The sequence below is a fragment of the Pseudomonas anuradhapurensis genome (assembly GCF_014269225.2).
GTDB lineage: Bacteria > Pseudomonadota > Gammaproteobacteria > Pseudomonadales > Pseudomonadaceae > Aquipseudomonas > Aquipseudomonas anuradhapurensis.
On the sequence record NZ_CP077097.1, the window covers coordinates 2727303 to 2784973 of the forward strand.

Below are 57671 nucleotides of genomic sequence, written 5' to 3' on the forward strand. Positions count from 1 at the left end.
CAGCGCAGCGTTGCCGAGGAAGCGCGGGTGGCGTTCGTCGACCACACCTTTACCCATCTGGGTGGTGATGAACGGAATACCGGTCTTGTCGATCAACTGCTTGAGGACCTTGGCGGTCATCTTGCGGTTGGCGCCGGCACCGATCACCAGGATCGGGTTGCGCGCGTTCTGCAGCTTCTGCACGGCAGCCTCGATGGCCACGTGCTCGGCCAGCGGGCGGCGGTGCAGGCTTGGCGGAATCGGCAGTGCGTCGGTCTGCTCGGCGGCGATGTCTTCCGGCAGTTCCAGGTGGACTGCACCCGGCTTTTCTTCTTCAGCCAGGCGGAAGGCTTCGCGCATGCGGGCCGGGATGTTGTCGGCCGAGGCGAACTGGTGGGTGTACTTGGTGATGGGGTCCATCATGCCGCACACGTCGATGATCTGGAAACGACCCTGCTTGGACTTCTTGATCGGCTTCTGGCCGGTGATCATCATCATCGGCATGCCGCCCAGGTAGGCATAGGCGCTGGCGGTAACCAGGTTGGTGGCGCCGGGGCCGAGGGTGGACAGGCTGACGCCGGTCTTGCCGGTCAGGCGACCGTAGGTGGCAGCCATGAAACCTGCGGACTGCTCGTGACGGGTAAGTACCAGTTTGATCTTCGACTTGCGCAGGGATTCCAGCAAATCGAGGTTTTCCTCACCTGGAATGCCGAATACATACTCGACACCTTCGTTTTCCAGGCATTGCACAACGACATCGGCGGCCTTGGCCATTTAGGGTACTACCTCAAAATCTTCGTGGGATTGCAGATTTATCAAGCTGCGTGACTGAGATGTTGCAGGATGTCTCAGTGGCGCGCATCGTAGGCCCTCTGGTTAATAATAATAAATATATTGTTATGATGCCTGACATCACAGTCCGTTATGAATGCAACTCCTCTGATTGGTAGTCCCCCACAATGAATCTCAAGGCATTGCGTTGCTGCGTCGAAATCGTTCGCCAGGGCAGCTTCACCAAGGCCGCGCAGCACCTGCACATCGCCCAGCCGGCGCTGAGCATGGCCGTTACCCGCCTGGAAGAAGAATTGGGCGTGACCCTGTTCAACCGCACAACCCGCAAAGTCATTCTCACCGCCGAGGGCGAACGGTTCCTGCCACGGATTGCCTCGGCCTTGCGCGAAATGGACGTGGCCCGACAAGAACTGCGCGACATGGCCGACCTCAAACGCGGCGAAGTCCGCCTGGGTATCCCGCCAATGTTCGGCCTGCACTATGTACCCGGGTTGATGAACGCCTTCCGCCGGTTGTACCCGGGCATCGCCATGACCGTATTCGAAGGCAGCGCCGAGGACATTGGCCAGCGCCTGGAACAACGGGAAATCGACCTGGCGCTGCTGGAGTCCAGGCGCGTGCCGCCCGACAAGGAATCGATCCTGCTGGGCAGCGACGAGATGCTGGCGTGCATGCACCCTGATCACCCGTATGCCGACAAGGCCTTCCTCACCGCCGAGGATCTGCGCAATACCGATATGGTGGTGTTCGACCGCACCTTCGTGCAGCGCCACCTGCTGGACGCGTTCTTCGCTGAACACGGCATCACGTACCAGGTGGCACTGCAGAGCAACTTCGTCTCGCTGGTGGTGCAGGCCGCACTGGACAACATGGGTGTGGCCACCCTGCTGCGCTCGGTGCAGCAGCGCACGCCAGGCATCGTCGGCGTGCCGTTCCGGCCAGCGCAGCTGATGAGCTTCCGCTTGTGCTGGCGCTCGGGGGAATACCTGTCGCTGGCCAGCAAGCGCTTCATCGACTTTGCCGCGCAAACCCATTACCTCGAGCGCTGAGGCCGGCCCGGCCCTTGCGCGGCTCAAGTCAGTGGCAAGCCGCGCATTTCATCGACGTTGCCGCCCTGAATTGACTATGATCCCCGACTTGAACGTTTCAGCATGTTTCAACAAGGATTCAGATGTCAGTTCAGGAATCAGCGCCTCTCCCGCACAAAAGTACCGTCGTGAAAATGGAAGCCTCCATGGCGCTGGGCAGCTTTGCCATCGGCACCGGCGAGTTCGCCATCATGGGCCTGATGCCGGACATCGCCAGCAACCTGCAGCTGAGTGAGCCCCAGGTAGGCCACGCTATCAGCGCCTATGCATTGGGGGTAGTGGTCGGCGCCCCGACACTGGCCATTCTCGGTGCCCGGCTGCTACGCAAGCACATGTTGCTGTTATTGATGGCACTGTATGCCCTCGGCAACTTGGCGACCGCCTTCGCCCCCTCGTTCGGCGGCCTGGTCGCTTTCCGCTTCATCAGTGGCCTGCCCCATGGTGCCTATTTCGGTATCGCGGCGGTGGTTGCCTCGAGCATGGTGGCGAACAACCAACGGGCCGGGGCTGTGGCACGGGTAATGCTGGGGCTGACGTTGGCCATGCTGCTCGGCAACCCGGTCGCCACGTTACTGGGCCAGTATTTCGGCTGGCGTTCGGCATTCGTGCTGGTGGGCATTATCGCCCTGTGCACCCTGGCGCTGGTCTGGCGTTTCGTGCCCCAGCGCCACGATGAAGTGCGCAGCGACCCGCGCAAGGAACTGCAAGCCTTTACCCTGCCGCAGGTATGGATGGCGCTGGCCATCGCCGCGATCGGCTTTGCCGGTATGTTCTGCGTGTTCAGCTACCTGGCGCCGACCATGTTGCAGGTGACCCGGGTGTCGCCGCAGTGGATTCCGTTCGGCCTGGCTGCGTTCGGCGTAGGCGGCATCGTCGGCAACCTGGCTGGCGGCAAGCTGTTCGATCGCCTGCAGTTCCGCGCCGTGGGTCTGGTGCTTATGTGGTCGATGGCCGTGTTGCTGTTCTTCACCTTCGCTGCCCAGGCACTGTGGAGCCTGCTGCTCGGCATTGGCCTGGTCGGGACCATGATTGCCTTGGCAGCACCGCTGCAGATCCGCCTGATGGACATCGCTCATCAAGCGCCGAGCCTCGCGGCAGCATCGAACCATGCGGCCTTCAACCTGGCCAATGCCCTTGGGCCATGGTTGGGTGGCATGGCGATCAGCGCCGGCATGGGCTGGACCAGCACCGGCTACATCGGCGCGGCGGCCGCCTTGGTCGGCCTGCTGATCTACCTGGCGGCGCGGCGGATGAAAGGCGGGCATTAAGTTCAGCGGGCTGGTCAGCCTCGGCGAAACCATTACAATGCCAGCCCCTCCCTGAAATATGTTTTCCCCATGAAATCAATGCTTTACGCCATAACCTTACTGTTTTCCTTCAACCTTCCTGCGCTGGCCAATCCGCCAGCGACCTTCACCGAAGCCAAGGTAGTGGCCAAGCAGAAGGTCTACATGGACCAGGCCAGCAGCGCCATGGGCGAGCTGTACTGCGGCTGCAAGTGGACCTGGGTGGGCAAGTCCGGCGGGCGTATCGATACCGCCTCATGCGGCTACCAGGCACGCAAGCAGCAATATCGCGCCGAACGCACCGAGTGGGAGCACATCGTGCCCGCCTACACCTTCGGCAACCAGCGCCAATGCTGGAAGAATGGCGGCCGCGAACACTGCGTGGACGACGACCCGGTGTTTCGCGCCATGGAAGCCGACCTGTTCAACCTGTACCCGGCGGTGGGCGAGGTCAACGGTGACCGCAGCAACTTCAACTACGCCATGGTCAATGGCAATGCCGGGCAATACGGGCAGTGCAGCACCAAGGTCGATTTCGTGCAGCGTGCTGCCGAGCCACGGGACGAAGTCAAGGGGCTGGTCGCGCGCACGACGTTCTACATGTACGACCGCTACAAGCTGAACCTGTCGCGCCAGCAGCAACAGGTGCTGATGGCCTGGGACAGGCAATACCCGGTGTCGGCCTGGGAAAAAGAGCGCGATCGCCGCATTGCTGCGATCATGGGGCACAGCAACCCGTTCGTGACCGGGGAGCGCAAATGGACAGCCGACTACAAGCCGGTGGGTAGCGGCGTGGTGCAGGCGGTAACGGCCAAGCCCGCCAAGGCCGAAGCCAAGCCGAGCCTGGCCAGCGGCGGGTCGCTGGGGCCAGTGCTTGGCAACCGCAACAGCCACGTTTATCACCTGGCCAACGGCTGCCCGGGGTATGCCCAGGTTACGGCGAAGAACCAGGTCACGTTCGCTACCGAGGGTGAGGCGCAGGCGGCTGGTTATCACAAGGCGGGCAACTGCCGGTAAGCCAGCCCCCACTTCGAGCGCGCTCCACTCGAGGCCGGTGCGGTACCTGTGGGAGCCTGGCTTGCTGGCGATGGGCCGCATGGCGGCCCGTTGCGCTCAAGCCCTGCGCAGCTCATTGACCAGATTCGCTGGCCGCTCACCCGCCAGGGCGCTGAGCAGGTTGTCCACCGCGCAACGTGCCATGGCTTGGCGGGTTTCCTCGGTCGCCGAGCCAAGATGCGGGGTCGCCACCACGTTGTCGAGCTGCAGCAGTGGCGAGTCCAGCGGTAACGGCTCCTGCACGAACACATCCAGCCCGGCGCCGCGTATGCGCCGCTCGCGCAGTGCTTGAGTCAGCGCGACCTCATCCACCACCCGCCCGCGAGAAATGTTCACCAGGATGGCATCAGGCTTCATCAGCGCCAGCTCCCGTGCACCGATCAGGCCTTCGGTGGCGGCGCTCAGCGGCACGGTCAGGCATACGAAGTCTGCCTGCTGCAACAGCTCGTCCAGGCTGCATTGACGCGCAGCATAACGCGCCTCCACCTGGGGCTTGGCCCGCTGGCTGTGATACAGCACACGCATACCGAAGCCAGCCGCGGCGCGCCGGGCCAAGGCCTCGCCAATGCGGCCCATCCCGACGATGCCCAGTGTCTTGCCATGCACATCACAACCGAAATGCGCTGCGCCCAGACTCCCCTGCCAATGGCCGGCGCGAACCCAGTTCGCCAGTTCCACAACCCGCCTGGCCGTGGCGAGGATCAAGGCAAAGCCAGTGTCGGCGGTGGTCTCGGTGAGCACGTCGGGGGTGTTGGTCAGCATCACCCCACGCCGGCTCAGCTCGGCAATGTCATAGTTGTCCACACCGACCGAAACGCTGGCAACCACTTCCAGCAGTGGTGCCAGGTCGAGCAGGCCAGCGTCCAGCCGCAGGCTGGCCCCCAGCAGCCCGTGCGCCGTCGGCAAGGCATCGCGCAGGCGGGCCAGGCCGTCGGGCTGGTTGATATCCACCTGGGTCACCTCGACGCGCGCCTGCAGGCGCGCCATCAGGTCGTCGGACAGGCGTTTGTACAACACGATTCGCTTCTTCATCGCAGGTTTCCTATTGGCTCATGGCCAGACGCGAACCGCCGCGCTTGGCTCGGCCGGACGTCTGGGAAGTGTCCAGTGCGGCGGTCAGCGCCACTGCGGCAAGCAGCGCGCCACACATGAACAGGTAAGAGGCACCGGGCCCACCAGTGGCGCCATTGAGGTAGCCCACCAGCCACGAACCGCCGAACGAGCCCAGCGCCCCCATGCTGTTGATCAGCGCCATGGCGCCGCCAGCGACATTGGCCGGGAGGATTTCCGGCACGATCGCGAAGAACGGCCCATAGGGTGCGTACATGCAGGCGCCGGCCAGCACCAGCAGCGCGTACGATAGCCAGAAGTGCTGGCTACCCAAGGCGTACGAGCCATAGAAGGCCACGGCGGCGATCAGCAGCGGCGGCCAGACGAAGCGCTTGCGCTTCTGCAGGCGGTCAGAGGCCCACGACACGCCAACCATGGCCAATACCGCCGCCAGGTACGGCACTGACGCCAGCCAGCCGGCCTGTACGATATCGACCTTGGCCGCCTGCTTGAGGATCGACGGCAGCCACAGCACGAAGCCGTATACGCCGATGCTCCAGCAGAAATACTGCAGCGCGAGGATGATCACTTGCGGCGAACGGAACGCCTCGCGGTAGTTCTTCACCGGCCTGATGCCTTGCTGCTCGGCGGCCAGCGCCTGCTGCAGGGCGGTCTTTTCCTGCTCGCTCAGCCAGTCCACCTGGGCCGGGCGGTCGTCGACCAGGCGCCACCAGCAGAACGCCCAGACCACCGCAGGCAGGCCTTCGATGATGAACATCCAGCGCCAGTCGTAATGCTTGATCAGATAGCCCGACACCACCGACATCCACAGGATGGTCACCGGGTTGCCAAGCATCAGGAAGGTATTGGCACGCGAACGCTCGGCACGGGTGAACCAGTGGCACAGGTACACCAGCATCGCCGGCATCACTGCCGCCTCCACTACCCCGAGCAGGAAACGGATGCCGACCAGCATGTATACGTTGCTGACCATACCGGTGAGCGTGGCCAGGCCGCCCCAGAGGATCAGGCAGACGAAGATCAGCTTCTTCACACTGCGCTTCTCGGCATAGATAGCGCCGGGTACCTGGAAGAAGAAGTAGCCGAGGAAGAACAGCGCCCCCAGCAGCGACGACAGTACGGGCGTGATGTGCAGGTCTTCGGCCATCCCGGAAGCGGCGGCGAAGCCGTAATTGGCGCGGTCCAGGTACGCCAGGCTATAGGTGACGAAGACGATCGGGATGATGTACCACCAGCGGCGCGAGGCCAGGTTGTGCTTTTGCATGGGTGTTTCTCCTGAGCTTGTTGTTTTTGTTGCAACAGGTGATTCGAGGTATGAGCTGTTCAGGCACTTCTGCGCAGGTCGTGGGCCTCCAGTTCATGGCGCAGCGGCAGCCCTTCCATGTCGCCCCGCGACTGCACGGCGCGGCTGCCGCACCAGTTGCCACGCGCCACCGCCTCGGCCATGGGCAGGCCTTCCAGAAGCGCGCTGAGCACGCCGACAGCGAAGGCATCGCCGGCTCCGACGGTGTCCACTACGCGGCTGACCGGCACCGGCGCGACCAGGCCTTCGCCTTCGGCACCGCGGAAGTAGGCACCCGCCTCGCCCAGCTTGATCACCACCCGGTTCACCCCCAGGTCGAGGTAGAACGCCGCGATGTCTGCCGGAGTCTGCTGGCCGGTCAGCAGCCGGCCCTCCTCCAGGCCTGGCAACACCCAGTCAGCCTTGGCCGCCAGGGCATTGATTTCGCGCACCATGCTGCCCTGGTCAGGCCACAGCGAGGGACGCAGGTTGGGATCGAAGGAAATGCTGCGCCCGGCGGCGCGCATGCCATCCACCAGGGCATGGGACAGCGCCCGAGAACCTTCCGACAGAGCCAGCGGGATCCCGGTGGCGTGCAGGTGGCGAGCCTGCAGCCAGCCCGGGCGAATCATTGCCGGCGACAGTCGGCTGGCCGCCGAGCCACGACGGAAGTACTCCACTGCCGGATCACTGCCATCGTCGCAGCGGGCCTTGAGCTGGAAGCCGGTGGGATAGCTGGCATCGACTTCCACGCCCGAACAATCCAGGCCTTCGCGGCGCAGGCTGTCGAGCACGAAACGGCCCAGCGAATCGTCACCCACCCGGCTCAGCCAGCGGACCTTGAAGCCAAGCCGCGCCAGGCCGATGGCCACGTTGCTGTCAGCACCGGCGATGCGTTTGCCGAACTGGTCGACGCTGGCCAGGTCACCGGTCTGCTCGGCGACGAACATGGCCATGGTCTCACCGAAACACAGCACGTCATGTTCATGCATGGCTCGGCTCCTCGTGCGCTGTTGCACGCCGCCCCAGCGCCGACAAGTTGCGCACGTGGGTGCGGGTCAGCACCAGCAGATCATCGCCGGCCAAGGGATATTCGACAGCGCGCACCACACCGGGGACGAACTCGGCCAGCAGCGCAACCCATTCCTGCAGGTCCGCGGCCTGGGGTGGTACGGCAACCAGGCGGCCATCGGCCAGGCGCTGCACGGCTTTGCAATGCACGTAACGCACCCAGCGGCCGAGCAGGCGTGCGGCCTGCCGGGCAGGCTCGCCCTGCCACTGCCAGTTACCAATGTCGAACGTCATGCCCAGGCTCAGCCCATGGTCTTCCGCACGCTGGAAAAACTGCTGCAGCGGCTGGATTCTGCCACCCTGCACGGTCTGGTCGTTCTCCACCAGCAACACCGGCCCGGGCCCTGGCAACAGCCGTGCCAGGGCCGCGATATCGCAACCTTCCCGGTAGTGCCCCAGGGAAACCTTGAGTGCCACCGCGCCAAGGGCGTGTGCGGTTGCCAGCTTGTGCACCAGTTGTGGGTCAGGCAGGCCTCGCGCCGTCCACAGTTCAAGTGGTGTGGAATACACGCAGTCCAGGCGCAGCGTGGCAATGGCCGCAGCCAGCGCTGCAGTATCCGGTGCACAGGTAAACAGTTCCTCGCGCAATTCCACCCGGCTAACGCCAGCGGCAGCCAGCAGGTCAAGGAACTGCTCCTGGCCACGCTGCCTGACAAAATCGGCACCGTAACTGGAGAGGCTGATGGAAACAGGGTTCGCGTACATTGTTGTTGTCCTTGTGAAACCGGTTTCATTTTTTGACGGCACCAGCAGGCAGTCACCTGCCGTTGGTTACTGTCGGGGAGTTGAACCGCGGATGATCAGGTTGGCCTTGAAGTCGATGCGCCTGGCCGCACCGTTACCGCCGCGCAGACGAGCCAGCAGGCTGTCGAATGCTGCCACGCCGATACGCTCGGTGGGCTGGGCCAGTGCGGTGATGCCGCTGCCGACCAAGGGGTACCAGTCGAGGTCGTCCAGGGCAATCAGCCCGACGTCCGCGAACAGATTGCAGCCGGCGTCGTGCAGGGCCCGGGTCACGGCCAGGGTGGCGATGCCGTTGAAAGTGAAGATGGCCTGCGGGCCATGGCCATTACCGGCGAGAAACGAAGCCAGCTGGCCATTCAAGGCAGGGGTGCTCTCCAGCACCTGCTGGCGCATGCCAGGGCGACGGCCGATCGACGCGGCAAACGCCTGAACCCGCTCCAGGCGTGAGCTGGTGCCATCCAGCGGCTCGGTGACCGCAAGGATATCGCGGTAGCCTTGGGCTTGCAGGTGGTCCAGGGCCTGCTCGACCGCGTCGGCATTGTCCAGCCCCACCAGGTCGACATTCAGCTCGGGCAGTTGGCGGTCGACCAGCACCATGGGGATGTCGCGCTGCAGATTGAGCAGTTCACCGGGGTGATGGCCGAGGGTGTTCACGATCAGCCCTTCGACGTTGTACGACTGCAATGCCACCAAGTGGTGACGTTCCTGCTCGTCGTCGCGGTTGGTGTTGCATACCACCAGGCTGTAGCCGTGCTGGCGGCAGGCGGTTTCCACGCCGTGCATAACGGCCACCGAATAGGGATTGAGGATATCGGCTACCAGCATGCCGACCAGCCGCGTCTGACCGCGCTTCAAGCCACGAGCCATCTGGTTGGGGCGGTAACCGAGGCGCTCGATGACCTGCTCCAGGCGCTTGGCAGTGGCTTCGGCCAGCAACTGCCGATCGCCACCGATATAACGCGAGACGGTGGCCTTGGAAACGCCCGCGACACGTGCGACTTCGCTGATGGTGACTCGTTCACGGGCATGGGCAGGCGCGTCGGTCATGGGCTGTTCCTTATGATTGTTGTGGTAGCGATGAAACCGGTTTCAATACAGCAAAACTGTGCGCGTTCGTCAACCTGCCGTTGGTCGACAGGCCGTGCAGATAATGATCTTCAACATTAAGAGAATCTAATAAGAGATTGATAATAATGAATAAATGGCAAACTATCGATAATGTATCGTTTGCAGCGGGGTGGGCATGAATAGGCCAGCCCCATCAAGCGCAGTACAATGGCTGCTACCCGGCCCGATACTTCAGCCAATGATCCAGTCCGACCTCGACCTGTTCGGCACCCAGGCGCAACGCCTGGCCAGCCACACCGTGCTGCTGCCCGGCTTCGCCCTGGCTGAAGTCGAGCCTGTGCTCGACGCCCTGCGCCCGGTATTGCGTGCCGCGCCGTTCCGGCACATGTACACCCCGGGTGGCCTGCGCATGGCCGTAGCGCTCAGCAACTGCGGCACGCTGGGTTGGGTCAGCGATGAACAGGGCTACCGTTACAGCCACTGCGACCCGCTCAGCGGCCAACCCTGGCCCGCCCTGCCCGCGGTACTGCTTGCCTTGGCCAACCGCGCGGCGGCCCTGGCCGGCTTCGACGGTTTCGTGCCGGATGCCTGCCTGGTCAATCATTACCTCCCCGGTACCCGCCTCAGCCTGCACCAGGACCGCGATGAGCAGGACTTCGGCCAGCCGATCGTGTCACTGTCGCTGGGTTTGCCGGCGGTGTTCCTGTTCGGTGGCTTGCAGCGCGCCGACAAGACCCGGCGCATCGCCCTGAGCCATGGCGATGTACTGGTTTGGGGTGGCGCAGACCGCTTGCGCTTCCATGGCGTGCTGCCGATCAAGCCTGGCGTGCATCCGCGCCTGGGTGAACGGCGCATCAACCTGACCCTGCGCAAGGCCGGGCGCTGAACCGGGCCTGGGCTGCAGCATCGGCGCAAACTGGATGAACGCGCATGAAACAGGTTGAACATCTTGGCCTGGCAAGCTTCAAAAGATAGGCCATGCCATTTTCAGCCGGGAGCCCGCCATGCCCTACCTGTACTCTGCCAGCCGCCTTTGCACCGGAGCAGCGCGACCATGAAAATGCCCTGCCGCGCGCCCAATGCCTCCCTGCAGCTCGATTACGTGCGCGACACCCTGTTCGGCCCGGTCGCGCAGAGCATGGAATGCCAGTGCCAGATTGCCGCCCTCAACCTGCAAGGTCGCCCAGGCCTGCGCCTGCACATCTGCCCGCCCTTGCCCGACAAGGTGGAGCGCGCCCACAGCGTGGCGTTTGTCTGGGATGGGCGTAGCTACCACGGCGTGGTCCGCGACCAGGGCAAGTGCGGGGATGGCGGGCTGAACCTGCTGCTGGAACTGCAGTGAAGCCGATCAACGGTGGCCAACCCGGCTGAACCTGCCGGGCACGGCGCGTCTCCATACAAAAGAGCCCACGCCTGCCGGAGAATGTCATGAACAGCCCGTTGCTCAAGCTCTTCACCCACCCCGCCGACGCCTGGCTGGACATCCGCCGGGCCGAAGAAGACCGCCCGCAGCAATACCTGCCACGTCTGCTGGCCCTGGCGTTGATCCCTGCCGTCTGCCTGTTCGTCGGCACCACCACGTTCGGCTGGAGCCTGGCGGCCGAGGAGCGGGTGCGCCTGAGCCTGGCCAGTGCCGCGCAGCTGGCCGCCTTGCTCTACGCCACCACGGTGGTCGGGGTCATGCTGATGGGAGTGATGATTCGCTGGATGTCGCGAGGTTTCGATGCCCAGCCCAGCCTCAACCAGTGCATCGGCTTTGCCGCCTACTGCGCAACGCCATGGTTCTTTGCCGGGGTGGTCGGCCTGCTGCCGATCCGCTGGCTGGCAGTGGTCGCGCTTTTGGCAGCGTCGGCGTATGCCAGTGTGTTGCTGTATGGCGGGTTGCAGACCTTCCTGCGACTGAAGAAAGAACAGGCCCTGCTGTTCGCGACCTGTGTGTGGGGGCTAGGTCTGTTGCTGCTGGTGACCATCCTGGTGGCGATGATCCTGTTCTGGTTCAACGGCCTGATGCCGGAATATGTGCGTCCGGCCAGCCTGGGCTGACCGGAGCGCAAATGCCCCCTCAGGCAATCGCCTTGAGGGGTGTGGGTTGACTGTCACGCAGCGCGTGCAGTTGCCCAACCAGGTTGACCAGGTCGCGGCAACTGTTAAGGCTTTGCAGCGGAACTCCGCTCAGGGTCACGCCCTCATCGAGACTCTGGCCCTGACCCAGGCGGATGATCAGGTTGGCGCCGTCCGGGCAGCTGACTTCACAGCGGTCGGGCAGGCAGGCCTGCTCGATCATCTGCCGCATCTCCAGCATCGAAACTCCTATCAACGACATGGTATGACCCTCTCTGTGGATGGCCTGTTGTGTGTGAGTACGCTTTTGTCAGGCAGGGTGCCAATTGATATTGCGCATGCTGGGGTAAACATCCATAGCGCCCAGGCAATGATCATGCGGGAATCCTTTAGCACCTTAGTGGAAGATTGTCGGGGCGCGCCGAGTGTTCAGTTGTAATGGCAGACTTAACGACGAGCGGTCTCGTCAGTCCCCAACGATGCCCACAGGTGCTGCGCTGCATAGGCCCGCCATGGCCGCCAGGCCAGAGCCCGTTCGGCGAGCTGCGCTTGATCGCCTTCCAGCCTGCGCAACGCCTTGACCAAGGCCACGTCACCCAACGGCAAGGCATCGACCGCGCCGACCTGGCGCAGCGCCAGATAGTGCGCACTCCAAGGGCCGATACCCTTGAGCCGGTACAGGCTGCCCAGCAGCACATCGAGCGGCTGCCCGCGCCGCAGCAGTCCGGGCTCGGCGAGCAAGGCGTTGGCCAGCGTGGCCAGGGTCGCTGCGCGTGCACGCGGCATGCCCATGTCTTCGAACTGTGCAGCGGCCAATACCGGCAGCGCCGGGAAAACGTGACTCAAACCCGGCACGGCCAGGCGCAGGGCTTCACCGTAGCGTTGCACCAGGCGGCCGGCCAGGGTCATGGCCCCGGCCACGCTGACCTGCTGGCCGAGCACCGTGCGCATGGCTTGCTCACAAGCGTCCCAGCCTTGTGGCACGCGCAGGCCCGGACGCTTGTGCAGCAAGCGGGCCATCAGCGGATCGCGGGCAAGCCCGGCGTTGATCTGCGCGGGGTCGGCATCCAGGTCGAAGACCCGTCTCAACCTGGCGATCAGACCTGGCAGCGCCCGGGCCGGAACGCCTTCAACACGGATGCGCAGGCACTGCCTAGCCGAAGGCGTAGCGTGCACAACCGCATGCCGACCGGCAGCCACCAAGGTTCGGCTGTAAGTGCCGTCCAGACAGGTCTCGACACCGGCGATACAGCGGGCGGCAAGGAACGCCAGGGTCGACGGCCAATGGTAAGGGGCACGGTAGCGAAGCCACAGGGTGTGGTGGCTGGCGCCGGGCAGCGATCGGTGCACCCTGTGCAGGCAAGTGAGCTTGGGCATGGCCGCATCATGCCAGCAAATGCGTTGCCTGTACCGGCCTTGTCAACGGTACCGGTCCATCCATCAAGGTTTTGCCGGGCCCCGCGCCTCGTGCATCTGCCCGAACCGCCCGGCATGGAAATCATCGAACGACTCGGCAATCTCCGCCTGACTGTTCATCACGAACGGACCATAGCCCACGATCGGCTCATCGATCGGCTCACCGCTGAGCAGCAGCACGCTGGCGCCATCCAGTGCCTCGACGACAACATCCTCACCCGACCGACCAAGCAACACCAGGCTGGCCGGGCCAGCTTCACGCTCATGGTTGATTCGCACAGTGCCGCGCAACACCACCAGCGCCGCGTTGCGCCCGGCGGCCACCGGCAGGCGTAGATTGGCACCGGCATTCAGGCGCAAGTCCCAGACATCCATGGCCGTAAAGGTTCGCGCCGGCCCCGAGTGCCCAACATAGTCACCGGCGATCACCCGCAGGCTACCGCCCTCGCCGTCCAGCGTCACCACCGGGATGTCCTTGGCCAGCAGCGTCTGGTAACCGGCGGCTGCACGCTTGTCACGCGCCGGCAGGTTGACCCACAGCTGAACCATTTCCAGCATACCGCCGCTACGGGCGAAACCTGCGGAATGGAACTCCTCATGGAGGATACCGTTGGCAGCGGTCATCCATTGCACGTCACCGGGGCCGATCAAGCCACCAGCGCCAGTGGAGTCACGGTGTTCCAGCTCGCCCTGGTAGACAATGGTCACGGTCTCGAAGCCACGGTGAGGATGCTGACCGACGCCGCGCCGCGCGCTGGTCGGGGTGAACGAATGAGGGCCGGCATAATCCAGCAACAGGAACGGGCTGATCTGGCTGGCCAGGTTGTCGTAGGTGAACAGGCTACGCACCGGGAAGCCATCACCCACCCAATGGGCGTGGGGGCTGCGGTGGATACCCAGTATACGTTTCATGAGAAGGCTCCTCTCTTGGCTGGAATCACCTTACCAACGACGCCAATCAAGCAGTAGCCGACAGAAATGACATGCAGCGTTCTACCCAAAGGACAATCAGAAGGACACGGCATGCGCTATCGGATGCTCCGGGTACCGCGATATCAATCACTGTAGCGGGGTCTGACGAGTCATGTTCGTCGGCTCGGGCAACCCAAGGTTGCGCACGCGGTCCTGCCCAGTGCTGTCTGGGAACACTATCCCGACCGCTGCTACAGCAGGAAGGCCCGCACGGCATCGGCACAAGCCTCGGGATATTCCTGCATGAAGCAGTGTCCACCAGCAACCTGCTTGCCGCTCACCTGAGGATTGAGCGCGGTCAGGCGCTTGACCGAATGTGGCACGAAGGGATAGGTGTGCTCGCCATACAAGACCTGCGTGGGTGTGCGGATCGCCGCCAGGCTGGCCCAAAGGCGACGCGGGAATGAGCTGAATATTTCCACTTCGCGGCTGGGCCGGCACTTGAGTACCACCGCTTCACCGCAATCACCGATGGCATGCTCGACATAGGCTTGCAACGCTGCATCGGTCCACCCCTTGAAAATACCGCGGCCGTGCAGCGAAGCCAGCGCCGTCTCTCGATCAGGCCAGTGGCTGCGGCGGCTGGCGGCCTTGCGTGCGAGCGCGTGGCGCCGGTGCAGGCCAAGCAATGCGGCCGCGCCCATTACTCCGAGCATGCGCTGGCTGAACAACACCGGATCAAGCAGCACGGCACGGCTGAACAGTTGCGGCTCACTGGCCAGGATCAAGCCCGTGAGCACGCCCCCGAAGCTGTGCCCCACGGCAAATCGCGGTACGTCACCATACTCGCCCCGCCCGGCTGCGAAAGCCTCCACCGCCATCTCAGCGGTACGGTTCCAGCCACGAAACGTTCCACCATGGTCGCTGTCGCCATGGCCCTGGACATCGCTGAGCCACAGGTCGAAATGCTCGCCCAGCCGCAGCAGCAACGGCTGATAAGCCAGGCAGCAAAAGCCGTTGCCATGCAAGAAATGCAGCAACGGCCGGCCACTGGCCGGGGTGCGCCAGCCACGCAGGGTGAAGCCTTCGGTGCATTCATGGGACCAGGGGATCAACTGCATCGGCTTACTGTACTCGCGGGGTCAGGAAAATGCCGATTCTACAAACAGCAGCGGGTACAGTGAAATCACCAGCAGCAAGGCCATCAGGACATTGAACAGCATCAGCCAGCGCGGGTTCTGCAACAGCTTGCGCAGGGCGCTGCCGAACATCACCCACACCCCTACGCTGGGCAGGTTGACCAGGGCGAACAAGGCGGCAATGACAATCACGTTGGCCACATAGCCCTGTGCCGGCGTGTAGGTGGTAATGGCCCCCACCGCCATCACCCAGGCCTTGGGGTTGACCCATTGAAATGCCGCAGCCCCCCAGAACCCCAGCGGTTTACCGGCGCTGGTCGAGGCCGTGCCGACCGGCCCGGAGGTGGCGATCTTCCACGCCAGGTACAGCAGGTAGGCAGCGCCGCTGTAGCGCAATACCGTGTACAGCATCGGCCAGGCCTTGAACACCTCACCCAGGCCCAGGCCGACGGCCAACACCATGAGCATGAACCCGACACTGATGCCCATGGCGTGCGGAATCGAGCGGCGCACGCCAAAATTCACCCCCGACGCCAGCAGCATGGTGTTGTTGGGCCCTGGCGTGATCGAGGATACGAAGGCGAACAGCACAAAGGCGGTCAGCAGGTCGGCAGAGGCAAGCATGGCGGGCATTCCATTTTCTTCATCGGTGCTGCCACACTAGCGGAGTTGTGTTCTTCGCAACTGGTACAGTTCCAATAAATTATTCAGATACACATTACTGTACCGCCACCACGAGCCCAAGGAAGCCTTTACCATGACCGTCACCATTCGCCCTGCCGTACGCACCGATGCCGAGCAGATCCTGGCCTTCATCACCGAACTGGCCGAGTACGAACGTGCCCGCCACGAGGTCATCGCCAGCGTCGCCGATATCGAGCACAGCCTGTTCGGCGAAGGCAGCACGGTGCACAGCCTGATCTGCGAGCGCGATGGCCGGGCAATCGGCTTTGCCGTGTATTTCTACAGCTATTCGACCTGGCTGGGGCGCAACGGTATCTATCTCGAGGACCTGTACGTGACCCCTGAACAACGCGGCGACGGTGCCGGTCGGCAACTGTTGCGGCACATTGCCCGCGAAGCGGTAGCCAACCACTGCGGACGGCTTGAATGGAGCGTACTGGACTGGAACGAGCCGGCGATCGGGTTCTACCGATCGCTGGGGGCCGAGGCACAGGATGAGTGGGTGCGCTATCGCCTGGATGGCGACAAGCTGGCGGCATTTGCGCGTGGCTGATCAGCCATCCGAACATTCCCGGGGCTGCCTTGCAGCCCTTCGCGACACCAGCACAACGCTGGTCAATACACGGTCCCAGAGGCATTTGGCAATTGACGCCAGGCCCGCCCCATGGTCTTCTTACACCTCGCGTTCAGGTGCCCCTTAGGGGTGAAACGGGAAACCGGTGCGTCACAGGCCCTCCAGCAGGGCCGGACAAAGCCGGTGCTGCCCCCGCAACGGTAAGCGAGCGAAGCGTCAATACCACTGTGCCCTGTAGTCGGGCATGGGAAGGCGATGCTTTCCAGGAGCCTGGCTCCTCCTCGCAAGCCCGGAGACCGGCCTGGCGTTCATGAACACCCCGCGGTGGGCGGGCGCTGTTGCATCCCCCTGGGCAGATACGCCCAGGGCTGCCGCGCTTGCCCGTTGCCCAAACAGCAGAGGAACGCGTCATGCCCGTCACCAGCGCCAAGCCACACAGCCTTGCCACCCCCGTCACGCTCAGCCAGCGTGTCGTCATCGCCGTCGGCGCTAGCCTGCTGGGCCTGTGCCTGGTGTACTTCGCCGGTTTCTCACACATCGAGGCCGTGCACAACGCCGCTCACGACACCCGCCACAGCGCCGCCTTCCCCTGCCACTGAGAACGCCTGATGATCATGCGCATTGCCCGAACCGCGGGCTTCAGCGGGCTGCTAGCGGCCTTGTTGCTGACCCTGCTGCAAAGCTTCTGGGTCGCCCCGCTGATTCTCGAGGCGGAAACCTACGAGTCGTCGGTACCAGTGGCTCACCACGAGCATGGCAGCGAGGTGCCGGCCCATGAGCACAGCGCCGAAGCCTGGTCACCGGAAGACGGCTGGCAACGCGTGCTGTCGACCACCGGCGGCAACCTGGTGGTTGCAGTCGGCTTTGCCCTGATCCTGGCCGCCCTTTACAGCCTGCGCGAACCGCGGCGTATCGGCACCGGTGCACTTTGGGGCCTGGCCGGTTTCGCCGTGTTCTGCCTGGCCCCGACCCTGGGCCTGCCGCCGGAGCTGCCAGGCACCGCTGCCGCCGACCTGGGCCAACGCCAGGCCTGGTGGATCGGCACGGCCAGCGCTACCGCCCTGGGCCTGGCCTTGCTGGTGTTCGCCCGCCACTGGCTGCTGAAAGTGCTGGGCGTTGCCCTGCTGGTGGTCCCGCATGTGATTGGCGCGCCACAGCCCGAGGTGCATGAAAGCCTGGCTCCCGAAGCGCTGGAAACCCAGTTCAAGCTCGCCTCGTGGCTGACCAACGCCGCCTTCTGGCTGGCCTTGGGCCTGCTCAGCGCCTGGCTGTTCCGCCGCGCCAAGCAGGCCTGATGGCGGCCTTCTATGCCGGCTTCGGCTGCCGCCGGGGTTGCCCGGCGGAGGCCTTGGAAGCGTTGCTCCGCCAGGCCCTGAGCACTCAGCGCCTGGCACTGGCCGACCTGCATGGCATCGCCAGCATCAGCCTGAAGGCCGACGAACCCGGCCTGCAACAGCTGGCCGAACACCTCGCCGTGCCCTTGGTGCTGTACCCTACCGCGCAACTACACGCCTACCAGGCGCAGCTCAGCCACCACTCTGCTGCGGCCCATGCCCACAGCGGCTGCTGGGGCGTGGCAGAAAGCGCAGCCCTGGCGTTGGCCAGCCAGCGAAGTGGCACCGCCAGGTTGCTGCTGACGCGTCAGGTACTGGGCCCGGCGACCCTCGCCCTGGCCTGTTGAAGATTTCACCGGCACTTTTCTGCAAGGACTTTCCATGACGGTCTATTTCATCGGCGCCGGCCCCGGCGACCCGGAACTGATCACAGTCAAGGGGCAACGGCTGATCCGCCAATGCCCGGTGATCATCTATGCCGGCTCGCTGGTCCCTGCGGCGGTGCTCGAGGGGCATCAGGCCGAGACCGTGATCAACAGCGCCGAACTGCACCTGGAGCAAATCATCGCCGCCATGCGCAGCGCGCACGAGCAAGGCCAGGACGTGGCCCGGGTGCACAGCGGCGACCCCAGCCTGTATGGCGCGATCGGCGAGCAGATTCGCCAGCTGCAGGCGCTGGGCATCGACTACCAGATCGTTCCCGGGGTCACTGCCACAGCGGCCAGCGCCGCCCTGCTCGGCTGCGAACTGACCCTGCCACAAGTCGCCCAGACGGTCATCCTGACCCGCTATGGCGACAGCTCGCCAATGCCACCCGGCGAGCAACTGGCCGACCTGGCGCGGCATGGCAGCACGCTGGCGATTCACCTGGGGGTCCGGCACCTGCCGCGCATTGTCGATGAACTGCTGCCGCACTACGGCGCACAGTGCCCGGTGGCGGTGGTGCATCGCGCCACCTGGCCAGACCAGGATTGGGTGCGTGGCACCCTGGGCGATATCATCGAGCGTGTAGCAGCGAAGGACTTTCAGCGTACCTCGCTGATCCTGGTCGGGCATGTCCTGGGCGACACACCGTTCGCCGAGTCGGCCCTGTACCGTGCCGGACACGCCCATCTGTATCGCCCGGGGAACTGAGCATTGCCAGGTCCGCCGCAGGCATAGCAGACTCCATGTTCCGACCTGCGACAGGAGTCATGCCAATGCTGGATCTACGCCCCAACTGCGAGTGCTGCGATACCAACCTGCCGGGTGACAGCCCCGATGCGTTGATCTGCTCGTTCGAATGCACGTTCTGCCGCACCTGTGCCGAAACCCGTTTCCACGGGCATTGCCCGAACTGCACCGGCCAGCTGGTGGTCCGCCCGACGCGGGTCGGCCAGGCACTGGCCAACAACCCTGCCTCGACCCTGCGGGTGAACAAGGCGCATGGCGCCTGCGCTTGACCAGCCTCAACAAGTGGACATCACCGCTTTGGTAGGGTGATGTTTCCCATATTTGTAGGAATTTTCAACAACAAGTACTGGGACTTTCAACACATCTATACTCGGCATTACCAAACTTCGGGAATGGTCGTATCGTGCAGCGCTTCCGATAAACCCCCTTGTTCAGACGTATTCCTGAGTGTTCCAGGAAGCGGACCACATCCCGACAGGAGTTTCCTTCATGACAACCGTGCTGATCGTTGACGACCATCCCATCGTCCGGCTGTCCTTGCGCCTACTGCTCGAGCGCGAGCGCTTCGATGTCGTCGGTGAGGTCGGCAATGGCAGTGAAGTGGCGCAGGTCGCGCGCGAACTGCGCCCGGATGTGGTCATTCTCGATATCGGCCTGCCCGGCCTGGATGGCATGGAAGTGATCAAACGCCTGCAATGCCTGGAGCCCGTGCCCAAGATCATGGTCCTGACCGGGCAGGCGACCGACCTGTACGTGCGGCGCTGCCTGGACGCAGGGATCGGTGCCTTCGTCACCAAGGAAGAAGACCACGATGCATTGCTGTTTGCCCTCAAGGCCTTGGTCAAGGGCTACTCGACCTTCCCACAGATGTCGGTCAACAGCAACTCCCTGGAAAGCGAGTCGGTGCGCCTGGCCAGCCTCTCCAACCGTGAAATGGAAGTGCTGCGGCGCCTGGCGCGCGGCGAGAACAACAAGAACATCGGCACTTGCATGAACCTCAGTGCCAAGACCATCAGCACCTACCGGGGCCGCATCATGGAAAAGCTCAAGACCGAATCCCTGGTGGAAATGGTCGACCTGGCCAAACGCAACAGCGTCCAGTGAGCGTGCCCTTGCCATGAAGCGCCTGCTGGCAAGCGCCCTTCTGGTCAGCGCCCTGGCCAGTTCCAGTGCGCTGCTGGCCGACAGCGAGCCCCGCCAGTTGCTGGCCCGCTCGGTCAGCGCCGCCGCACCACTGGCGCTCTCCAGCGACGACCGGCAATGGTTGCAGCAACGCCAGCGCCTGCTGCTGGGCAGTTCGCGGCCCGACTATCCACCGCTGGAAATCAATGTCAGCCAACGTGACTATGAAGGCCTCAGCGCCGATTATGCAGGCATCATTGGCGAACAGCTGGGTGTCGATATCGAAGTGCGCCGTTTCGACAGCCGCCACGAAGCCATCGCTGCACTGCGCGATGGCCGTATCGACCTGTTGGGCAGTTCCAACGCATTCGAGGCAGCCGATGCCCAGCTCAGCCTGAGCGCCCCCTACGCTGATGACCTGCCGGTAATCGTCACCCGCGAGGGGCAGCGCTTGAAGAGCGGCTCCGATCTCGCTGGCCTGCGCCTGGCCATGGTCGACCACTACCTGCCCGCCAGCAGTGTCCGGGCCCTGTACCCCAAGGCGCAATTGAGCCTGTATCGCTCCACCCTCGCGGGCCTGGCTGCCGTGGAACTGGGTGAGGCCGATGCCTACCTCGGCGATGCCATCAGTACCGATTTCACGATTGGCAAGAGCTACCAGGGCCTGTTGAAGATCGACCACTTCTGTCAGGTCGCGCCCGGGGCGTTTGCCTTCGCCCTGGCCAACGACAACCCACGCCTGCATCGGCTGGTCGACGAGGCGCTGGCGCGCATCAGCGAAAGCGAGCGCCTGAACATCCTGCGCCGTTGGAGCAGCGGCAATACCAGCCTGCTGCTGCAACGCCACCTCGCCGCCCTCACCGACGAAGAGGAGGCCTGGATCGCCGCCAACCCCAATGTCAGTGTACTGGTCAATACCTCGCTGGCACCACTGACCTTCAACGATACCCAAAATCACCCCAGCGGCATCACCCTCGATTTGCTCAAGCAGATATCGCTGCGCACGGGGCTGCGCTTCAAGCCGGTCGAAAGCCCTTCGGCGCACGCAATGATCGAACGCCTGATGCACGGCGATGCACAGATGATCGGTGCCCTGGGTTACGGTGCGGACCGTTCGAAACAACTGCGCTATACCCGCCCCTACCTGGTCAGCCCGCGGGTATTGGTCACCCGCAACAAACCCGCTTCACCCACCCAGGCCAACACGCTGCAGGGCCAGCGCATTGCCTTGGTCCGCGGCTCGCCGCAACGGGCCATGTTGCAGCGGCGCTACCCCCAGGCCACGCTGGTCGAAGTGGATAACCCGCTCGGCCTGATGGAAGCCGTGGCCAACGGTGACGCCGACGTCGCCCTGAGCAGCCATATCAATGCCGCCTACTACATCAGCCATGTGTTCAAGGACCGCTTGCGCATCGCCAGTGTGCTCGACGACGACCCAGCCGTCGCGGCCTTTGCCGTGGCCGCAGACCAGCCGCAGCTGCAGGCGATCCTCGACAAGGCCCTGCTAAGCATCCCCCCGGACGAGCTGGACCAGCTGATCAACCGCTGGCGCACCAGTACTCTGGTCAGCGACAGCCCCTGGCGCGACTACCGCACCCTGGCCCTGCAGGTACTGGTGCTGTCGGCCTTGCTGCTGGCCGGGGTGGTGTTCTGGAACAGCTACCTGCGCAAACTGATCAACCAGCGCACCGAGGCCCAGCATGCCCTGCAAGCGCAGTTGGCACTCAGCCGAGGCCTGCTGGAGCAACTGCGTCAGGCCAAGGACGACGCCGAACAGGCAAGCCAGACCAAAAGTACCTTCCTGGCCACCATGAGCCATGAAATCCGTACCCCGATGAATGCGGTGATCGGTTTGCTCGAGTTGGCCCTGGAGGACAGCCGCAGCGGCCACTGCGACACCCAGACACTGCAGACCGCGCACGATTCGGCCATCGGCTTGCTTGAGCTGATTGGCGATATTCTCGACATCTCACGTATCGAATCCGGGCACATCACGCTGCAGCCTGTGCCCACCAACCTGGTCGAGCTGATACGGGCCTGTGTACGGGTGTTCGAAGGCAATGCGCGGGCCAAAGGTCTGCATCTGCACAGCGAACTGCCTGCTGCGCCGCTCTGGGTCCTGGCTGATCCGCTGCGCCTCAAGCAGGTGTTGTCCAACCTGATCAGCAACGCCATCAAGTTCACCGACCGCGGCGAGGTCCAGGCCAGCCTGCTGCTCTTGGCCTGCGACAGCGACCAACTGACGGTGGAACTGACGGTGCGCGACACCGGCATCGGCATCAGCCCTGCCGACCAAGCCCGGCTGTTCAATGCCTTCGTCCAGGCCGACGGCCCCCGGGCCCGTCAGGGCGCGGGCCTGGGCCTGGTCATCAGCCGCACCTTGGTCGAGTTGATGGGCGGTAGCTTGAGCTTGCAGAGCGTCGAAGGTGTGGGCACCAAGGTGCAGGTCAAGCTGCAACTGCCCGCCGGTGCAGCACCGATCCAGGCCGAACAGCAAGCTCCGCCACTGGAAAGCAGCAGCGGCCCGCTGAACATACTGGTGGTCGACGACTACCCCGCCAACCTGCTGTTGCTGGAGCGCCAGTTGCACAGCCTGGGGCACAGCGTGACATTGGCCGAAAACGGCGAAATCGCGTTGGCACGTTGGCAAGCCGCGCACTTCGACCTGGTGATTACCGATTGCAGCATGCCGGTCATGGACGGCCACCAGTTGACCCGCCGTATCCGCAGCCTCGAGGGCGAGCGCGGCCTGGCACCTTGCCGGATTCTCGGCGTGACCGCCAACGCCCAGGCAGAGGAGCGCGCCCGCTGCCTGGCCAGCGGCATGGACGAATGCCTGTTCAAACCGATCGGCCTGCGTACGCTCAAGACCCATTTACCCCAGGCCCAGCCCGGGCAACAGCCGCCGGCAAGCCCCGTCAGCGGGTTCGACCTGGGCGAGCTGCGCCACCTGACCCAGGACGATGAACAACTGACGCGGCATTTGCTGGAACAGCTGTCGCAAAGTGTCAGCGAAGACCTGGCCGCGTTGCGCGCACTGGCCGCAGACGCTCCCGCCGAGGCTGTGCGCGCCCTGGCCCACCGGATCAAGGGCGGCGCGAAGATGCTCAGGATGCGCACACTGGTCAAAGCCTGCGAAGCCATCGAACAGGCCCACGACCAGGGCCTGCCAACGGCGGAACTACGCCTGCACCTGGAACACAGCTTGCAGGCCCTGCAAGGCGAACTGGGCGATGCGCTCAGTGCAATTGCAGCGTCGAACTGATCTGGCTGATGGCATCCACCACGTGCCGGGAGCCCTGCTGAATTTCCATGATCACCGTGCCGGCCTCGTTGGCCAGGGCCACGCCATGCCCGGTGCGGGTCAGGCTGGACTGCATACTGGCCACGGCCAACAATGACAGGTCATGGTTCTGCCGCACCACATCGACAATGTCCAGGGTGGCCTTGCTGGTCCGCGCCGCCAGGCTGCGCACTTCATCGGCTACCACGGCGAAACCGCGCCCGTGCTCGCCGGCGCGGGCCGCCTCGATCGCCGCATTCAACGCCAGCAGGTTGGTCTGGTCGGCAATCCCGCGGATGGTCAGCACGATCTGGCCGATCACATCCGACTGTTTGCTCACCGCGTCGATGCTGCGAGCGGCGTCGTTGAGCTCCTGGGAAATCTGTTCAATCACCTGCACGGCTTGCTGCACCACCTGGGTGCCCTTGCGTGCGCAGGCATCGGTCTGCACCGAGCTGGCATGGGCGGCATCGGCAGCGCTTTGCTGGGTACTGACCTGGCGGGTGATGTCGCGGGCGAACTTGACGACCTTGTACAAGCGGCCCTTGCTGTCGAAGATCGGGTTGTAGGAAGCCTCCAGATAGACCGTCCGGCCGTGCTTGTCGACGCGCTCGAAGCGGTGCGAATGGTATTCGCCGCGGTTGAGCGACGCCCAGAACTCGCGGTAGCCGGCCGACTCGCGCTCCTGCGCCAGGCAGAACAGCCCGTGATGGCGGCCGACCACCTCTTCCAGGCGATAGCCCATGGTGTCGAGAAAGTTCTGGTTGGCCGTGATCACCCGGCCTTGCGGGGTGAACTCGATCACCGCCATCGACCGGCTGATAGCCTTGAGCAAGCTTTCGCTTTCGTGTTCCTCGACCACCCGCTGGCTGATATCGGCCGCGACCTTGATCACGCTGCTGACCTGCTGCTGCTCGTCCAGTACTGGCATGTAGCTGGCCTCCAGCCAGACCTCGCGGCCCGCCTTGTCGATGCGCTCGAAGGTACCGCTGATGGCTTTGCCCTGCCCCAGTTCACGCCACAATTGCTGGTATTCAGCGCTTTTTGCGTAGTCAGGATCGCAGAACAGCCGGTGGTGCTTGCCACGCAATTCGTCGGCGCTGTAGCCCATGGCCTGAGAGAAACGCTCGTTGGCGTCGAGGATGGTGCCGTCGGGAGCGAATTCGATCATGGCCATGGCGCGGCTGATTGCCGCCAGCTTGGCCTGCAAACCGGCCAACGCCTTATGGCTGCGCTGGATCTCGACCAGATCGGATTGGCGATGAAAATCGAACATGGCGACGGCCTCCTGTATGCGCGGTGTCCTGAGCATAGATCGCCGTCGGGGCCATGCAAGCACAGTGCTATCAGCGCGTACACGCAACAGGCGCGTTACCGAACGCAGCACTTAGCCAGAGGCGAATCAGGAACTTTCCCGCACCATCAGTTCGAAGCCAAGGTCCTGCTGGGCGTTCGCCACCCGCTTGCCATCCAGCAACGCCAGCAGCGCCTGTGCCGCACCACGCCCCACGGCGGCCCTGGGCGTGCGAATCGAGGTCAGCCGCGGCACCATGTGCGCCGAAGCCGGCAGGTCGTTGAAACCGACCATCGCCACCTGCCGCGGCACTTCCACCCCCTGGCGCAACGCCTGCAGCACCGCGCCTTGGGCCAGGTCGTCGTTGCAGAAGAAGATGCCGTCGACATCCGGCGCCTGTTGCAGCAATTGGCTGAACAGCGCGCTACCGAGGGCGATGGAAGACGGTTCCGGCGCCAGCACTTCCAGCTCGGCCGCCTGCAAGCCGGCCTCGGCCAGCGCCTGGCGGAAGCCTTCGGCGCGCTGCATCACCCGTGGGTCGAGCTGCGCAGCAATGAACGCCAGGCGCTTGCGCCCGCGTTCGATCAAATGGCGCGCCGCAGCGCGGCCGGCCTGCTGCTGGGAAAAACCGACCGACAATGCCCCGGCATCGCCGTTCAGTTCCATCATGTGCACACAAGGCACACCACTGGCCGCCAGCATTTGCCGCGACGCCTCGCTGCGCTCGAAACCGGTCAGCAGCATGCCGCAAGGCTGGTAGGCCAGGTAATTGCGGATCAGGTTTTCTTCCTCGGCCACATCATAGTGGTAGTTGCCGATCAGTACCTCCAAGCCACGCGGGCGCATGACATCGTGGATGGCTTCCAGGGTGTCGATGAACAGCTGGTTGGACAACGACGGGATCAACACCACCACCGACTGGCTGCGGGCCGAGGCCAGGGCACGGGCTGCCGGGTTCGCCACATAGCCCAGGCTCGCCGCTGCGGCAAGGACCTTCTCCACCAGCTCCGGGGCAACCGTGCTGACGCCACGCAGGGCGCGCGATGCAGTAATCGGGGAAACCCCGGAATGTCTGGCAACTTCAGCCAGGGTAGGACGACCTGTGGTACGAGAGCCGGTGCGGGACATGAATGTTGTAATTTTACTACTTGCAAGGAAGGGGAACGGCCACTAAGGTAGCGCTGTCTCAGGATGCAGGCAATGTAATCTTTGGTCGCAGCCATCATCGGCTCGCCGCCGGGCGTCCATACTGCGTAAGGACAAGATCAATAACACCGGGGAGGTGTCTGTTCGTCGACGACGAGACAGCGCTATCTCACCCGCAGGAGGTACTGATGAATTCTCCCCTGTCTGCCATCGTGGTGATGGGCGTGGCCGGTTGCGGCAAAAGCTGCATCGGTGCTGCCATCGCCGCCCGAAGCGGTGGCCGCCTGATCGAAGGCGACGCTTTCCACCCTGCCGAAAATATCCGCAAGATGAGCGCTGGCATTCCCCTGGACGACAGCGACCGTGCCGGCTGGCTGGTGCGCCTCGGCCAGGAACTGCAGGCGACCACCCAGGCGGGCGAGCGGCCGATCCTGACCTGCTCGGCGCTCAAGCGCCGCTACCGCGAAACCCTGCGCCAGGCCATGCCCGGGCTGGTGTTCGTGTTCCTTGAACTGTCGCCCGCCGAGGCGGAAAAACGCGTGCTGGCTCGCCCTGGGCATTTCATGCCGGCAAGCCTCATTGACAGCCAATTCGCCGCCCTCGAATCACCCCGCGGCGAACCCCTGACCCTGGCACTTGACGCTACCCAGCCGGTCGATGCGCTTGCAGAGGCGGTGGACAGCTGGCTAAAGCAGCGCGGTGAGCGGAGCCTGGCACAAACCGCCTGACGGCGGCTTCATCGGCCTGGCAAAGACAGCGCTACCCGACCCGTACCTGCGGGCAAAGTTTCAAAAATCTACGCCAAAACAACGATAATACCGAGGCCTTCAAACCATGTTCGGACTGGCTACTGATACCTTCCTGCTGCTCGACGCGCTGGTCACCATCGTCGGGCTGATCCTGCTGATCACCCACTTCAAAGTCCACCCCTTCGTCGCCCTGACCCTCGCGGCCGGCTTCCTTGGCCTGACCTCCGGCATGCCGGTGGCCAAGGTGATGAAATCGTTCCAGGACGGTTTTGGTGGCGTGCTGGGCTTCGTCGGCATCGTGCTCGCCCTGGGCACCATGCTTGGCAAGCTGATGGCCGACTCCGGCGGCGCCGACCAGATCGCGCAAACGCTGATTCGCGCCTTCGGCAAGAAGAACGTGCACTGGGCCATGATGTTCGCCGCCTTCCTGGTGGGCATCCCGCTGTTCTTCGAGATCGGCTTCGTGCTGCTGATCCCGCTGGTATTCATCGTTGCCCGGCGCTCTGGGGTGTCGCTGATCAAGATCGGCATTCCGCTGCTGGCCGGCCTGTCGGTGGTGCACGGCCTGGTCCCGCCGCACCCGGGCCCGCTGCTGGCCATCGGCATCTTCCATGCCGACATCGGCAAGACCATCTTCTATGGCCTGATCGTGGCCCTGCCGACCGCCATCATCGCCGGCCCGCTGTTCGGTAACTTCATCTCCCGCTACATCCCGGGCAGCCCGTCGCAGGAGCTGATGGACCAGATCGCCAAGGAGTCCGACCAGGGCAACCTGCCGAGCTTCACCATCACCCTGGTCACCGTGCTGCTGCCAGTGGTGCTGATGCTGCTGAAGACCTTCGCCGACGTGGTGCTGCCCGCCGAGCACATCGTGCGCCAGTGGATGGACCTGATCGGTCACCCCATCACCGCCCTGCTCGCAGCCCTGCTGCTGGCCTTCTATACCTTCGGCGCGGCCCGTGGCTTCAACCGTCAGCAGATCATGAAGATGCTCGACCAGAGCCTGGCACCGACCGCCGCGATCGTGCTGATCGTCGGTGCCGGGGGTGGTTTCAAGCAGATGCTGGTCGATACCGGCGTGGGCAACGTGATCGGGCAGATGGCCGTGCAGGCCGAGATTTCGCCGATCCTGCTGGCCTGGCTGGTGGCTGCGGTAATCCGCATCGCCACGGGTTCTGCCACGGTCGCCACCATCACTGGCGCCGGTATCGTTGCGCCAGTAATCGACCTGGTGCCAGGGGTGAACCGTGAGTTGCTGGTGCTGGCCACCGGTGCCGGCTCGCTGATCCTGTCGCATGTCAATGACGCCGGCTTCTGGCTGGTGAAGCAGTACTTCAACATGACCGTGGCGGAAACCTTCAAGACCTGGAGCATGATGGAGACCATCCTGTCGATCGTCGGCATCATCTTCATCCTGTTGCTGTCACTGGTGGTGTAACCGTTGATCGGGGTAATGGCACCCTGACGTTTCGGGTAGGGCCGAAAGGAAGTATCAGCCCTACCCGAAGCAAAGGAGCCTGCCATGCACCGTCCAAGCATCCTGCTGATCGCCCTGCTCGCTACGCCGGTGGCCCTGGCGGCCGGTACCGGCCCCACCTACCCCGATGACCCGCACAACCCGGCCCCGAAACCGGGCGTGGACAGCACCCTCAACCCGATCGAGAAGCCCATGCCACGGGACACCGACCCGCGCATCAAGGGCAACGACCCCGACAGCCCGCCGGCGAAGCAGAACGACAACCGCGACTTGCCGGGAATGGATGGCAGTGGCTCGGAAGGCACCGGGCGCCAGGGCACCGGCGACAGTCAGCGTTGACGCGCCGATTTGCCGGCTGCCTCAGGTTGCAGTGGCCGCGCTGAACCCGGCTAATGCACCCAGGCGCCGGCGCCCTGCCTGCACGCAGCAGGGCGCCCTGGCACGCGGCCTGGCAGCCGCGCCATGGCCGCCGTCGATGAATCGTCCGCAGATATCATTCAGCGTGATAATAACCTTCGTCTCGTTCGATTCGTGCCTCGCGCGCAAGACACTCACACTCCGCCCACTACTAATACATTGGCGGAGTTCTCCATGGAACAATCACTCAAACCCTTGCGCTTTCCCCTCGCTGCCCTGGCAGTGGTGGTGATCAGCGCTTGCGGCCGAACCCCCGACGCTGTGCAGGCTCCCACCGCGCCGAAGGTCAGTGTGGCCAAGGTAATCGAGCAACCGATCAACGAATGGGACGAGTTCACCGGCCGCCTCGAGGCCCCGGAAACCGTCGAAGTACGCCCACGGGTGTCCGGCCAGATCGACCTGGTGGCATTCACCGAAGGCGCCCAGGTCAAGAAAGGCGACCTGCTGTTCCAGATTGACCCACGCCCGTTCCAGGCCGAGGTCCGCCGCCTCGAAGCGCAACTGCAGCAGGCCAAGGCCACTGCCATCCGCAGTGCCAACGAAGCGCGCCGCGGCGAGCGCCTGCGGGACAGCAACGCCATCTCCGCGGAGCTTGCCGAATCGCGCAGCAGCGCCGCCGCCGAAGCCCGCGCCGGGGTTGATGCGATCCAGGCCCAGCTTGACCTGGCACGCCTCAACCTCAGCTTCACCCGCGTCACCGCGCCCATCAGCGGCCGGGTCAGCCGTGCCCAGTTCACTGCCGGCAACATCGTCACTGCCGATGTCACCCCGCTGACCAGCGTGGTGTCTACCGACAAGGTCTACGCCTACTTCGACGCCGACGAGCGCGTGTACCTCAAGTACACCCAGCTGGCCCGCGAAGGCCAGCGTGGCCAGAGCACGCCGGTGTACCTGGGCCTGACCAACGAAACCGGTAACCCGCATCTGGGCCAGATGAACTTCGTCGACAACCAGGTCAACCCGCGCACCGGCACCATCCGTGGTCGCGCAGTGTTCGACAACAGCGACGGCCAGTTCACCCCGGGCCTGTACGCGCGCCTGAAGCTCGTCGGCAGCGCCCAGTACCAAGCCGTGCTGATCAATGACGAAGCCGTGGGCACCGACCTTGGCAAGAAGTTCGTGCTGGTGATGGACAAGGACAACAAGGCCGCCTACCGCGCCGTGGAGCTGGGGCCGAAGCTGGAAGGCCTGCGCATCGTGCGCAGCGGCCTGGGCAAGGACGACCGTATCGTGGTCAAGGGCCTGCAGCGCGTCCGCCCAGGTTCGCCGGTCACCCCGGAAGAGACCCCGATGGCCAGCGAACAGACCCTCGCCGCCCTCGCCCAGCAGCGCCAGGCGCTGGAGGCCAGCAACCCGACGCCGAAGGTGGCGGGCAACAACGTGAAAGTCGCCAGCGCCCCGGCGCCACGCGGTTAAGGGACCACACCGATGAACTTTTCGAAATTCTTCATTACCCGGCCGATCTTCGCCGCGGTGCTGTCGCTGGTGCTGCTGATCGCGGGTTCGATCTCGCTGTTCCAGCTGCCGATCAGCGAATACCCCGAAGTCGTGCCGCCGACCGTGGTGGTACGTGCCAACTTCCCCGGCGCCAACCCCAAGGTCATCGGCGAAACCGTCGCGGCACCGCTGGAGCAGGCCATCACCGGTGTGGAGAACATGCTGTACATGTCTTCCCAATCCACCGCTGACGGCAAACTGACGCTGACCATCACCTTCGCCCTGGGCACCGACCTGGACAATGCCCAGGTGCAGGTACAGAACCGTGTCACCCGTACCCAGCCCAAGCTGCCCGAGGAAGTGACCCGCATCGGTATCACCGTCGACAAGGCCTCGCCCGACCTGACCATGGTCGTGCACCTGACCTCGCCGGACAACCGTTACGACATGCTCTACCTGTCCAACTACGCCATCCTCAACATCAAGGATGAGCTGGCGCGCCTGGGCGGCGTGGGCGACGTACAACTGTTCGGCATGGGTGACTACTCGCTGCGCGTGTGGCTCGACCCGAACAAGACCGCTTCGCGCAACCTCACTGCCAGCGACGTAGTGGCGGCGATCCGCGAGCAGAACCGCCAGGTGGCCGCCGGCCAGCTGGGCGCCCCACCCGCCCCGGGCTCGACCAGCTTCCAGCTGTCGATCAACACCCAGGGCCGCCTGGTCAACGAGGAAGAGTTCGAGAACATCATCATCCGTGCCGGCGCCGATGGCGAAATCACCCGCCTGAAGGACATCGCCCGGGTCGAACTCGGCTCCAGCCAGTACGCCCTGCGCTCGCTGCTGAACAACCAGCCGGCGGTGGCCATCCCGATCTTCCAGCGCCCAGGCTCCAATGCCATCGAGATTTCCGACGAAGTGCGGGCAAAAATGGCCGAGCTGAAGAAGGACTTCCCCGAAGGCATGGACTACAGCATCGTCTATGACCCGACCGTGTTCGTCCGTGGCTCGATCGAAGCGGTCGTGCACACCCTGTTCGAAGCGCTGGTGCTGGTGGTGCTGGTGGTGATCCTGTTCCTGCAGACCTGGCGCGCCTCGATCATCCCGCTGCTGGCCGTGCCGGTCTCGCTGATCGGTACCTTCGCGGTCATGCACCTGTTCGGCTTCTCGCTCAACGCGCTGTCATTGTTCGGCCTGGTCCTGGCCATCGGTATCGTGGTCGACGACGCCATCGTGGTGGTGGAAAACGTCGAGCGCAACATCGGCCTGGGCCTGAAACCGCTGGATGCCACGCAAAAGGCCATGAGCGAGGTGACCGGCCCGATCATCGCCACCGCCCTGGTCCTGTGCGCCGTGTTCGTGCCCGCCGCGTTCATCTCCGGCCTCACCGGGCAGTTCTACAAGCAGTTCGCCCTGACCATCGCGATCTCCACGGTGATCTCGGCCTTCAACTCGCTGACCCTGTCGCCGGCCCTCGCAGCGGTGCTGCTCAAGGATCACCATGCGCCCAAGGACCGTTTCTCGCGGTTCCTGGAAAGGCTGCTGGGCAGCTGGCTGTTCGCGCCGTTCAACCGCTTCTTCGACCGTGCTTCCAACCGCTACGTCGGTGGCGTGCGCCGGGTCATCCGCTCCAGCGGTATCGCCCTGTTCGTGTATGCCGGCCTGATGGGCCTGACCTACCTGGGCTTCTCGTCCACCCCGACCGGATTCGTGCCGGCGCAGGACAAGCAGTACCTGGTAGCGTTCGCCCAGTTGCCTGACGCGGCCAGCCTCGACCGCACCGAGGCGGTGATCAAGCGCATGAGCGAGATCGCCCTGAAGCAACCTGGCGTGGCCGACTCGGTAGCCTTCCCTGGCCTGTCGATCAACGGCTTCACCAACAGCCCCAACAGCGGCATCGTGTTCACCCCGCTCAAGCCGTTTGACGAGCGCAAGGACCCGAGCCAGTCGGCCGCCGCGATCGCCGCCGCGCTGAATGCCCAGTTCGCCGATATCCAGGACGCCTACATCGCGATCTTCCCGCCACCGCCAGTACAAGGCCTGGGCACCATCGGCGGCTTCCGCCTGCAGATCGAGGACCGCGGCAACCTGGGCTACGAAGCGCTGTACAAGGAAACCCAGAACATCATCGCCAAGAGCCGCAACGTACCGGAGCTGGCGGGCCTGTTCACCAGCTACCAGGTCAACGTGCCGCAGGTGGATGCCGCCATCGACCGGGAAAAGGCCAAGACCCACGGCGTGGCGATCACCGACATCTTCGACACCCTGCAGGTCTACCTGGGCTCGTTGTACACCAACGACTTCAACCGCTTTGGGCGCACGTACCAGGTCAATGTCCAGGCCGAGCAGCAATTCCGCCTCGATGCCGAACAGATCGGCCAGTTGAAGGTGCGCAACAACCTTGGCGAGATGATCCCGCTGGCGACCTTCCTCAAGGTCAGCGACACCTCCGGGCCGGACCGGGTCATGCACTACAACGGCTTCATCACTGCGGAAATCAACGGCGCTGCGGCTCCAGGTTACAGCTCCGGCCAGGCCGAAGCGGCAATCGAGAAGCTGCTGAAAGAGGAATTGCCCAACGGCATGACCTTCGAATGGACCGACCTGACCTACCAGCAGATCCTGGCGGGCAACACCGCGCTGTTCGTCTTCCCGCTGTGCGTACTGCTGGCGTTCCTGGTACTGGCCGCTCAGTACGAAAGCTGGAGCCTGCCGCTGGCGGTGATCCTGATCGTGCCGATGACCCTGCTGTCGGCGATTACCGGGGTGATCATTTCCGGCGGTGACAACAACATCTTCACCCAGATCGGCCTGATCGTACTGGTCGGCCTGGCGTGCAAGAACGCGATCCTGATCGTCGAGTTCGCCAAGGACAAGCAGGCCGAAGGCCTCGATCCGCTGGCCGCGGTGCTGGAAGCCTGCCGCTTGCGTCTGCGGCCGATCCTGATGACCTCGATTGCCTTCATCATGGGTGTGGTACCGCTGGTGTTCTCCTCCGGTGCCGGCTCGGAAATGCGCCATGCCATGGGTGTGGCGGTGTTCTCGGGGATGATCGGCGTGACCGTGTTCGGCCTGTTCCTGACCCCGGTGTTCTTCTTCCTGATCCGCCGTTTCGTCGAACGCCGCCAGGCCCGCAAGGCCGAACGCGTTCACTCGCTGGAGAGCCATGCATGAACCTGCTCAAACCCCTGACCCCGAGCCTGTTGGCGCTGGCCCTGGCGGCCTGCGCGGTAGGCCCGGACTACCAGGCTCCGGCCACCGAACCCGCGCAGCTGAGCAGCGACGTACAGGCCAAGGCCTACGACCGTAGCCGCTTCGAAAGCCTGTGGTGGAAGCAGTTCGACGACCCGGTACTGAACCAGTTGGTGCAGGCTTCGCTGGACGGCAACCGTGACCTGCGCGTGGCCTTCGCCCGGCTGAAATCGGCCCGCTCGATCCTTGAAGACGCCGAGAACGATCAGTTCCCGGTAGTCACCAGCCGCGCCAGCAGTGAAATCGGCAAGGGCCAGATCCCCGGCCAGACCACGCAACGGGTGAACAGCGAGCGCTACGACCTGGGCCTGGACATGGCCTGGGAGCTTGACCTGTTCGGCCGCATCCAGCGCCAGATCGAGGCCAGCGAAGCCCAGGAAGCGGTGGCGGCAGCCGACCTGCAGCAGTTGCAGGTCAGCCTGATCGCCGAGCTGGTCGATGCCTACGGCCAGCTGCGCGGCGCGCAGTTGCGCGAGAAAATTGCCCTGGCCAACCTCAAGACCCAACAGGAATCGCGGGCCATCACCGAAACCCTGCGTGACGCCGGGGTCGGCAATGACCTCGACGTGGTGCGTGCCGATGCGCGCCTGGCCGGGGTCGAAGCCACGGTGCCGCAACTGCAGGCGGAACAGGCCCGCGCCCGGCACCGTATCGCCACCCTGCTTGGCCAACGCCCCGAAGCGCTCAGCGTCGATCTGTCGCCCAAGGCCTTGCCGGCGATCGCCAAGGCTCTGCCGGTGGGAGACCCGGGAGAGCTGCTGCGTCGTCGCCCGGACATCCGTAGCGCCGAGCGCCAGTTGGCGGCGGCCACGGCCAATGTCGGCGTAGCCACGGCCGACTTGTTCCCCCGCGTCAGCCTCAGCGGCTTCCTTGGCTTTACTGCCGCCCGCGGCTCGCAGATCGGTTCCTCGGCGGCCAACGCCTGGGCACTGGGCCCGAGCATCACCTGGGCGGCCTTCGACCTGGGCAGCGTGCGGGCCCGCCTGCGCGGTGCCAAGGCCGATGCCGAAGGGGCGCTGGCCAACTATGAACAGCAGGTGTTGCTGGCCCTGGAAGAATCGGCCAATGCCTTCAGCGATTACGACAAGACCCAACAGCGGCTGTTGTCGCTGATGCGCCAGAGCGATGCCAGCCGCAAGGCAGCGGAGCTGGCTTCGATTCGTTACCGCGAAGGTACGGTGGATTACCTGGTGCTGCTCGATGCCGAGCGTGAGCGGCTCAGTGCGGAAGATGCGCAAGCCCAGGGCGAGGTCGAGCTGTACCGCGGCATCGTCTCGATCTACAAGGCCCTGGGCGGCGGCTGGCAACCGGAGACCGTCGCCAGCGCCCGCTGATTCGACCTGTTTCAACGACTCCTTTGGTTGGCACCTCCCCCAACCGTTTGCCCCGCAGGCGAAGGCCCGCGGGGCTTTTTTATGGTCCGGGGGGTATATCGGGCGCTCGATTTCCGCCCCACCGCTAAACTCGAGCCAGGCACCTGACAGCCCCCACCCGGTTGCATTTCCCCCCCACCTGCCCCAAGCTCTGCCCTTCCCGCCGCCACGGATCGTCCGATGCCCAGACGCAACCGCTACCTGATCGCCCTGCTGCTGTTGATCCTGGTATCGGCCCTGTTCGGATACTTGTGGCGCGACGACCAGCCAGCCCCGCCACCCTTGCCTGCACACAGCTATGCCAAGGCCTTGCGCCAGGCCCACGAAGGCCAGCCCGGCGCTGCGCGGGTGCTGTACCAGCAGCTGCAACGCAATGATCTGCCTGCGGTTCGGCGTGCCGCCTTGTACGCCGAATTGCCCAACTATCCTTCGCCGCAGGCATTGAAACTTGCCCGCCAGGACCTCGACCACGGCGACCCTCTGGTACGGCGGGCGGCCATCGCCAGCATCCGCCGTCTGCTGCCTGCGGCGCAGCGTAGCCTGGTGCTCGGCCCGCTGCTGGATGACGACGAGCAAAGCGTGCGCTTTGCCGCCGTGGACGCCCTGCTAGGCCTCGACCCGGAAGCCATCGGCCTGTATTTCGGCCCGCTGCAGGCCACCCTCGAACAGTATCAACAGGCCCTGGAGGAACAGCCCGAGGATACTGACGCCCAAGTACACCTGGCGCGCCTGTACCTGCACGAAAACGACTACACGCACGCCGCCGCGGCCCTGCAGCGCGCCCTGGCGGTAGCCCCCGGCAACCTCGATGCATTGGCGACCCAGGTCCGCCTGCTGGAACGCCAGGGTCATCACGATGCCTCGCGGCAAGTCCTGGCCAAGGCCCTGGCTCTCAGCCCCGACTCGGCGTTCTTGCAGTACGAGCTAGGCCTCTGGCTCAACCGCCACGAACAGCGTGAATACGCCCTGCTGGCCTTGTCCCGTGCGGTCGAGCTGGACCCGGACAACACCGACTACCGCTACACCCTGGCGATCACCCTGCATGAACTGGAACAGTACGATGCGGCGCAAAAACAACTGGAAACCGTGATCAACCGGCAGCCGGCCAATCGCCGGGCACGAGTGTTGCTCATCCAGTACTGGAAAGAAACCGGCCAGTTGCAGAATGTGCAGGTGCTGCTGGCGGAACTGGAACAGCAGAACCCGGACGACCCTGTGTTGCAACAGGGCCTGTAGGCAATGTTGCAACTGGGTTGAACCCCCAGACCGTGGCCACGGTCCAGTGGGTATCGGACCACCCTTATCGGAGTAACGTTTTGGCCAGTTCGTTGGCGCTGGACGAACGTGCCTTGATCCTGGCGCCGTCGCCGTTAGCCGCAGACATCGCTCGGTTGCTCGCCGGTGCCGGCATCGATAACCTGTGCGCGCTGGACCTGGCCCAACTGCAGGCGGGACTGGCTGAAGGCGCAGGCCTGGCGTTCATTGCCGAGCAAGTCTTCGACCCAGGCCCGAGTCCGTTGCTGCAAGCGTTCCTCGACCAGCAACCCAACTGGTCGGACCTGCCCATCGTGCTGCTCACCCAGGGCGATCGCAGCGTCACGGCTTCGTGTCACCTTCCGCAAGGCAATCTGATGCGGCTGGCTGTACCGTTCGAAGACGCTCAGCTGCTGCAGATGGCCCAGTTCGCGCTGCGCAACCGACGCCGACAGTACCTGGTACGCGACCAATTGCTTGACCTGCAGCTACGCCTGCAAGCTCAGGGCATAACGCCCGGCGAGGCCCGAGAGCGTAGCGAGTTCGCCCGCCACCAAGCGCGTAAAATGGAAGCCATCGGGCAATTGGCCGGAGGGGTCGCACATGATTTCAACAACCTGCTCACCAGCATCGGCGGCAGTCTCGAACTGATCGAGCGACGCCTGCAGCAAGGCCGCAGCGACGGCGTGGACACCATGCTGCGCATGGGCCGCGAAGCGGTGTCACGCGCCAGCCGGCTGACCCACCGGCTACTGGCGTTCTCTTCCCGGCAATCGCTGCACAGCCAGCGCGTCGACCTGCACGCTCTGCTCCAATCGAAGCGCCTGATGGCCTGCGTGAGCCCAGCCGTGACGCTGCAGGTGGACATCGCCCAGAGCTTGTGGCCTGTCGAAGCCGATGGCGCGCAATTACAGGAAGCCCTCGACAACCTGCTACTCAATGCCTGCGAAGCCATGCCCAGTGGTGGCCACCTGCGCATCGAGGCGAGTAACCAGTCTATTGGTGCCGGGCATGTCACTGACGGTGCCCTGTGTGCCGGTGACTATGTGCGCCTGCGTGTCATCGATGACGGCCAGGGCATGGCGCAGAGGACGCTGGAGCACGCTTTCGAGCCGTTCTTCAGTACCAAGGCGATCGGCCAGGGTATCGGCCTGGGCTTGTCGATGGTGTACGGTTTCAGCAAGCAGTCACGCGGACATGTCACCCTGCATAGCCAGATCGGCCAAGGGACCCAGGTTGAACTGTACCTGCCGCGCCACCTGGGCCAAGCCCAGGCGTCGGATGAGCCGATGCTGCCCGTGCAGAATGGTCGGGGCCGTCGCGTGCTGGTGGTCGAAGATGATCCGGATGTGCGCCAATTGCTGTGCCAGGCCATGCGCGAAAATGGCTGCGCCTGCCACAGTGCCGCGAATGCCAGTGACGGGCTGAAGGTACTGCGCTCGACCCGACACGTTGACCTGCTGCTCACTGATGTCGGCCTGCCGGGCATGAACGGCCGTCAACTGGCCGAGATTGCCCGTAACCTGCGCCCGAGCTTGTCGGTTCTGTTCATTACCGGCTACGCGGAAACGGCCATGGCCCGGGACGGGTTCCTGGAAGCAGGCATGCACCTCCTGGGCAAACCGTTCGAACTGCAGGCATTGCAGACGCTGGTAAACCAGATTCTGGGACGGCCCTGAGCTGATTGTTTTACTCATCGAGCAGGCGCAGTGCCTCGTCCGCCAGGTCCGCCAACGAAAACGGTTTGTTCATCAATGCCGTGCCTGGCTGTTCGAGCAACTGCGCCTCGATCTGCTGGTCTGCGTACCCGGTGATGAACAGGATCTTCTGCTGTGGAAGCTGCATGCGCATGGCCTTGGCCACTTGTCGCCCACTGAAACCACCCAGCAGACCGATGTCGGTAATCACCAGGTCGAACAGGCCGTCATGGCGGAAGCGCTCCAGCGCAGTATTGGCGTCGCCGGCCTCAGTGATGTCGAAACCACGCTCGGCCAGGTACTCGCGCATGACCGCGCGCAAGCCCAGCTCGTCATCAACCAGGAGCAAGCGCTCGCCGCGTGACATACGTTGTGCGCGCTGTACCACCCGAGGCACCTCGGGAACCGGCTCACGGCACCTTGGAAACAGCATGGAGACCCGGGTGCCCTGGTTCGGCGCCGATTCGATCCAGGCATAGCCCCCCGACTGGCCGACGAAGCCATACACCATCGACAAGCCAAGCCCGGACCCACGCCCGATGGGTTTGCTGGTGAAAAACGGCTCAAAGGCCCTGGCAATGTCCGCTGCCGCCATGCCATGACCATCATCCTCGACATGCAAGGCGACATAGTCGCCCGGCGGCAGACCCTGTTCGTCAGGGAACCAGGCCGTCAGCCGCCTGTTGACGCTACGCACTGTGACATTGCCCCGCTCCAGACAGGCTTCGCGCGCATTGGTGCAGAGGTTGATCAAGGCATTTTCGAGTTGGACGACATCGAGGCATACCGCCCACGGTGTAACATCCAGCTGCCAGTGCAGGCACATCTCTGCGCCCAGTGCCCTGAGCAGCAGCGGCTCACTCAGGCGCAGCTGCCGGTTGAAATCCAGCGGCTTCGGCGCCAGCGGCTGATGGCGCGAAAATGCCAGCAGGCGATGGGTCAGCTCCATGGCGCGCTGCACCGAATCGCGCGCCACTTCCACATAGGCCTCGACCCGTTCCAGGCGCCCTTCCTGAAAGCGGCGCTGCAACAGTTCGAGGCTACCGCCGATACCGGACAGCAAATTGTTCATTTCATGGCCGATACCGGACAGCAAATTGTTCATTTCATGGCCGATGCCCCCGGCCAACTGGCCAACCACCTCCAGGCGCTGGTGGTTGCGCAGCAGTGCTTCGGATTGACGAGCGGCTTCCTCACGGTCCTCGGTGATGTCCCGGCCGACCGCAGTCAGCAGGCTGCCATCGAAACGCGCGCTCCAGCGAAACCAGTGATAATGGCCGTCGCGGTGGCGCAGGCGGGTCTCTATCTGCTCGGTGTTGCGGTACTGCAGGAGCCCGCTGACGGCCACCTGCACCTCTGCCCGGTCGGCCGGATGCACCAGGTCCAGCACCAGCGCATCGCGCACTTGCTCCTCGCTCCAGCCCAGGATGCGGTACCAGGCGGGGTTGGCGGCACACATCCTCAGTTCGGGAGTAACGGTCATCATCGCGTCACGCGACAGCTGCCAGAACTGCTCGCGCTCAGCCACATGCCGCTCGATCTGCAATTCGAAACTGCGTGCCTGTTCGCGCCAATGACGGTGGACCTCGACGTCGGTGGCGGTCTCGATCACGGTGTGCAGGAACCCCGCCACACTGCCCAGCTCATCGTGCAACGGGGCATAGCCGAACGCACACCAAAGTGCCTCGGTACCGGCATTGCAGGCGATACGCAGCGGGGGATCCTCGACGAAACTCGAGCGCCCCTCCAGGGCCTTGAACACCCAAGGCCCCATGTGCGGCCAGACATCGCTCCACAATGCATCGAAGGCCATGCCCAACGCATCCGGGGCAACAGGCCGCAACGCCCGGTAGGCATCATTGTGGACCACGTTGAGATCCGGCCCCCAGGCCACGGCACATGGGAATGGTGACAAGTGCATCATGTCGACGGCGATACGCAGCGATGCCGGCCAGCGCGGCCAGGGCCCAAGCGACGTACGCCCCCAATCGAACTGCGAAATCCGCTCGGCCATCGTTTCGGCCAATGGCGCAACAGGCGGTTGCAGGATGACCTGCGACGCAGGTTCGTGCGGCGTAGCGTTTGCGACCAATTATCCTTACTCCCGCTGAGCTCAAGGATGCATGATTGTTTTCGTTCAAGGTAGCACAGCATGCACCAGGCGCTATGGCGCACGTGCACAGGACGGCTATGCTCATTAGGTTTCCCCTGGGGCCAGGGAGCAACGGCCCACTCAGGTTGCCGACGGGAGCGTGGTCATGAGCAAGAAAATGCTGGTGGTGCTGACCAATACGGCCAAGTATCCGACCCTCAAGCGGGCAACCGGATTGTGGCTGGGGGAAGCCGTGCACTTTGTCGAAAAAGTCGAAAGCGCCGGCTACAAGGTCGATTATGTCAGCCCGCTGGGCGGCTACGTCCCCGTCGACCCGCACAGCCTGCAGATGGCCCCCGACCTCGACTGGCAGTGGTATGACGACAAACGCTTCATGTCGCGCCTGGGCAGCACCTTGAGCCCTGGGCGGGTGAAGGCCACCGAATACTGCGTCATCTACTACACCGGCGGCCATGGGGTGATGTACGATTTTGCCGATAACCAGGCGCTGCAGGAGCTGGCGCGCCAGGTATATGAGAACGGCGGCATTGTCGCCGCAGTCTGCCACGGAGTTGCCGGCCTGCTGAACATCAAGCTCAGCGACCACAGCCTGTTGCTGAAGGAGCGCAAGGTAACCGGCTTCTCCAACACCGAGGAAAAGCTCGCCGAGCTGGACAAGGTGGTCCCGTTCCTGACGGAAAACGAGCTGGGTGCCCGTGGCGGCCACTACAGCAAGCATGAGGACCCGTGGATGCCGTACGTGGTGGTCGATGATCGGCTGATTACCGGGCAGAACCCGGCCTCCACCGCCCTGCTGGCCGAAAAGGTGTTAGCGAAACTGAAGCAGAGTTGAAGCTGACAACGAGCTTCGGCTTTTCTGTAAAGCTGCAACACTTGTCGCCTACAGCCGACCTGTCATCAAGCACATAGGATCGATGCTGACCTGTTCACCCCGAACAGCAAGGGTCAACGGAGCGGCACGCCTATGGCAAATATCATGATTCAAACTATCAATTGGCGAAAACTGTTGCTGATTCTGGCCATCGGCGTCATACCCGTGCTATCCGGGTTGCTGATGATGAATTACCAACTGGAAAGGAAACTTGAAGAGAACGCCCAGATTTCCGTTCAGGAGGCGGTTTTCAGCATCGACCAGGCGCTGGGCCGCATGGAGGACAGCCTGGAGACAATCCTGCCGCTGGCCGGCAAACCCTGTGCCGAAGTGCTGGATGCGCTGGACCAGAGCGTCACCAGCAGCCCACACCTTCGCTCGTTGGCGCTGACCCGCGGGAAACAGGCGTATTGTGCGACCGACATGGACCCCTTGGAGTATATCTCCGCATTTTCCGAGTCCGGTCAGCGGGCGAAGCTGGTATTCGACGCCCCTTCGTCGCCCAACGCGGCGATTATCAAGATCCAGAAACCGCACAGCGATCCCGGTGTAATCGCAACCGCCTATGGTCGACTGTTGCGCGACGAACTACGCGGTTTCCAGGACGGCCTGACCTTGCTGGTGGAATTCAACGACCAGTACATCTGGAGCGACGGCGACAGCCGCGACCCACAACGTCCCTCGCAAGCCGAATACAACCACCGAGCAGTATCGGAAAAATATGGCTACGTGGTGATCGGGGGCTACGGCAATGGGTATACCGCCCAGGAGTTCCGCCTTTCCCTGCATCAGGTACTCCCCTCGCTGGTACTGGTCGGGGTCGCCAGCATGTTCATTACATACCTGGGCCTGCCCAGAACGCGCAAGAGAAAGGCAGATACCGCCGCCATCGATTCATGACGGCGGTAACCCTTGGGCTATCAGTCGGTGCTCAGCACACCACGGCGTACCTGGTCACGCTCGATGGACTCGAACAGTGCCTTGAAGTTGCCCTCACCAAAGCCATCATCCCCCTTACGCTGGATGAACTCGAAGAACACCGGGCCGAGCAGAGTTTCCGAAAAAATCTGCAACAGCAAGCGCTTGTCGCCAGGTTGCGAGGCGCCATCCAGCAAAATGCCCCGCGCCTTCAGTTCATCGACTGGCTCGCCATGGCCAGGCAGGCGCTCCTCAAGCATTTCGTAGTAGGTTTGCGGCGGTGCCGTCATGAAGCGCATGCCGAGGCCTTTCAGGGCATCCCAGGTCTTGAGCAGGTCATCGGTGAGGAAGGCCACGTGCTGGATGCCTTCGCCGTTGAACTGCATCAGGAACTCTTCGATCTGCCCGGCGCCCTTCGAAGACTCTTCGTTCAGGGGAATGCGGATCATGCCATCCGGTGCGGTCATGGCCTTGGATGTCAGGCCGGTGTATTCGCCCTTGATGTCGAAGTAGCGAATCTCGCGGAAGTTGAACAATTTCTCGTAGAAGCCGGCCCAGTACGCCATGCGCCCGCGATAAACGTTGTGGGTGAGGTGATCGATGATCTTCAGGCCGGCACCCACCGGGTTACGGTCCACGCCTTCGATGAACTTGAAGTCGATATCGTAGATCGAGCTGCCCTCTTCGAAGCGGTCGATCAGGTACAACGGTGCTCCGCCGATACCCTTGATGGCCGGCAGGCGCAGCTCCATCGGGCCGGTTTCGATTTCCACTGGCTGGGCGCCGAGTTCCAGGGCACGGGCATAGGCCTCATGGGCGTTGCGCACGCGGAACGCCATGCCACACACTGATGGGCCGTGTTCGGCGGCGAAGTACGAGGCGATGCTCTTGGGTTCGTTGTTCAGGATCAGGTTGATGCCGCCCTGGCGATACAGGTGCACATCCTTGGAACGGTGGGTAGCCACCTTGGTGAAGCCCAGCATCTGGAATACCGGCTCGAGTACGCCAGGCGCCGGCGAAGCCAGCTCGATGAATTCGAAGCCCATCAGGCCCATTGGATTGTCGAAGATATCAGCCATGTTCGTGTCCTCATCTGCAGCGAAAAATTAATGATTGCGTGGGATGTCGGACGGAAACGGCGGTGAGCAGGGGATTCCACGCACGCTGCGGGCGAGGAAATCACCTATGATCAGCTTGAACCCATGGTATGTCATATGGACCCATTCTCGGCGGGCTTGATCCTTCGGCATTGAAGGACCTTATTGTTGTATTCGTAAATCGATTCTACAGGGCGTAAATTGGTTTGTCGCGTTTTTAGTTGCTCATGCCTGCCGACAAACGGCTATCCTCTGGTTTTATTCTTGCAGATTAGCCAGCATGCCCCTTACAGCCAAACGCCGCGCCGGCCTGACCTGGCGCACCCTGCTGCCCTGGGTCGTCGGCGTGCTGCCGGTGGTGTGCGGCCTGGCCGTGATGAACTGGCAGATCGAACGCGAAATGCAGGCCAGCAGCCAAGCCACCACTCGCCAGGTGGTGGCGCATGTCGAACGTATTCTCGACAACCTGTCCAGTGCTGCCGACTCCCTGCTGCCGCTTGCCGGCAGCCCGTGCGAGCAGGTCCAGCTCAGATTGCGCGCCGAGGTCACGCGCAACGCCTTCGTCCGCTCGACCAACCTGTTCCGGCACAACACCCTTTATTGCACCTCGCTGTTCGGTGACTTCGACGAGCCCGTCAACGCTGGTAATTATGCCGACGGCAAGCTGTGGCTGATGGATGGCAACTCGGTCACCCCGGGCCATCCACTGCTGGTCTATCGGGCCAGCGACGATGACCAGGGCGCGATCAGCACGGTCGATGGTGAGCACCTGCTCACGGCGCTGCGCCTGATCGGCCCCGACGAAACGCTGCAGATCCGCGTGGGCAATGCCTGGCTGGGCAAGGATGGCATCGTGCACAAGGGCCAGCCCCCCGCCGCCGCCAAGGCGAATGTGCAGGTGGGCTCGACGCGTTACCCGTTCAGCGTGCAGGGTGGTTATGGCAGCGACAGGCCAGGCGAGCTATGGCGCAGCCACTACCCCGCCCTGTTCGGCCTGCTGCTGGTGTTGGGCGCGGTGTCCGCCCTGGTATGCCGCTGGCAGATACGCCGCATCACCTCGCCCCGTGCCGAGCTGCGCCGGGCCCTGGAGGCCGACGAGTTCCTGCCGTTCTTCCAGCCGGTCGTGCGCAAGGGTGATTACCGTTGGGCCGGCGCCGAGGTGCTGATGCGCTGGAATCACCCGCAGGAAGGCCTGGTGCGGCCCGACCTGTTCATCCCCTACGCCGAACACAGTGGGCAGATCGTCGCCATGACCCGCGCGCTGATGACTCACACGGCACACAACCTGGCACCGTATGCCGGGCTGCTGGAAGACGGCTTCCATATCGGCATCAACATCACCGCCGACCATTGTCGCGACTTCAGCCTGCTGGATGACTGCCGTACCTTCCTCCAGCACTTCCCACCTGGCCGGGTGGTGCTTACCCTGGAGCTGACCGAGCGCAAGCTGATCGAGGCCACCCCGGTGACTCTGGAACTGTTCGAAAAGCTGGACGCCATGGGTGTGAAAATTGCCCTCGACGACTTCGGTACCGGCCAGTCCAGCCTCAACTACTTGCGCCAGTTCAAGGTCGACTACCTGAAAATCGACCAGAGCTTCGTCGCCATGATCGGTGGCGACGCGCTGTCGGTGCATATCCTCGACACCATCATCGAGCTATCGGCCAAGCTGGGGCTGGGCATTGTCGCCGAGGGTGTGGAAACCGAAGCCCAGCGCGACTACCTGGCCCGTCACCACGTGGACTACCAGCAAGGCTACCTGTACGCCAGGCCCATGCCGGCGGCCGCGTTCCTCGAAGCGCTGGCCGCACATGCGAGCGCATCGCGGTTGCCGCAAGCTGCGCCCCCTGAGATCATGCGCGGCTGATCCAGCCGCTCAACTCCCAATTCGAGGCATTCGTGTCAAAAGGCATTCTCTCGTCGGTCATGGCGTCCTTTCTGTTCGCCGTGATGTACTTCTATACCTCGCTGCTCACACCGCTCGACGGCGAGGAAATCTTCGGCTGGCGCACGCTGCTGACCTTGCCTTGCCTCACCCTGTTCATGCTGGTCTCGCAAGACTGGAAACGGGTCGCCGAACTGCTCGCCCGGGTGAGACACACGCCGCTGCTGGCGTTGGGCATGATCGGCACATCATGGCTGATGGGTGTGCAGTTGTGGCTGTTCCTATGGGCGCCCCTGCACGGGCGCAGCCTGGAAGTGTCGATGGGCTACTTCCTGCTGCCGCTGGCGATGGTCCTGACCGGGCGGCTGGTCTACGGCGAGCGGCTGTCCCGCCTGCAAAAGGTGGCGGTGGCGTGTGCCGCGCTAGGCGTAGGACACGAACTGTTCCAGCATGGCAGTTTTGCCTGGGAAACCCTGGTGGTAACGATCGGCTACCCCATCTACTTCGTGTTGCGCCGGCGCTGCCGTACAGACCACCTGGGTGGCCTGTGGTGCGACATGTGCCTGCTGTTGCCGTGGGCATTGTATTTCGTCCTCCAGGGGCCGCTTTCGACAGCCGACCTGCAGGCACACCCCGGGCTGTATGCGCTGATTCCGATCCTCGGAGCGATCAGCGCTTCAGCCCTGATCGCCTATGTCCTGGCCAGCCGCTTGCTGCCCTTCAGCCTGTTCGGCCTGCTCAGCTATGTCGAACCGGTGCTGTTGGTAGGTGTGGCACTGCTGCTCGGCGAAACCATCGGCCCGGACCAATGGCTGACCTACCTGCCGATCTGGGCCGCGGTACTGGTGCTGATCCTCGAAGGGTTCAGGCACCTGCTACGTCAACGGCGTCGTTCGGCGTAAGCCGAACCTGGCGCACACGCCGTTCTTCAACCGCCTCCACGATCAGCGTCCAGCCATTCCAGGCCAGGCGGTCGCCGACCACCGGCAAGCGGTCAAGCAGGCTCATCACCAGGCCCGCAAGGGTCTGGTAGTCCTCGGTGGCGCGGGCGCTGAAACCGGTGCGTGCCTGCACCTGGCTCAGGTTCACCGCACCGCTGACCACGAAGCCCGCGCCGTCCTGGACGATGCCCGGCCCTTCAACCTCGCTGGCATCGGGCAGTTCACCGGCGATCGACTCGAGGATGTCGGTCATGGTCAGCAGGCCGGTAAAGTCACCGAACTCGTTGACCACGAAGGCAATGTGGGTGGACTGGCCACGCATCTGTTCCAGGGCGTTGAGGATGCTGAAGCTTTCCAGCAGGTTCAATGGCGCCCGTGCCATGCCCTCCAGGTCCGGCTGGTTGCCCGACAGCAGTTCCTTGAGCAGTTCCTTCTTGTGCACGAAGCCCAGTGGCTCGTCCACGCGCCCATCGCGGATCAACGGCAGGCGCGAGTACGGCGAATTGGCCAGGGCCTGGGCAATGGCGTCGGCCGGCTGCGCCAGGTCGATCACATCGACCTCGGCGCGTGCCGTCATCACCGTGCGGATCGGCCGCTCGGCCAGGTTCAGCACGCCGCTGATCATCACCCGCTCACGGCGGTCGAACACGACCTGTTCCCCACCGCCGTCGACCAGGTCGGCGATTTCTTCGCCCACCTCGTCAGCCTCGACCCGGCGGCCACCCAGCAGGCGCAGCACGGCATGCGCAGTACGCTCACGCAATGGCCGATGCTGCTGCAGGCTGCGCTTGCGGCGGGCACGGGCCAGCTGGTTGAACAGCTCGATCAGGATGGAGAAGCCGATCGCCGCGTACAGGTAGCCCTTCGGGATATGGAAGCCGAGGCCTTCGGCGGTCAGGCTGAAGCCGATCATCATCAGGAAGCCCAGGCACAGCATGATCACCGTGGGGTGGGCGTTGACGAAGCGGGTCAGCGGCTTGCTGGCGACAATCATGATGCCGATCGAGAAGATCACCGCGATCATCATCACCGACAGCTGTTCAACCATGCCCACAGCGGTGATGACCGCGTCCAGCGAGAACACCGCGTCGAGCACCACGATCTGCGCCACGATCGGCCAGAACGCGGCATGGCGTACCGCGCCGCTGGCCTGGGCCACATGACCTTCCAGCCGTTCATGCAGCTCCATGGTGGCCTTGAACAGCAGGAACACGCCGCCGAACAGCATGATCAGGTCACGGCCGGAGAAGCTGTTGTCGAACACCTCGAACAACGGCGCGGTCAAGGTGACCATCCAGGAAATGCTGGCCAACAGGCCCAGGCGCATGATCAGCGCCAGGCTCAGGCCGATTACCCGTGCGCGGTCGCGCTGATGCGGCGGCAGCTTGTCGGCGAGGATGGCGATGAACACCAGGTTGTCGATGCCCAGCACCAATTCGAGGACGATAAGCGTCAACAGGCCCAGCCAGGCCGTGGGGTCGGCTAGCCATTCCATTAGCGGATACTCAGGTGGGCAGCGTCACGAGGACGAGGAAAGAAGGGCTGTAAAAGCCGGGGACTGGGGGGCTCCGCGAAGGTGCTCATAGGGACCTTGATAGCAAATAGGAAATGAGATCGTACAGACTGGGAAGCTGCGCTTGATAACGGAAAACTATTACAAAACCTGTAACCACTGATCGCTGCAAACCGCTGGCCCGACGTTGGGTACTTTTCTTCAATACCACCGGCCGTCGATACCCGAGGATGAAGCCTTCTCCCAACCAAACGGATTTCCTCATGAGCCTGTCCCTGTCCATGGCCGCCTTCGCACTGGCGGCTTCGATCTCCCCCGGCCCGGTCAACATCGTCGCGCTGGGCAGCGGTGCCCGCCATGGCCTGCGCGCCAGCCTGGCCCACGTGGCCGGCGCCACGCTGGGCTTCTGTCTGCTGCTGGTGCTGGTCGGCCTGGGCCTGCACCAGTTGCTGCTGCGCTGGCCGGTACTGGGCCTGCTGTTGCACTGGGGCGGTGTGGCGTTCCTGCTGTACATGGCTTGGAAACTGGCTGGCGACGATGGGCAACTGGACAGCAAGCACCCGCTGCGCGCACCTTCGGCGTGGCACGGCGCGGCAATGCAATGGCTCAATCCCAAGGCCTGGCTGGCAGCGGTGTCCGGGGTTGGCGCCTACACCGGCGGCGAGCAGCACTTGCTGTGGCTGTTTGCCTGGATCTACGGGCCGATCTGTTTCCTTTCGGTGGGCAGCTGGGCGTGGGCAGGCAGCGTGATCCGGCAGTATCTGGACAACCCACGGCAACTGCGCCGGCTGAATCGGGGCTTGGCCGTGTTGTTGGTGGGTAGCGCGGTCTACCTGGTCCTTCAAGGCCAGCAAGGGGCGGCATTGCGGTAATGCCCGGGGGTCGCCGCCAGGTGCTGCTTGAACGCCCGCTGCAGGTGTGCCTGGTCGGCAAACCCGGCTTCCTGCGCCACCTCGGCAATGGCCCGGCCCTGGCGCAACTGCGCCCTGGCCAATTGCACGCGCTGGTCGAGCAGGTAGCCATGCGGCGTCAGGCCGAAGCGCTGGCGGAATGCGCGGATCAGATAGGAGCGTGACAGACCGCAGGCGGCGCAGATGTCTTCCAGGCTGAGCGGGTCGCTGCGATGGACACGGATGAACTCAGCCGCGGCGTCCAACCGCGGGTTACCCGCCTCGGGCACACCGCTATTGCCGCCGAGCAGGCCCGGCAATGCGGCAAACAGGGCCGCCAGGCGGCTTTCGCGGTCTGGCACGTTGCCATCGAACAGGTCGGCAAACAGCTGCAACAGCCGCCGGTACAATTCCGGCGAATGACTCCAGGCCTGGGCCGGCAAGGCAAACCCCTGCGCCTGCAACCAGGGCATGTCGACGAACAGCATCAGGTACGACCATGCTTCCCCGGCAATGGGGTTGCAGGCATGCACCACGCCTGGGTTCATCAGCACCGTGGTACCTGCTGCCACCTCGAGCTGCCGGTCACCGTTCAGGTAGGTGCTGCGCCCGCCGGTGATCACACCGAGGGAAAAGCTTTCATGAGAGTGCGCGGCGTAACACACCTGGCGCCCATCCCCTACCCGCCGGGCTTCGACGAAGGGCAACGCGGAATCGCGCCAAAACCTTGATACTTCGATCATCCCTCGCCCCGCTCGCCGCTGTCATGCATCCGGATACTACACAGTATGCCGGGGAAACAGGTCGAGTGTTCGTTCCACTTCGCCAATATCAATCGTAAAACCATCGCCTTCCGGTGTCCCCACCACAAAGCCGAAATGTTGGTCGTCACGATCCGTGAGGTACTTGTAGTAGCTGACGAACCGGTTCGGCGGCTGCAAGGTCAGCAGGCAGCCGCCGGGTTGCAGTACGTTCACGCCGTGCACCAGCTGACTACCCTCCACCCCCATCACCACCCTCGCCCCGGCACAGGCCGCCACGATAGTGGGTACATCGCACTTCAGCGGATTGACAATGCGAAAGCCGCGGGTGGCGCTCAAATGCTCGGCCAGCGCCAGCTCATTGCGCAACAGGCGCAAGTCACCGTCACTACCGCGCAGCAGGAACACACCAGGGTGGGAAGCATGCGCCACATGCGCCAGCAACTTTTCGCCCATGGCCCGGTAGCGAGCATGTCGGCTGCGGTTGTTGGACAGATCATCGAACAGCACCAGTTCCCGGAAGAACGCACTGCGCAAGCGCAGCGGTCTCATCTCCAGCCAGTCTTCATAGGCCTGCACCTGGGGATACAGTGGGAATCTGGCCGAAGGCGCCGTGGTCACCGGTACGCCCTCGTTGCGGGCCAACGCATAGGTCGGGCAATCTTCCATCAGCCAGGTGCCGAACCAGGTATTGCCGTTCTGCGTGCAGTAGATCGCCGCGCGGTCGACTTCGCGGTCCACGGTGATGGTTGGAAAAGTGCGAGGCTTCAGCGACAGCCAGTGGCTGGCCTTGCCCTTGTACAATGCCCCCTCGACCAACCACACATCTTTGAACAGGTACCCCCGGGTCGGCCCTTGCTGCATGCTGATGCCGCCCCGCATGGTAGGACCCGGGTGTACGTACGGATAGAAACGCTTGCCTTCCCAGCCCGTCACTCGCTCCAGTTGACCTGGCAGATAAATGGCCGGTGGCGAGACCGTGGTTTCGCCCGGGGCAATGTCCCAGCTTTTGTCCGCGATGCTCTTGAGGTCGATGAAGCTGCGCCCGCCCAGCCGTTTGCGCACCATGTTGCAATAGGCGGCCAAGGTCCAGGTGTGCTGCCTGGCTGGCGCTGGTGTGCCGGACTGCGAGATGTCGCTCTCCATGAAGCTGCTCCCTTGGTGAAGAGGCCAGAAGAATTTTGGCGCAACGTGCCAGATCAACACGACTTGGATATCTCTAACTGCACATGACCCGTTCCATGCTGGGCGGTGACTGCAGGCTGGCGTAGCGGCTGCGTAAGCTCTCCATGAATGGCTCGCCTGCACCGCTGCGACCGTAGAGGTAGATCTTGTGCAGGCCGCCAAACACCATTTCCTGGTAGCGGCTGGCGACTTCCGCGTCACTCGGGCCTTCGGGCAATCCCAGATGCAGCGTGAGCTTGTCGCCTTCGATGGCGAACATCGGGGTGTCCCATAGGAACTTCGCGGTGCCGGTCCTGGGTAAGCGAACAAACAGACAGGCATGGTTGCCAAGCGAATCGATATCGCCACCGCGGCGGCGCTTCCATTTCAACAACCCGTCGTCCGGGCGGGCCAGGCAAAGGCCGATGTCATAATAATCGAAGCCCTTCTCCAGGGCCCATTCCAGCGCCATGAAAGTGGTAATCGAGTTCACCTCGCGCAACTTGCGGGCATCGGAAAACACCGCCTCGCAATAGCCGAAACGCAACGTGCTCCAATAACGCTTGCCGCCGCGCACCACTTCGCAGCCCAGGTGGCAGCCAATCACGTCATCGTTCAACGTGATCAGGTCGAGCCGGCCGACACTTCTGGCAATGCGAAACACTTCCGGCGTAGGGAACTGTGCTGCATGAATACCCTGCCTGGCGCTGGCATAGGGGCGCAGAAGGTCGCGGTCAGCCATGGCGATTTCCTCGTCCGTCAGGGCCTGGCGCATGCGGTACAGTGGGCGATGCTTGCGGATACTGCGTCTTAGCTCGCTGTCGTAGCGCGCCGTGATGTCCTCCAGCGGACGGCCCAGCGGCACCACAGCGCTCAGGTAATGAGGCACCGACAATGCCCCGGCCGTCGGCATTTCGCTGACCACCACCCGGTGATCAGCTGCCGTGGTCGCGCAAGCGCTGTCGATGATTGCATTGCTGCCCTGGCCCTTGCCGGCAATCAGCAGCTTGGCCATTTCTCTCTGCTGCTTGCGCCCGACATAGACAATCTCGTAAGGGCTTTCCTGCTGCAAGCGGAACCTGGCCACTTCCCAGCGCCAGAAGCAGGCACGCGCCAATCCTTCACGCAGTTTGCTGGCCAGGTGTCTGATTTCGTAGCGTATCGAGGGCGACAAGTGTTTTCGCGCCAAAGCCGTCAAGGTCGCTTTCATTTCTTCTTCGACGTCCTTCGATGTGCTCTTTGGTCTATCGGAAAAGGACCACTGCTCAGCAACGACTGGTTATGGATTTGCGCGTTTTATCCACAAAGTGTGCTATCGATTAACAATTTAAGGTGTGCCCAAAGCGTTTCGCAAGCGGCACTTCGATTGCATTTCCTGACGCCTGTTCGGGCTGCTGCAACGTTTCATGGCGTCAAATTTCCTGCATGAACAGCGCATCCGCGGAACACCTTCTGTGGCCCTGCGCTCGCGCGTTACCCCGTTACCACTTGGCCAGCGAGAAATCACGTTTGATGCCTTCTCTTACAGAGAAGGAGCATCGCCATGCCCGCCAACAACCCTCATCAGACCGTGCTCGAAGCGCAACTACCGCAGTGGGCCCGCCAGGCAACGCCCGAACAGTGGGCCACGTTACCGCGTACCCAGGTCGCCCCGTGGCAGGCACAGGACTGGTTCGCCAATTCCCCCCCAGACCTGCGCCAGGCCGTGCGCGCCAGCAGCACGCGCCTGCTCCACGCGCAAGCAGCCCTGGCCCACTCACTGCAAGGCCTGAAACAGATCACTGAATTCGCTGAGCCATTGCTGCAGGGCCGCCTTGCCCACCATGGCATTCAGGCCCTGCGCAGCACCGAGTTACTGCGGGTCGAACGCACCTGGCATTGGGGCGGCATGCGCTATCTCTATCGCCACCAGCGCCATAACCTGCTCCAGGCCGCCCTGCAGAACTTCGCCGACGACGAGGCGTTCACTGCCGAGAGTGCCATTGCCTTGAGCGGCAACATCCAGGTGACGGCAGTCGAGGTACAAGGTTCGGTCACATTGGGTATGCAGGTACCTGTGGCCCACTTTCCGCTGAAGTCCGAGCGCTACCGGGTGGAGCGCCTGCCGCTGGCCCCCAGCGCGTTCGCCACGTTATGCCGTGAACTGGACCTGGGGGGTGCGTACCAGGCCCACCTTGAACAACACTTCGCCCGGCCCACCACCCGAGCGCTGGCCATCAAGGTGCAGAAAAACCGCCTGCGCCTGGCCGCCGACCTTGCCTACCTGCGGCACCTGGTCGACGGCAGCACGCGTGATCAGGTCGAGCAACTGCTGCAGGGTGGCGAGGTGAAGTGCTGGCAGCTGGCGCTGTTCGGCATCACCCTGCACGAAGTCATGCTGATCGATACTGGCCGCGCAGGGTTGGCCCTGTACCTGCCCGGCCATGACCCAGCCCTGCGACAGTGCAGCAACCTGGAGGCGGTGCACGATGCACTGGCGACCTTGCTGCTGGAAGCCGATGCCCGCCAGGCCTTCAGCGCCTACATCAGCCAGGACCAGCGCGCGCACTTCCTCGACCTGCTGCAGCAGAACCTCGACGCTACCGGCAACAGCGCCCCCGACCGCACCTGGCAGCGTGCCGCACAGGCCGACCTGCGCCCCACGCGCCTGGCGATCACGGCCGAGCCTTTCGGCCACTACCAGGACCTGCACCTGGACCGTCTCAAGCACGAAGCCAGCCTGCTGGCGGTGCCGACAGCCGCGGCCGATGCCAGCGCGCGGGCCAGGCGCCTGGAGGCATGGGAAAGCCTTGGCCTGGATGCACTGAATATCGCCGGTTTCTTCATTCCAGGGGTAGGCACCCTGATGCTGGCCGTTACCGCATGCCAGTTGCTCGGCGAAGCCTTCGAGGGCTATGAGGCCTGGCAGGAAGGCGACCGGCACCTGGCGCTGCGCCACCTGGAGGCGGTCGGCCTGAACCTGGCGCTGATTGGCGGCTTCGCGACAGCTGCCAAGGTGGTCCCCAAGCTGTTCAACAGCCCATTGATGGAAAGCCTGCAGCAGGTACGCGGCCGCGACGGGCGCTACCGGCTCTGGAATGAAGACCTCACCCCCTACCGCAGTGCCCAGGTTCTGCCCGAACACCTGCAGGCCAATCCACTTGGCCAATACCTGTACGAGGGCCGCCATTTCATCCGCATGGACGGCCATCTGTTCGAACAACGGTTCGACAATGACCTGCAGCAATGGCGGGTGGTTCACCCCGATACACCGGATGCCTGGCAGCCACCGCTGACGCATAATGGCCAAGGCGCCTGGCGTGGCCAGCATGAGCACCCCGAGCTGTGGCCATTTGCCCAGCTGGCGCGCCGGCTGGGCGATGCCTACCGCGCCTTCACCCCAGACCAGTTGGCGCAGGCTGGACGGCTTTGTGGCATCGATGCCGCGCAGTTGCGCCGGGTGCACCTGGAAGGCCTGGCCACGCCGCCACTGTTGCTCGATGCGCTGCAACGCATGGCGGCACAAGCCGAGGTCGAGGTTTTGGCTGGCAAGGCCCCGCCTGGCTTGTTCGAGCGGCTGTACAACGGTGACGCAGCCATTACTCCACCGACGCAGAAATTGCTCGATACCTACCCGCGGCTGTCCCCTGCCCTGGCCAGGCGCTTGCTGGCACCGCTGGATGAGGCCGAACTGCTCGCCTGGCAACAGCGCAGCCAGTTGCCTGTGCGGGTTCGCCAATCGCTGGAGCAGGTGCACAGCGAGCTACCGCTGGTACGCGCGCTGGAGGGCCTGCTTCAGCCAGCCCGGGCCAACAGCGCCAGCGAACGCCTGTTGTTCAGCGCACTGGATGCCATGCCGGGCTGGCCTGGGGATGTGCGCCTGGAGTTGTGCGGCGCCAGCCCAGCAGGCGTCCGCCTGGACCAGGTCGGCAGCGACCGGGCCACTACCCTGTACCGTGTGATCAAGACCGTCGACGGCTATGAGGCCTATCTCGGTGATCGCCCTGCACCCGCACTGCGTGATCACGACCTGTGCCGCGCGGTAGAACAGGCCCTGCCAGCCGCGCAACGCCAGACCCTGGGTTTGCTCACCGAAGATGGCAGCACGCTACGCCAGCGTGTGCTGGCCTGGGCCGACCAGCACAGGGCGACACTGGCACAGCGGCTGTGGGGGCACCGCGCGTTGCTGCGCAGGCCCAAGGGCGCCCTGTACGGCGGCCGGCCCCTTGCCCCCGAACCCCATCAGCCGCGCCTGGCAGGGTCGCTGGCCGGGGCCTACCGCCGCCTGTACCCCGATGCCAGCGATCAGGAATTCGAAAACTGGCTCGGCAACGATGAGGACAACCCGTACCTCGATGACCTTCGCTCCCCCACCCAGCGGCTGCGCGACCTGCAGCAGCGTCTGGATAGCCTGCGCCGCGACCTGCGGGAGTGGGCCCGGCCCGACCCACAGCGCACGCACCAGAGGCAGCGGGCCATCCGCCCCATCCTCAACGCCTGGCAACGGCTCTCGACCGTAGCGCTGGAAGGCGGTGGCCGCCTGCACAGCCTGGACCTGTCCGGCCTGGAACTGGACAACCAGGCCCTGGCCAGCCTGCCACTACCCAATGACTTCAGCCATGTCGAGCACCTGTCCTTGAGCTATAACCGTTCGCTCAGCCAGTTGCCGGGCGGATTCTTCCAACGCTTCCCCAACCTGCAGCGCTTGCTGCTGACTGACTGCCGCTTCGACACACTGCCGCGCCTGAGCAACCCTGCCCAGCTAAGCTGGCTGGATATGGAAGGCAACCGTATCACCTGGGATGCCCAGGCCCAGCAAACCCTGGACAGCTGCTTCGGCCTGGTTGTGCTGGACCTGTCGGGCAACCCCTTGCTGCAGGCCCCGGACCTGCGCGGGCTGGCTTATCTGAAAACGCTGTTCCTGAACAACTGTACGCTCAGCGAATTGCCGCGCGGCCTGGAGCTGGTCACCGAGCCGATCATCCTCGACATTGGCGACAATCAGCTGCTGCGGTTGCCGGAGGGTTTCAACGTGCCACGGCCGGTCGCAGACGCGCTGCGCCTGGAAAGCGACTGGCTGGGCGCCCCGGTGCTTGCGCAGATCGAAGCCTACAACGCCACGCACCAGGTGGACCTGCTGGTAAACGCAGGTGACTACCTGGAATTCTTCGAGCAGACCGGCCCGGCCGAAGCGGCCCTGTGGCAACGGTTACCCCTGCAGTATCGTCGCGATCTCAGGCCGTTGCTCGAAGGCGAACCGTTCCTGTCCCATCCGCAACATGCTCGTGCCGAGTTCTGGCGGCGCCTGGCGTTGATCGACGCAGACCCGGCCCTGCGCCAGGAATGGTTGACGCACCCGCCATACAACCTGTTCAACCTCCCGCTTTGACATGGCCCTGCGCGCCTGCCTGTACAACAGGCAGGCATTGATGGCCAGGTTAGGCCAGACTGGTGTTTTTCCGGCAGCCGGTGCATGCTCGCAGCTGAAGCGTTTCACCCGGCTCTAAACCCGCCCAGTAATGTGAGGTGCAGTACCCATGGACCGTCTGCTCGATTCACTCTTCCCCAGTGCCGAAAACATCCCGCAATCCTGGCGCCTGGAAGCCCCCCTGGAACAACGCGACTACCTGGTGAACGGCGAGCTCAGGCGCTGGGACGGCCCCCTGGCCACGGTGCGCAGCCCGGTCTGGCTCAAGGATGGCAACGAAGAACACCAGGTGGTGCTGGGCAGCGCGCCGCTGCTCGACGCCGATACCGCGCTCACCGCTCTCGATGCCGCCGTACAGGCCTACGACAAAGGCCGCGGCGCCTGGCCCACCCTGCGCGTGGCCGAGCGCATCCAGCATGTCGAGGCGTTCCTGGCGCGCATGCGTGAGCAGCGCGAAGCAGTGGTCAAGCTGCTGATGTGGGAGATCGGCAAGAACCTCAAGGACTCGGAAAAGGAATTCGACCGTACCTGCGACTATATCGTCGACACCATCAATGCCCTCAAGGACCTCGATCGCCGCTCCAGTCGCTTCGAGCTGGAACAGGGCACGCTGGGCCAGATCCGCCGGGCACCGCTGGGTGTAGCGCTGTGCATGGGGCCTTACAACTACCCGCTCAACGAAACCTTCACCACGTTGATCCCGGCCCTGATCATGGGCAACACCGTGGTGTTCAAACCGGCCAAGTTCGGCGTCCTGTTGATTCGGCCACTGCTCGAAGCGTTCCGCGACAGCTTCCCGCCAGGCGTGATCAACGTCATCTATGGCCGCGGCCGGGAAACGGTGAGCGCGCTGATGGCCAGTGGCAAGATCGATGTGTTCGCCTTCATCGGCACGCACAAGGCCGCCAGTGACCTGAAAAAACTGCACCCGCGCCCGCACCGCCTGCGCGCCGCGCTGGGCCTGGATGCCAAGAACCCGGGCATCGTCCTGCCCCAGGTGGACCTCGACAACGCCGTCGAGGAAGCCGTCACCGGCGCGCTGTCGTTCAATGGCCAGCGCTGCACGGCGTTGAAGATCCTATTCGTCCACGAGGACGTGGTGGACGCCTTCCTCGACAAGTTCCAGCGCAAGCTGGCCGCACTGAAGCCCGGCATGCCCTGGGAGCCTGGTGTAGCGCTGACGCCACTGCCGGAGCCGGGCAAGGTCGATTACCTCGACGGCCTGGTGGCCGATGCCAAGGCCAAGGGCGCACGGGTAGTCAACGAAGGTGGCGGGCACAGCCGCGGCTCGTTCTTCTACCCGGCCGTGCTGTACCCGGTGCAGCCCGACATGCGCGTGTACCACGAGGAACAGTTCGGCCCACTGGTGCCGGTGGTGCCTTACCGCGATCTGCAGACGGTGATCGATTACGTGCTGGACTCCGATTACGGCCAGCAACTGAGCCTGTTCGGCAACGACCCGGCAACCATCGGCAGCCTGGTCGACACCTTCGCCAACCAGGTCGGCCGGATCAACATCAACGCGCAATGCCAGCGCGGCCCGGACACCTACCCGTTCAATGGCCGCAAGAACAGCGCCGAAGGCACCCTGTCGGTGCATGACGCCCTGCGCGTGTTCTCGATCCGGACGCTGGTGGCAACACGCTTCCAGGCAGCCAACAAGGCGCTTATCAGCGAGATCATCCGCAACCGGCAGTCGAGCTTCCTGACTACCGACTACATCTTCTGACCAGCGCGCTTATAGACAAACGATCTATCAATACGGTCGATCTTCCATCCGTGCAAACGACTCTAAGCAACAGGGCGCCCGCCGGCGCCCATTCAAAAAGGAGAGTCGAACATGGCAGCCAGACCCATTCCGGAAGGCCAGCACAGTATCACCCCGTACCTGGCCATCAACGATGCCGCCAAGGCCATCGAGTTCTACAAGAAGGCCTTCGGTGCCGTCGAGATGTTCCGCCTCGACGCCCCGGGTGGCCGCGTTGGCCATGCCGAACTGAAGATCGGTGACTCGTCACTGATGCTTGGTGACCCCTGCGACATGGAAGGCGGCCTGACCGCCAGCCAGAAGCTCGGCGGCGCAGGCGTCGGCCTGCACCTGTATGTCGAGGACAGCGACAAAGTCTACGCCCAGGCCCTGGCGGCCGGCGCCACCCAGCTGAACGCAGTGACGGACCAGTTCTACGGCGACCGCAGCGGCACCCTGAAAGACCCGTTCGGCAATATCTGGTTCGTGTCCACCCACAAGGAGGACCTGACCCCCGCGGAAATTCGCGCCCGTGCCGCGAAGCTGTTCGGCGGCAACTGAGCAGCAGGTTGAAAGCGGCGCGACTTTGCCTGAAGCTTGGCGCTCGTAGCCTGGAGCCGCGTCATGCGAATCATCGACAAAACCGCCGCACAGGTGCGCAGCCTGACCCCTGCGGAAGAGGAGCTGCTGGTCGGCTTTGCCAGCGGCACCCTCGCCGGCCCGCGCCTGCTGCAAGCCAACCAGCTGCTGATGAAGGTGCGCAGCGCCAACCAGTGGCTGGCCTGCGACTGCCGTAGCGATGCCTTGCCGGTGCTCAATGTCACCCTCAACGGCAGCACCGGCACGCTGTTTCTGAAGAACAACCCGGGCACAGCCGAGCACGCGCCCGGCTGCCCGTTCACCAAGGACGAGCGGGAAGCCGCCGAGCGCGAGAGCCAGCCCGCGCCGCCTGCGGCCTGGCTGCCTCCGGACACCCCCTTGCGCTTGATCGGCGACTTCCGCAGTGGCAACCCTCCGGGTGCCGGCGGCGACAGCCACGAGCGGCGTGAACAGCAGCGTCTATTGGCGCTGTTGCTGACCTGGGTCGAAACCAGCGGCCTCAACCTGTATGCCACTCACCTGAAAAAGGACCTGAC

49 protein-coding genes, 2 pseudogenes and 1 riboswitch (2 of these 52 cut by a window edge) are annotated in these 57671 nt (G+C 63.8%); of the genes and pseudogenes, 31 read left to right on the forward strand and 20 right to left on the reverse strand.

The features are described from left to right. Positions 1-753, reverse strand: partial view of an acetolactate synthase large subunit gene (locus HU763_RS12710; protein WP_217884007.1) — the start only. Its footprint begins 891 nt before the window's first position; 753 of the gene's 1644 nt are visible here — the first part of the coding sequence; the start codon lies at positions 751-753; the stop codon falls past the left edge of the window. A gap of 185 nt (positions 754-938) precedes the next feature. Between HU763_RS12710 and HU763_RS12715 the strand changes: the two genes are divergently transcribed. From HU763_RS12715 to HU763_RS12725, 3 genes are all read left to right on the forward strand, one after another. Continuing rightward, the gene (locus HU763_RS12715; protein ID WP_186685860.1) at positions 939-1820 is read left to right on the forward strand and encodes a LysR family transcriptional regulator; all 882 of its coding nucleotides are present in this window, start codon (positions 939-941) and stop codon (positions 1818-1820) included. 122 nt (positions 1821-1942) lie between these two features. Next, positions 1943-3127 carry an MFS transporter gene (locus HU763_RS12720; RefSeq protein WP_186685858.1) on the forward strand — a complete coding sequence of 395 codons (1185 nt, stop codon included), beginning with the start codon at positions 1943-1945 and terminating at the stop codon, positions 3125-3127. Between the two features lie 69 nt (positions 3128-3196). Further along, the gene (locus HU763_RS12725) at positions 3197-4162 is read left to right on the forward strand and encodes an endonuclease (protein ID WP_186685856.1); all 966 of its coding nucleotides are present in this window, start codon (positions 3197-3199) and stop codon (positions 4160-4162) included. Positions 4163-4258: 96 nt separating this feature from the next. Here HU763_RS12725 and HU763_RS12730 read toward each other — a convergent pair whose 3' ends face one another. The 5 genes from HU763_RS12730 to HU763_RS12750 all read right to left on the reverse strand — a co-directional run bounded on the left by HU763_RS12730 (position 4259) and on the right by HU763_RS12750 (position 9416). Continuing rightward, positions 4259-5233 (reverse strand): 2-hydroxyacid dehydrogenase, encoded by a 975-nt coding sequence (locus tag HU763_RS12730; RefSeq protein WP_186685855.1) that lies wholly within the window; start codon positions 5231-5233, stop codon positions 4259-4261. 10 nt (positions 5234-5243) lie between these two features. After that, positions 5244-6536 (reverse strand): MFS transporter, encoded by a 1293-nt coding sequence (locus tag HU763_RS12735; RefSeq protein WP_186685853.1) that lies wholly within the window; start codon positions 6534-6536, stop codon positions 5244-5246. A 59-nt stretch (positions 6537-6595) separates the two neighbouring features. Further along, positions 6596-7546, reverse strand: a complete 951-nt coding sequence (locus tag HU763_RS12740) for a sugar kinase (protein WP_186685851.1) — start codon at positions 7544-7546, stop codon at positions 6596-6598. Continuing rightward, entirely contained in the window at positions 7539-8330 is a 792-nt protein-coding gene (locus tag HU763_RS12745; protein WP_186676882.1) for an AP endonuclease, read from the reverse strand. Before HU763_RS12745 ends, HU763_RS12740 begins: the two co-directional genes overlap by 8 nt. 66 nt (positions 8331-8396) lie before the next feature. Then, on the reverse strand, positions 8397-9416 hold the full coding sequence (locus tag HU763_RS12750) for a LacI family DNA-binding transcriptional regulator (protein WP_186685849.1): 1020 nt from the start codon (positions 9414-9416) through the stop codon (positions 8397-8399). A 259-nt stretch (positions 9417-9675) separates the two neighbouring features. Between HU763_RS12750 and alkB the strand changes: the two genes are divergently transcribed. The 3 genes from alkB to HU763_RS12765 all read left to right on the forward strand — a co-directional run bounded on the left by alkB (position 9676) and on the right by HU763_RS12765 (position 11480). Next, positions 9676-10323, forward strand: a complete 648-nt coding sequence (gene alkB / locus HU763_RS12755; RefSeq protein ID WP_186685847.1) for a DNA oxidative demethylase AlkB — start codon at positions 9676-9678, stop codon at positions 10321-10323. A gap of 168 nt (positions 10324-10491) precedes the next feature. Next, positions 10492-10779, forward strand: a complete 288-nt coding sequence (locus HU763_RS12760) for a hypothetical protein (RefSeq protein WP_170030093.1) — start codon at positions 10492-10494, stop codon at positions 10777-10779. Positions 10780-10865: 86 nt separating this feature from the next. After that, positions 10866-11480 (forward strand): Yip1 family protein, encoded by a 615-nt coding sequence (locus tag HU763_RS12765; protein WP_186685844.1) that lies wholly within the window; start codon positions 10866-10868, stop codon positions 11478-11480. 19 nt (positions 11481-11499) lie between these two features. Here the strand turns inward: HU763_RS12765 and HU763_RS12770 are convergent, their stop codons facing one another. From HU763_RS12770 to HU763_RS12790, 5 genes are all read right to left on the reverse strand, one after another. After that, positions 11500-11760 carry a DUF1652 domain-containing protein gene (locus HU763_RS12770; RefSeq protein ID WP_186685841.1) on the reverse strand — a complete coding sequence of 87 codons (261 nt, stop codon included), beginning with the start codon at positions 11758-11760 and terminating at the stop codon, positions 11500-11502. Between the two features lie 185 nt (positions 11761-11945). Continuing rightward, positions 11946-12875, reverse strand: coding sequence for a DNA-3-methyladenine glycosylase family protein (locus HU763_RS12775; RefSeq protein WP_186685839.1), 930 nt, complete (start codon positions 12873-12875; stop codon positions 11946-11948). A 63-nt stretch (positions 12876-12938) separates the two neighbouring features. Further along, the gene (locus tag HU763_RS12780; RefSeq protein ID WP_186685837.1) at positions 12939-13826 is read right to left on the reverse strand and encodes a pirin family protein; all 888 of its coding nucleotides are present in this window, start codon (positions 13824-13826) and stop codon (positions 12939-12941) included. A gap of 251 nt (positions 13827-14077) precedes the next feature. Beyond that, entirely contained in the window at positions 14078-14947 is an 870-nt protein-coding gene (locus tag HU763_RS12785; RefSeq protein WP_186685835.1) for an alpha/beta fold hydrolase, read from the reverse strand. 21 nt (positions 14948-14968) lie between these two features. Next, positions 14969-15598 (reverse strand): LysE family translocator, encoded by a 630-nt coding sequence (locus HU763_RS12790; RefSeq protein WP_186685833.1) that lies wholly within the window; start codon positions 15596-15598, stop codon positions 14969-14971. A 124-nt stretch (positions 15599-15722) separates the two neighbouring features. On the opposite strand from HU763_RS12790, the gene HU763_RS12795 reads away from it, so the two are divergent. From HU763_RS12795 to HU763_RS12830, 8 genes are all read left to right on the forward strand, one after another. After that, a complete protein-coding gene (locus tag HU763_RS12795; protein WP_186685831.1) occupies positions 15723-16202 on the forward strand; it encodes a GNAT family N-acetyltransferase in 480 nt (159 codons plus the stop codon). A 118-nt stretch (positions 16203-16320) separates the two neighbouring features. After that, positions 16321-16542, forward strand: a riboswitch (cobalamin riboswitch). A gap of 91 nt (positions 16543-16633) precedes the next feature. Further along, a complete protein-coding gene (locus HU763_RS12800; RefSeq protein ID WP_110742999.1) occupies positions 16634-16822 on the forward strand; it encodes a CbtB domain-containing protein in 189 nt (62 codons plus the stop codon). Between the two features lie 9 nt (positions 16823-16831). Further along, a complete protein-coding gene (locus tag HU763_RS12805) occupies positions 16832-17518 on the forward strand; it encodes a CbtA family protein (RefSeq protein WP_186685829.1) in 687 nt (228 codons plus the stop codon). Then, complete coding sequence (locus HU763_RS12810) at positions 17518-17904, forward strand: cobalamin biosynthesis protein (protein WP_186685826.1); 387 nt, start codon at positions 17518-17520, stop codon at positions 17902-17904. Before HU763_RS12805 ends, HU763_RS12810 begins: the two co-directional genes overlap by 1 nt. Before the next feature lie 34 nt (positions 17905-17938). Beyond that, positions 17939-18691 carry a precorrin-4 C(11)-methyltransferase gene (cobM, locus tag HU763_RS12815; RefSeq protein ID WP_186685823.1) on the forward strand — a complete coding sequence of 251 codons (753 nt, stop codon included), beginning with the start codon at positions 17939-17941 and terminating at the stop codon, positions 18689-18691. Positions 18692-18756: 65 nt separating this feature from the next. After that, positions 18757-18999, forward strand: a complete 243-nt coding sequence (locus HU763_RS12820; RefSeq protein ID WP_186685820.1) for a DUF1272 domain-containing protein — start codon at positions 18757-18759, stop codon at positions 18997-18999. Positions 19000-19219: 220 nt separating this feature from the next. Continuing rightward, on the forward strand, positions 19220-19834 hold the full coding sequence (locus HU763_RS12825; protein ID WP_186685817.1) for a response regulator transcription factor: 615 nt from the start codon (positions 19220-19222) through the stop codon (positions 19832-19834). Between the two features lie 13 nt (positions 19835-19847). Further along, positions 19848-23117: a transporter substrate-binding domain-containing protein gene (locus HU763_RS12830; RefSeq protein WP_186685814.1), complete on the forward strand. Its 3270-nt coding sequence runs from the start codon at positions 19848-19850 to the stop codon at positions 23115-23117. Here HU763_RS12830 and HU763_RS25060 read toward each other — a convergent pair. The 3 genes and pseudogenes from HU763_RS25060 to gntR all read right to left on the reverse strand — a co-directional run bounded on the left by HU763_RS25060 (position 23092) and on the right by gntR (position 25557). Then, on the reverse strand, positions 23092-23586 hold the full coding sequence (locus tag HU763_RS25060; protein WP_225931966.1) for a methyl-accepting chemotaxis protein: 495 nt from the start codon (positions 23584-23586) through the stop codon (positions 23092-23094). The two genes, HU763_RS12830 and HU763_RS25060, sit on opposite strands and share 26 nt — an antisense overlap. A 42-nt stretch (positions 23587-23628) precedes the next feature. Beyond that, positions 23629-24447 (reverse strand): annotated as a pseudogene (locus HU763_RS25065) (PAS domain-containing protein); the annotation flags it as partial. A gap of 90 nt (positions 24448-24537) precedes the next feature. Continuing rightward, positions 24538-25557, reverse strand: coding sequence for an HTH-type transcriptional regulator GntR (gene gntR / locus HU763_RS12840; protein ID WP_186685810.1), 1020 nt, complete (start codon positions 25555-25557; stop codon positions 24538-24540). A gap of 206 nt (positions 25558-25763) precedes the next feature. Here gntR and HU763_RS12845 point away from each other — a divergent pair, with 206 nt between their 5' ends. The 8 genes from HU763_RS12845 (at position 25764) to HU763_RS12880 (ending at position 37210) form a co-directional block, all read left to right on the forward strand. Then, entirely contained in the window at positions 25764-26303 is a 540-nt protein-coding gene (locus HU763_RS12845; protein ID WP_170030109.1) for a gluconokinase, read from the forward strand. 106 nt (positions 26304-26409) lie between these two features. Beyond that, positions 26410-27762: a GntP family permease gene (locus HU763_RS12850; protein WP_170030110.1), complete on the forward strand. Its 1353-nt coding sequence runs from the start codon at positions 26410-26412 to the stop codon at positions 27760-27762. 84 nt (positions 27763-27846) lie between these two features. After that, positions 27847-28140: a hypothetical protein gene (locus HU763_RS12855; protein WP_186685809.1), complete on the forward strand. Its 294-nt coding sequence runs from the start codon at positions 27847-27849 to the stop codon at positions 28138-28140. Between the two features lie 252 nt (positions 28141-28392). Next, positions 28393-29634, forward strand: coding sequence for a multidrug efflux RND transporter periplasmic adaptor subunit MexE (gene mexE / locus HU763_RS12860; protein ID WP_170030112.1), 1242 nt, complete (start codon positions 28393-28395; stop codon positions 29632-29634). A 12-nt stretch (positions 29635-29646) separates the two neighbouring features. Beyond that, positions 29647-32826: an efflux RND transporter permease subunit gene (locus HU763_RS12865; protein WP_186685808.1), complete on the forward strand. Its 3180-nt coding sequence runs from the start codon at positions 29647-29649 to the stop codon at positions 32824-32826. Beyond that, positions 32823-34238, forward strand: coding sequence for an efflux transporter outer membrane subunit (locus HU763_RS12870; RefSeq protein ID WP_186685807.1), 1416 nt, complete (start codon positions 32823-32825; stop codon positions 34236-34238). Before HU763_RS12865 ends, HU763_RS12870 begins: the two co-directional genes overlap by 4 nt. Positions 34239-34457: 219 nt before the next feature. Next, positions 34458-35513 (forward strand): HEAT repeat domain-containing protein, encoded by a 1056-nt coding sequence (locus HU763_RS12875; RefSeq protein ID WP_186685806.1) that lies wholly within the window; start codon positions 34458-34460, stop codon positions 35511-35513. Between the two features lie 80 nt (positions 35514-35593). Further along, entirely contained in the window at positions 35594-37210 is a 1617-nt protein-coding gene (locus tag HU763_RS12880) for a response regulator (protein ID WP_186685804.1), read from the forward strand. 10 nt (positions 37211-37220) lie between these two features. On the opposite strand, the pseudogene HU763_RS12885 reads toward HU763_RS12880, so the two are convergent. Continuing rightward, positions 37221-39426: pseudogene (locus HU763_RS12885) on the reverse strand (hybrid sensor histidine kinase/response regulator). Positions 39427-39486: 60 nt separating this feature from the next. Here HU763_RS12885 and HU763_RS12890 point away from each other — a divergent pair. Next, positions 39487-40173, forward strand: coding sequence for a type 1 glutamine amidotransferase domain-containing protein (locus tag HU763_RS12890; protein ID WP_186685799.1), 687 nt, complete (start codon positions 39487-39489; stop codon positions 40171-40173). 132 nt (positions 40174-40305) lie between these two features. After that, the gene (locus tag HU763_RS12895; RefSeq protein ID WP_186685796.1) at positions 40306-41112 is read left to right on the forward strand and encodes a CSS-motif domain-containing protein; all 807 of its coding nucleotides are present in this window, start codon (positions 40306-40308) and stop codon (positions 41110-41112) included. 20 nt (positions 41113-41132) lie between these two features. Here HU763_RS12895 and hppD read toward each other — a convergent pair whose 3' ends face one another. Further along, positions 41133-42209, reverse strand: a complete 1077-nt coding sequence (gene hppD / locus HU763_RS12900; RefSeq protein ID WP_186685793.1) for a 4-hydroxyphenylpyruvate dioxygenase — start codon at positions 42207-42209, stop codon at positions 41133-41135. A gap of 298 nt (positions 42210-42507) precedes the next feature. Here hppD and HU763_RS12905 point away from each other — a divergent pair, with 298 nt between their 5' ends. Both HU763_RS12905 and rarD read left to right on the forward strand, forming a co-directional pair. Next, positions 42508-44094, forward strand: coding sequence for an EAL domain-containing protein (locus HU763_RS12905; RefSeq protein ID WP_186685790.1), 1587 nt, complete (start codon positions 42508-42510; stop codon positions 44092-44094). Positions 44095-44126: 32 nt separating this feature from the next. Continuing rightward, complete coding sequence (gene rarD / locus HU763_RS12910) at positions 44127-45014, forward strand: EamA family transporter RarD (RefSeq protein ID WP_186685786.1); 888 nt, start codon at positions 44127-44129, stop codon at positions 45012-45014. Here the strand turns inward: rarD and HU763_RS12915 are convergent. Next, positions 44977-46548: a TerC family protein gene (locus tag HU763_RS12915; RefSeq protein ID WP_186685783.1), complete on the reverse strand. Its 1572-nt coding sequence runs from the start codon at positions 46546-46548 to the stop codon at positions 44977-44979. The genes rarD and HU763_RS12915 overlap by 38 nt on opposite strands. Positions 46549-46829: 281 nt before the next feature. Between HU763_RS12915 and HU763_RS12920 the strand changes: the two genes are divergently transcribed. Beyond that, positions 46830-47438: a LysE family translocator gene (locus HU763_RS12920; RefSeq protein WP_186685780.1), complete on the forward strand. Its 609-nt coding sequence runs from the start codon at positions 46830-46832 to the stop codon at positions 47436-47438. On the opposite strand, the gene HU763_RS12925 is transcribed toward HU763_RS12920, so the two are convergent. The 3 genes from HU763_RS12925 to HU763_RS12935 all read right to left on the reverse strand — a co-directional run bounded on the left by HU763_RS12925 (position 47408) and on the right by HU763_RS12935 (position 50591). Then, positions 47408-48199 (reverse strand): AraC family transcriptional regulator, encoded by a 792-nt coding sequence (locus tag HU763_RS12925; protein ID WP_186685777.1) that lies wholly within the window; start codon positions 48197-48199, stop codon positions 47408-47410. The two genes, HU763_RS12920 and HU763_RS12925, sit on opposite strands and share 31 nt — an antisense overlap. Positions 48200-48235: 36 nt before the next feature. Further along, positions 48236-49363: a glycosyltransferase family 61 protein gene (locus HU763_RS12930; RefSeq protein ID WP_186685774.1), complete on the reverse strand. Its 1128-nt coding sequence runs from the start codon at positions 49361-49363 to the stop codon at positions 48236-48238. 73 nt (positions 49364-49436) lie between these two features. Beyond that, entirely contained in the window at positions 49437-50591 is a 1155-nt protein-coding gene (locus HU763_RS12935; protein ID WP_186685771.1) for a hypothetical protein, read from the reverse strand. 333 nt (positions 50592-50924) lie between these two features. Here HU763_RS12935 and HU763_RS12940 point away from each other — a divergent pair, with 333 nt between their 5' ends. From HU763_RS12940 to HU763_RS12955, 4 genes are all read left to right on the forward strand, one after another. Continuing rightward, positions 50925-54749 (forward strand): dermonecrotic toxin domain-containing protein, encoded by a 3825-nt coding sequence (locus tag HU763_RS12940; RefSeq protein ID WP_186685768.1) that lies wholly within the window; start codon positions 50925-50927, stop codon positions 54747-54749. 148 nt (positions 54750-54897) lie between these two features. Further along, on the forward strand, positions 54898-56517 hold the full coding sequence (locus HU763_RS12945) for an NADP-dependent glyceraldehyde-3-phosphate dehydrogenase (protein ID WP_170030128.1): 1620 nt from the start codon (positions 54898-54900) through the stop codon (positions 56515-56517). A gap of 111 nt (positions 56518-56628) precedes the next feature. Continuing rightward, complete coding sequence (locus HU763_RS12950) at positions 56629-57096, forward strand: VOC family protein (RefSeq protein ID WP_186685765.1); 468 nt, start codon at positions 56629-56631, stop codon at positions 57094-57096. A 63-nt stretch (positions 57097-57159) separates the two neighbouring features. Then, positions 57160-57671, forward strand: the beginning of a protein-coding gene (locus HU763_RS12955) for a hypothetical protein (RefSeq protein ID WP_186685762.1). It continues 673 nt past the right edge of the window; the window shows 512 of its 1185 coding nt (coding positions 1-512); it begins with the start codon at positions 57160-57162; the stop codon falls past the right edge of the window.

Bases quoted from the DNA above. Each gene is read 5' to 3' on its own strand.
- HU763_RS12715 (WP_186685860.1), top strand. From the start codon at position 939: ATGAATCTCAAGGCATTGCGTTGCTGCGTCGAAATCGTTCGCCAGGGC.
- HU763_RS12720 (WP_186685858.1), top strand. From the start codon at position 1,943: ATGTCAGTTCAGGAATCAGCGCCTCTCCCGCACAAAAGTACCGTCGTG.
- HU763_RS12725 (WP_186685856.1), top strand. From the start codon at position 3,197: ATGAAATCAATGCTTTACGCCATAACCTTACTGTTTTCCTTCAACCTT.
- HU763_RS12730 (WP_186685855.1), bottom strand. From the start codon at position 5,233: ATGAAGAAGCGAATCGTGTTGTACAAACGCCTGTCCGACGACCTGATG.
- HU763_RS12735 (WP_186685853.1), bottom strand. From the start codon at position 6,536: ATGCAAAAGCACAACCTGGCCTCGCGCCGCTGGTGGTACATCATCCCG.
- HU763_RS12740 (WP_186685851.1), bottom strand. From the start codon at position 7,546: ATGCATGAACATGACGTGCTGTGTTTCGGTGAGACCATGGCCATGTTC.
- HU763_RS12745 (WP_186676882.1), bottom strand. From the start codon at position 8,330: ATGTACGCGAACCCTGTTTCCATCAGCCTCTCCAGTTACGGTGCCGAT.
- HU763_RS12750 (WP_186685849.1), bottom strand. From the start codon at position 9,416: ATGACCGACGCGCCTGCCCATGCCCGTGAACGAGTCACCATCAGCGAA.
- alkB (WP_186685847.1), top strand. From the start codon at position 9,676: ATGATCCAGTCCGACCTCGACCTGTTCGGCACCCAGGCGCAACGCCTG.
- HU763_RS12760 (WP_170030093.1), top strand. From the start codon at position 10,492: ATGAAAATGCCCTGCCGCGCGCCCAATGCCTCCCTGCAGCTCGATTAC.
- HU763_RS12765 (WP_186685844.1), top strand. From the start codon at position 10,866: ATGAACAGCCCGTTGCTCAAGCTCTTCACCCACCCCGCCGACGCCTGG.
- HU763_RS12770 (WP_186685841.1), bottom strand. From the start codon at position 11,760: ATGTCGTTGATAGGAGTTTCGATGCTGGAGATGCGGCAGATGATCGAG.
- HU763_RS12775 (WP_186685839.1), bottom strand. From the start codon at position 12,875: ATGCCCAAGCTCACTTGCCTGCACAGGGTGCACCGATCGCTGCCCGGC.
- HU763_RS12780 (WP_186685837.1), bottom strand. From the start codon at position 13,826: ATGAAACGTATACTGGGTATCCACCGCAGCCCCCACGCCCATTGGGTG.
- HU763_RS12785 (WP_186685835.1), bottom strand. From the start codon at position 14,947: ATGCAGTTGATCCCCTGGTCCCATGAATGCACCGAAGGCTTCACCCTG.
- HU763_RS12790 (WP_186685833.1), bottom strand. From the start codon at position 15,598: ATGCCCGCCATGCTTGCCTCTGCCGACCTGCTGACCGCCTTTGTGCTG.
- HU763_RS12795 (WP_186685831.1), top strand. From the start codon at position 15,723: ATGACCGTCACCATTCGCCCTGCCGTACGCACCGATGCCGAGCAGATC.
- HU763_RS12800 (WP_110742999.1), top strand. From the start codon at position 16,634: ATGCCCGTCACCAGCGCCAAGCCACACAGCCTTGCCACCCCCGTCACG.
- HU763_RS12805 (WP_186685829.1), top strand. From the start codon at position 16,832: ATGATCATGCGCATTGCCCGAACCGCGGGCTTCAGCGGGCTGCTAGCG.
- HU763_RS12810 (WP_186685826.1), top strand. From the start codon at position 17,518: ATGGCGGCCTTCTATGCCGGCTTCGGCTGCCGCCGGGGTTGCCCGGCG.
- cobM (WP_186685823.1), top strand. From the start codon at position 17,939: ATGACGGTCTATTTCATCGGCGCCGGCCCCGGCGACCCGGAACTGATC.
- HU763_RS12820 (WP_186685820.1), top strand. From the start codon at position 18,757: ATGCTGGATCTACGCCCCAACTGCGAGTGCTGCGATACCAACCTGCCG.
- HU763_RS12825 (WP_186685817.1), top strand. From the start codon at position 19,220: ATGACAACCGTGCTGATCGTTGACGACCATCCCATCGTCCGGCTGTCC.
- HU763_RS12830 (WP_186685814.1), top strand. From the start codon at position 19,848: ATGAAGCGCCTGCTGGCAAGCGCCCTTCTGGTCAGCGCCCTGGCCAGT.
- gntR (WP_186685810.1), bottom strand. From the start codon at position 25,557: ATGTCCCGCACCGGCTCTCGTACCACAGGTCGTCCTACCCTGGCTGAA.
- HU763_RS12845 (WP_170030109.1), top strand. From the start codon at position 25,764: ATGAATTCTCCCCTGTCTGCCATCGTGGTGATGGGCGTGGCCGGTTGC.
- HU763_RS12850 (WP_170030110.1), top strand. From the start codon at position 26,410: ATGTTCGGACTGGCTACTGATACCTTCCTGCTGCTCGACGCGCTGGTC.
- HU763_RS12855 (WP_186685809.1), top strand. From the start codon at position 27,847: ATGCACCGTCCAAGCATCCTGCTGATCGCCCTGCTCGCTACGCCGGTG.
- mexE (WP_170030112.1), top strand. From the start codon at position 28,393: ATGGAACAATCACTCAAACCCTTGCGCTTTCCCCTCGCTGCCCTGGCA.
- HU763_RS12865 (WP_186685808.1), top strand. From the start codon at position 29,647: ATGAACTTTTCGAAATTCTTCATTACCCGGCCGATCTTCGCCGCGGTG.
- HU763_RS12870 (WP_186685807.1), top strand. From the start codon at position 32,823: ATGAACCTGCTCAAACCCCTGACCCCGAGCCTGTTGGCGCTGGCCCTG.
- HU763_RS12875 (WP_186685806.1), top strand. From the start codon at position 34,458: ATGCCCAGACGCAACCGCTACCTGATCGCCCTGCTGCTGTTGATCCTG.
- HU763_RS12890 (WP_186685799.1), top strand. From the start codon at position 39,487: ATGAGCAAGAAAATGCTGGTGGTGCTGACCAATACGGCCAAGTATCCG.
- HU763_RS12895 (WP_186685796.1), top strand. From the start codon at position 40,306: ATGGCAAATATCATGATTCAAACTATCAATTGGCGAAAACTGTTGCTG.
- hppD (WP_186685793.1), bottom strand. From the start codon at position 42,209: ATGGCTGATATCTTCGACAATCCAATGGGCCTGATGGGCTTCGAATTC.
- HU763_RS12905 (WP_186685790.1), top strand. From the start codon at position 42,508: ATGCCCCTTACAGCCAAACGCCGCGCCGGCCTGACCTGGCGCACCCTG.
- HU763_RS12915 (WP_186685783.1), bottom strand. From the start codon at position 46,548: ATGGAATGGCTAGCCGACCCCACGGCCTGGCTGGGCCTGTTGACGCTT.
- HU763_RS12920 (WP_186685780.1), top strand. From the start codon at position 46,830: ATGAGCCTGTCCCTGTCCATGGCCGCCTTCGCACTGGCGGCTTCGATC.
- HU763_RS12925 (WP_186685777.1), bottom strand. From the start codon at position 48,199: ATGATCGAAGTATCAAGGTTTTGGCGCGATTCCGCGTTGCCCTTCGTC.
- HU763_RS12930 (WP_186685774.1), bottom strand. From the start codon at position 49,363: ATGGAGAGCGACATCTCGCAGTCCGGCACACCAGCGCCAGCCAGGCAG.
- HU763_RS12935 (WP_186685771.1), bottom strand. From the start codon at position 50,591: ATGAAAGCGACCTTGACGGCTTTGGCGCGAAAACACTTGTCGCCCTCG.
- HU763_RS12940 (WP_186685768.1), top strand. From the start codon at position 50,925: ATGCCCGCCAACAACCCTCATCAGACCGTGCTCGAAGCGCAACTACCG.
- HU763_RS12945 (WP_170030128.1), top strand. From the start codon at position 54,898: ATGGACCGTCTGCTCGATTCACTCTTCCCCAGTGCCGAAAACATCCCG.
- HU763_RS12950 (WP_186685765.1), top strand. From the start codon at position 56,629: ATGGCAGCCAGACCCATTCCGGAAGGCCAGCACAGTATCACCCCGTAC.